The organism is Algibacter sp. TI.3.09 (assembly GCF_038154905.1).
Taxonomy (GTDB): domain Bacteria; phylum Bacteroidota; class Bacteroidia; order Flavobacteriales; family Flavobacteriaceae; genus Algibacter.
On the sequence record NZ_JBAKAN010000004.1, the window covers coordinates 115,344 to 173,014 of the forward strand.

Here is a 57,671-nt window from a genome sequence, read left to right on the forward strand (position 1 = left end):
TTATTTATTGATGTAAGTAGCTAAATGAGATGTAGCGTTACATTAATTTATTTTTTTAACCAATGTTTAACACATCGTTCATTGTGAAAACACCTGTTTTTCCAACAATCCATTCCGATGCAATTACGGCTCCTAAAGCAAAACCTTGTCTGTTATGTGCCACGTGATCTATAGTAATGGTATCTACTTCACTTTGGTAAGTTACTGTGTGCGTACCAGGAACATCTTCGATACGTTTAGCAACTATAGGTAATTTTTTATCAGCTTTATCATCAAGCATCCAACCATCATAATGTGGATTGTTATTTATAATACCTTCTGCTAAAGTAATGGCAGTGCCACTTGGTGCATCTAACTTTTTTGTGTGATGAATTTCTTCCATAGAGACGTTGTATTGCTCTAAGGTACTCATCATTTTAGCTAGTGTTTTATTTAATTCGAAAAAAATATTAACGCCTAAGCTAAAATTCGAAGCATAAATAAAAGCGCCTTTTTTCTCTTCGCACAATGCTACAGCATTATCATAATTATCTAACCAACCTGTTGTTCCCGAAATAACAGGAACGTTGTTGTTTAAACAGTTTGAAATATTGTTGAAAGCTACGTCTGGAATACTGAAATCTATGGCAACATCGGCTTTAGTAATATCGTAATCTGTATCATCTTTATCAACCTTTAAAACAATATTGTGGCCGCGTTTAATGGCTATTTGTTCTATGGTTTGACCCATTCTCCCGTATCCGAGTAAAGCAATGTTCATATTAAAATTTAAAATTTAAAGTTAGTCCAAGGTTGCTAGTTGCGTCAACCTCATTAAATTGGTAATGTGGTGCCAAAGATAAATTCTCATCTACGTTATACTGCAGTAAATGAGCATCTACATTGGCTTCTATTATGTTTAAAGCATATAGACCAATAGTTACAAGAAGTGAAATTTCTTTATTTTTTCGATAAAATTCTTGCGCTGTTTCTAATCTATCTGTACTTACGCGTGGTTCGTCTAGTTTTGTTCCAGAGGAATCGAAATAAAACTCATCAGTTTCAAATCCGGCTAAACGACTTTTATAGGCATCGCGATACCTTGTGTATTCATTGCTATTGTTTATGTAAAAATAAACTCCTGTTCCTAATGCAGCGTATACAATAGGGATTTTCCAATATTTTTTGTTGTAAGCTTGCCCTAAACCTGGTAAAATAGCTGAGTAAAAAGCAGCTTTTGCAGGTCTTAACGGGTCGTAAGCTTCAGTTATTTGTAGTGTAGAATCTATTATAAATTCTTTGGGCAGTTCTTTTGTTTTTTCCTTCGGAAGAGATTCTTCCTGTGGAGCTTTATCTTGAGAAAATAAAGAAAAGCAACATAGAAAAGCGCAAAGACTTGTTATTATAAATTTATTTTGAATCACCTTCGACTAATTTTTTAATACGGTTAAAATCTTCTTCGGAATGAAATGGAATTGTAATTTTTCCTTTTCCGTTTTTAGAGACTTTAACGTCAATTTTATGTCCAAAGTATTCCGAAAACGAGCTTATGCCAGTTTTAACAAAATTTGGCATAGCTGTATTTGCTTCCTTTTTTGCAGGAGCAGCAACAGTTTCGTCGTTGTTATAATTACGAACTAATACTTCGGTGTCTCTAACCGATAATTTGTTTGATAAGATTTTTTCGTAAATATCTAATTGAATCGATTGGTCTTCGATAGTAATTAAAGCACGGCCATGTCCCATGGAAATAAAGCCATCGCGCATACCTGTTTGGATAATTGGGTCTAACTTTAATAAACGCAAATAATTGGCAATAGTAGAACGTTTTTTTCCAACGCGCTCGCTCATTTGCTCTTGCGTTAAATTTATTTCGTCTATTAAACGTTGGTATGAAAGTGCAATTTCAATAGGGTCTAAATCTTGACGTTGAATGTTTTCAACCAAGGCCATTTCTAGCGATTCTTGGTCGTTTGCAATTCTAACGTAAGCCGTAATAGTTTCTAAACCTAATAATTTAGAAGCTCTATAACGACGCTCTCCCGAAACAAGTTGATATTTATTTAGACCTAATTTTCTAACGGTTATAGGTTGGATAATACCCAACTCTTTTATAGAAGATGCTAATTCTCGTAAACTTTCTTCACTAAAATTAGTTCGCGGTTGAAATGGATTAACTTCAATAAAATCGATATCTAAATCAACAATATTTCCAATAACTTTATCTGCATTTTTATCTTCGGCCGATTGAATATCGTTACTTGGATCGTTTAAAAGTGCCGATAAGCCTCTACCTAAAGCTTGTTTTTTTGTTGCCTTCGCCATAATTAAGCGTTTTTAGTGATAACTTCTCTTGCTAAACTCAGGTAATTGGTTGCGCCTTTACTGCTAGCATCATAATTAATAATACTTTCGCCGTAACTTGGTGCTTCGCTTAAGCGAACATTACGCTGTATAATGGTTTTAAAAACCATATCGTTAAAGTGTTTTTGTACCTCTTCCACCACTTGGTTGGATAGGCGTAAGCGCGAATCGTACATGGTTAGCAATAAGCCTTCAATGTCTAATTCTGGATTGTGTATTTTTTGAACACTTTTTATAGTGTTTAATAGCTTCCCTAAACCTTCTAATGCAAAGTATTCACATTGAATTGGGATGATTACGGAATCGGCAGCTGTTAAAGCATTTAAGGTTAGCAACCCTAGCGATGGCGCGCAATCTATTAATATATAGTCGTAGTCGTCTTTTATTTCGTTTAATGATTTTTTAAGCATGTATTCACGTGCTTCTTTATCAACAAGTTCAATTTCTATAGCAACTAAGTCGATATGAGCTGGTATGATATCGAGATTTGGCGAATCAGTTTTCATGATAGCTTCTTTGGCCGTGTTAGAATGCTCTAAAAGTTGGTAGGTTCCAATTTCTACAGTTTCAACATCTATACCTATTCCAGAACTTGCATTTGCTTGAGGGTCAGCATCTATAAGTAATACTTTTTTTTCTAATACACCTAAGGATGCGGCAAGATTTACCGACGTTGTTGTTTTTCCAACGCCTCCTTTTTGGTTAGCAATTGCGATGATTTTACCCATTAATGATTTGGTTTTATTAGCTGTAAAAATACGATTATTTATTAGTAATAAAAATGTAGCTTACTATAATTAATTCATAAAAAAAAAGACAGCCCATTTGGCTGTCTTTTCATTGTAAAATGTAAGCTAATATTATTCAGCTTGTTTCTTTTTCTTATTATTTCCTTGACCTTTTCCTTTTGCCATTCCTGCCTTAAATTCCTCTAAGGTTACAGAACCATTGCTATCAGCATCCATTTTAGCAAAACGTTTTTCTAAAACTTCAGCTTCCATTTCTTTCTTGCGTTTTTTTGCTTTAAACTCATCTAAACTTATAAGTTTATCTTCATCAGTATCATAAGAAGCAAACATTTTCTCAGGATCTGGTTTCTTTTTGTCTTGTGCGTTAGTAATAGTAACAGCACATAATGCCATAACAACTAAACCGAATTTTAAATTTTTTGATGTCATTTATATTAGTTTTATAGTTAAACTTCATATTTAGACTTATTTTTTTCAAAATGGTTTAATGGGTAGGAAAAATATTTATTTTATTTTTTGAAACGTGATTTATTTTAACCTTAACTGACTTAAACCTTCGTAAATAGTTATGCTCACGGCATTTGCTAAATTCAAGCTGCGGATGTGTTCGCTGTACAGCGGAATTTTATAAAGTTGATTTGCGTAGGTTTCATTAATACATTTAGGAAGACCAACCGATTCTTTTCCGAAAACTAGAAATAAATCGTCCTCAAAAGGAATATCCCAATGTTTTTTTTCACCATGACTAGACATGAAAGCCATTTTTTTATCATGATTTATTTTGAAGAATTCATCAATATTATCGTAATACGTAATAGAAAGGTGTTTCCAATAATCGAGTCCGGCACGTTTTAATCGCGCATCCGATATTTCAAAACCAAAAGGTTTTACTAAATGTAGGTGTGAGCCAGAACCTAAAGCTAAACGGCCTATGTTTCCTGTATTGTTCGGTATTTCTGGTTCAACTAAAACGATGTTTAAAGGCATTATTCTTTTGTGGTTTTAACTTTGGTGGCAACAGGCTTCATTATAATTCGTAACGTACTGTCGTTGTTGAAATAACTAATCATCCAATTCATGAAAATGAGAAGTTTATTTTTAATACTCAAAATAAGCATTAAGTGAATAAACATCCAGGTAAACCAAGCTAAACGCCCTTGGAAACTAAACTTGGGTAAATCTACCACGGCTTTGCGTTTTCCAATAGTTGCCATAGAACCTTTATCGGTGTAGTCGTAATCTTTTAATGGTTTGTTTTTAACTTTTCTACTTAAATTTTCAGCCAAAAGCGAAGCTTGTTGCAAAGCTACACTCGCTACTTGTGCATGGCCTTTGGGGAAATTAGGAGTTTCCATGTATGCAATATCTCCTAAGGCGTAAACATATTTTAAATCAATTACTTGATTCTGGCGATCAACAATAAGTCGGTTGCCACGAGTTATACACGTTTCTGGGAAGCCTTTAATAACATTTCCGGTTACACCTGCTGCCCAAATTACATTTTTAGAGTTTATTGTTTTCCCTGTATTTAGGGTAACAATGGTGCCATCATAATCTTTAACAAAGGTATTTGTAACAACAGAAACGCCAAGTTCTTCTAAATACTTTTGAGACATTTTTTGAGAGCCTTCACTCATTGGGCTCAGTGTGTTCGGGCTGCCTTCTAATAAATATATTTTAAGTTTAGAGAAATCTTTGTCAGGGTAATCTTTAGGTAAAATGTGTTGTTTCATTTCTGCTAAAGCACCCGCTAATTCTACACCGGTTGGGCCACCACCAACAATAACAAAATTTAATAAAGTTTGCAGTTTTTCGGGTTCGCTGGTGTTTAGAGCGTTCTCAAAAGTTTGCAGAATTCTATTTCTAAGTTGTATAGCCTCAGGAATAGTTTTCATTGGGTAAGCGAAATTCTTTAGGTTTTCGTTCCCAAAATAATTGGTTGTACAACCAATAGAAATCACCAGATGGTCGTAATCAAAATCGCCAATAGGTGTATTAACAAACTGGTTTTCGAAATTAATTTCTGCGACTTCTGTAATTCTAATTCTTACGTTTTTTGCTTTTTGAAAAACCTTTCGTAACGGAAAGGAAATACTCGCAGGTTCAAGCCTAGCCGTCGCTACTTGATACATAAGTGGTTGAAATTGGTGGTAATTTTGCTTGTCAATTAAATACACCTCGTAATTGGGGTGATTTATTAAATCTTGTGCAAGTCTCAGTCCTGCGAAACCAGCACCAATAATTACAATTTTTTCTGTTTTACTCATGTTATCTTATTTTTAGGCAAGAATAAATTTTATTAATTCACTAACGATATTTGTTCTTTATTTTTTACTTATTTGAAATATTTTTAGGAGCACAATTCGTATTAATAGCACAAAAGGAAACCCGTGTAAAATAACATCAAACCAATCTTTAAGTTTCATGCCTGTTGCTCCACCTAGTATCCATTTAAGTTTACCTAGAATATGAGGTTCAGGGAAAAAAGGCGCTAAACCTAAAGTTAAGCAAATTAGTAAAACAAGTTTCCAATCGTTCAGTACTTTCATTTTAACCGAGTATCGATTTCACAAATACATCCGTTTTGTTAACACCGTTTTCCGTTATGTGTTTTATAAAAGCACTACCAATAATGGCACCTTTGGCATGTTCTGTAGCCTGCGTAAAAGTTTCATTATCCGAAATTCCAAAACCAATAACCTGTGGGTTTTTTAGTTCCATTTTTGCAATACGCTCAAAATAGCTCATTTGTTCGTCTCCAAACCCAGAACTACTTCCTGTAACACTAGCGCTACTTACCATATATATAAAGCCATTCGAGATCGAATCGATAAAATTAATACGCTCCACAGAGGTTTGTGGCGTAATTAAAAATACGTTTATCAGGCCGTATTTCTCAAAAGTCGCTTTATATTCGTCGTTATAAACATCTACAGGTAAATCGGGAATTATTAAGCCATCGATACCAATTTCTTGACATTTTTTACAAAACGCCTCCACACCATATTGCAACATTGGGTTGAAATACCCCATAATTATTAATGGAATAGATACCGTTTTTCTAATATCTTTTAACTGATCGAAAAGCACCTCGGTAGTCATACCATTTTTCAGTGCTTGCGTCGAACTTGCCTGTATCGTTGGGCCATCGGCCAAAGGGTCACTAAACGGAAGTCCGATTTCTATCATGTCTACACCGTTTTTTTCCAAATTTTCAATGATGGAAACAGTATCGGTTAAACTCGGGTAGCCTGCTGTAAAATATATAGATAGCAGTTTTTTATCTTCTTGTAATTTTTTATTTATTCTATTCATTTTCAAGACTGTTTTTCATTCCCTCGAAGGAGGGAATCTTTTAAATGTATTCGGAAAGGTCTTTCCAATCAGGGTTTAAACTATTTATTAAATTGATTTTCCAGGCTCTATTCCATTTCTTAATTTGTCGCTCTCTTTTTATTGAGTTGTTTACGTATTTCGTTGTTTCAAAGTAAACTAATTTATCAACATTATATTTTCCTGTAAAGGGTTTTGAACTATTGTTTTTATGTTGATTTAGCCTAACCTTTAATTGTTTAGTACGCCCAACATACAGAACTGTATGGTTCTTATTTGTTAATATGTAAACGTAATGTACGTCCATGGTTTTACTTTGAGATTTCCGCCTTCGCGGAAATGAAAAAACGAAACTTATATCTTAAAATATTCAATATAATTCTGTAAATCCTTATCACCACGTCCTGAAAGACTCACAACAACCACGTCGTCTGGTTTAAAGGTTTTTTCTTCAAAAATAGCCAGCGCATGCGAACTCTCAATAGCCGGAATAATACCTTCTAGTTTACATAAATCCAAACCAGCCGTCATAGCTTGATCATCGGTAATCGACATAAATTCAGCACGTCCCGTTTTGCATAAATGTGCGTGGATTGGGCCAACACCAGGATAATCTAAACCAGCCGAAATAGAGTAGGGTTCTGTAATCTGTCCGTCTTTAGTTTGCATTAACAAGGTTTTACAACCATGAATAACACCTTCGTGTCCTAAAACAGAAGTCGCAGCACTTTCTCCAGAATTAACACCTAAACCAGCCGCTTCAACAGCAATAATTTTTACATCAAGTTCGTGTAAATAATGGTAGTATGTTCCGGCAGCATTACTTCCGCCACCAATACAAGCCACAACATAATCAGGGTTTTCTCTACCGATTTGTTCTTTTAATTGCCATTTTATTTCTTCGGAAATTATTGATTGAAATCTAGTAACCATATCTGGGTATGGGTGAGGGCCAATAGCCGATCCAATAATATAGTGCGTATTCACAGGGTTGTTAATCCAATCGCGAATGGCTTCGTTTGTAGCATCTTTTAAAGTTCTACTTCCAGAAAGTGCAGGTACAACGGTAGCGCCTAACATTTTCATTCTGGCTACGTTTGGTGCTTGACGCGCAATATCAATTTCACCCATGTAAACAATACATTCTAGTCCCATTAAAGCGCAAACAGTAGCAGTGGCAACACCGTGTTGTCCGGCTCCAGTTTCAGCAATAATTCTAGTTTTACCTAAACGTTTGGCCATTAAAATTTGTCCAACCGTATTGTTTATTTTGTGTGCGCCAGTATGGTTTAAATCTTCACGCTTTAAATAAATTTTGGTGTTGTATTTTTCAGAAAGACGTTTAGCAAAATATAAAGGAGATGGGCGACCAACATAATCTTTTAAAAGTTGATCGAATTCCTTTTTGAAATCTGGTTCTGCCATCACTTTTAAATAGTTCTGGCGTAATTCTTCCACATTCGGGTAAAGCATTTCTGGAATAAATGCACCACCAAATTCGCCGTAATAGCCTTTTTCGTTTACGTTATAATTTTCCATATGTTTATTTAAATTTGAGTCTGTTCCATGGTTTCCATGGAAAAACAAATTTGTTTTAAAGTCTTTTAATAATTCTATATTTTTTAATCCCGGTTCTATTTCAAACTTACTGTTTACATCTAGTGCATAACAGTATTTTGAAGCCATACTTTGTTGAAACTTTTTAACGGCTTCAATTTCATCAAAACCAATACCTCCACTTAAAAAGAAGGGTTTGGTTGAAGGATATGCGTTTAACACATTCCAATCGAAAGTATAGCCATTTCCGCCTGGGTGTTTTCCTTTGGTATCAAATAAAAAGTAATCGCAAACGGCTTCATAAGGTTTTAAAACCTCAAAATTGAATTCGTTTTTAATAGAGAATACTTTAATTATTTCAAGAGATGTTGAAACAAGTTCAGCATGACGATTTTTTAAATCGTAACAGTATTCTGGCGATTCTTCGCCGTGTAATTGAACAGCTTGTAAGTTGAATGTTTTTATTTTTTCAATAACAACTTGCAAATCTTCATTAACAAAAACACCTGTTTTTTTTATAGAGCTTGATATTTCTGGAATCGATGTGTCAAAATTTCTAGACGATTTATCGTAGAATATAAAACCTAAATAGTCGGGCTGTAAAGCAGCGACTTCAGTTATATTTTCTTGATATTTCATTCCGCAAATTTTCAGTTTCATGATGTTCAATTTGTGTTGTTCTAAAATAAATTCAGTGAAATTCTAGCTATTCAATTGGTTTATAAAATCAGTAGCACTTGCGCCAGGATTGTCTGTTTTCATAAAGTTTTCACCTATTAAAAATCCTTGATATCCAAAAGGCTGAAGTTCTTTAATGGCTTCAACGCTGCTTATACCACTTTCTGATACTTTTACAAAATCGTTTGGTATCTGTGTGCTTAATAATTTGCTAGTTTCTAAACTAACTTCGAAGGTCTTTAAATTTCTATTGTTTACACCAAGCATATCTAAACTTGGCATAATAGATTTATGTAACTCCTCTTCGTTATGCACTTCTAAAAGCACATCTAGATTTAAGCTTTTAGCAAACTCAGAGAATTGTTTTATTTCGTCTCGAGATAGAATAGCTGCAATTAAAAGAATAACATCTGCACCATAAGCCTTGGCTTCTAGCATTTGATATTCATCAATTATAAATTCTTTTCTGAGTAAAGGCAAGTTGCAACTTGCTCTTGCTGTTAACAAATCGTCTAGAGAGCCTCCAAAGTATTTTCCATCGGTTAGAACAGACATACCGCAAACGCCAGCATCTTGATAGCCTTTTGCTACATCTTGAACGTTTAATCCGTTATTAATTACAGATTTTGATGGCGATCGGCGTTTATGTTCGGCTATAATTCCAGATTTACTATTGCGTAGATTGTTTGCAAGTGAAATGGTTTGTTTTCCAAATAAAACAGATTGTTCTAATTGAGAAACTGGAATTAAACTTTTACGAAGTTCAACTTCCTTACGCTTATCTAATGTTATTTTGTCTAAAATGTTCATTTTTTAGTGTTGAGTTGGCAGAGTTTAATTTGAAGACGACTTCGACTTTAATAATTATCTGCTTAATTCTAAACTTAATTTTTATGTGTGTGAGTAAGTCTGAAAACTGTGACTGCCACCGTTAATTTTTTTTACTTGCTCAGTTCAATTAATTTATCTAAACTCGTTTTTGCTTTTCCAGAAAACAACGATTCTTTTGCTAGTTCAAAACCTTCTTGATGCGAAATTTGTTTTGAAGTAGCAATAGCTAAACCAGCATTAGCACAAACTACATTGTTTTGGGCTTCAGTTCCTTTTCTAGAAATGATATCAACAAATATAGTTGCGGCATCTTTTATAGAGTCTCCACCAAAAATATCTTCTTGTTTAATTATTGAAATGCCTAAATCTTCAGGTGAAAAAAGTTTTTCTGTATGATTAGAAATAATTTTAGCTTTCCCTGTTAATGAAATTTCATCGTAACCATCTAAAGCATAGACAATGTTATAATTATGCCCTGTGTTTTGAAATAAGAAACTATAAAGTCTTAAAACTTCTAAATTAAAAACACCTAAAACATGATTTTTTGGAAACGATGGATTAACCAAAGGGCCTAACATATTGAAGAAAGTTTTAACACCAAGTTCCTTACGAATAGGTGCTACGTTTTTCATTGCTGGATGAAATAGTGGTGCATGTAAAATACATATACCTGCTTGGTCTAAAGCGCGTTTTAAAAAATCTTCATTATTAGAAAATTTAACACCTAAATGCTCCATAACATTTGAAGAACCCGATGTAGATGAAACTCCGTAATTTCCATGTTTAGAAACATGAACACCTGCGCCAGCCGTAATAAAAGCCGATAGGGTAGAGATGTTGAATGTGTTTTTACCATCGCCGCCAGTACCTACAATATCAATAGCATTAAAATCGCTAAGATTTACCGGTAAACAAAGCTCTAGAAGTGCATCTCTAAAACCTTTTAGTTCTTCGAGAGTAATGCTTCTCATCATGAAAACTGATAAAAAACATGCTATTTGGCTCGGGTTATACACATCGTTGGATATGTTTACCAATATTTGTTTAGCCTCTTCGGTAGATAGAGTGTCGTGGTTTATTAATCTGTTTAGTAAGTTTTTCATTTCTGTAAAAGAGATAATTGTTACTGGTTAATGGTTATTGGTTAATTATGTTTTTTCATCCGAGTAAGTACTGCTTCACTGCGACTGTAAACTGCGACTATTTTTTAATTCTCCACCCAGTTTTTTAATATCGCTTTTCCGTTAGGTGTTAAAACCGATTCAGGATGATATTGTACACCACGAACATCGTAAACTTTATGGCGTAAAGACATAATTTGTCCGTTAGCATCTACCGATGTGGCTTCTAAACTTTCTGGTAAGTTTGGGTTTACTACCCAGGAGTGGTAACGTCCAACTTCTATGTTTTTATCTAAACCTTTAAACAAGATTTCGTCGTCTACGGTTATAGTAACATTTGTTGCTACACCGTGGTAAACTTCTTCTAAGTTTATAAGCGAACCTCCGAAAACTTCACCTATGGCTTGTTGGCCAAGGCAAACACCTAAAATACTTTTTGTTGGTGCGTAAGTTTCTATAATGGCTTTTAGTAAACCAGCTTCGTTTGGAATTCCTGGACCTGGAGATAGTACGATTTTATGGAACGGTTTAACATCGTCTAGAGTGAGTTTGTCGTTACGTACCACGGTAACATCGCAGTTTAAATCTTCTAGGTAATGAACTAGATTGTATGTGAAACTGTCGTAATTATCTATGACTAGTACTTTCATGATTTTATTTTTTTTCAGATGAATCTGAATTTATTTTATTAGTCGAGTAAGTGTTGGTTTACTTTGACTTTTTATTTTCTTCTTCTACTTGCTTTTTACTTGAGTAAACACTGACAACTGCCAACTGCCAACTGCTACTGAATACTGAGACTCTCTTCAATGTCCGTCCCCTTTTCGAGTAACGTCCAAATTATTTAAATGTCTTCGGCAACTTTTATGGCTTTTGTTAATGCGCCGAGTTTGTTAAATACTTCTTGTAGCTCGCTTTCGGCATTGGATTTTGATACCATTCCGGCGCCTGCTTGCCAGTTTAATTTATAGTCTTTACTTAAAAAAGTACGGATCATGATGGCGTGATTGAAATTGCCGTCGAAATCCATAAAGCCTATGGCGCCACCGTAATAGCCACGACTTGTTTTTTCGTACTGCTCGATAAGTTGCATGGCGCGGTGTTTTGGAGCGCCACTTAAGGTTCCTGCCGGAAAAGTGTCGGCTACGACTTGCATGGTTGAGGTGCTTTTGTGTTTTTTGCCAACGACTTTACTAACGAGGTGAATAACGTGCGAGAAAAACTGAACCTCGCGGTAGGTTACTACTTTTACTTCGCTGCCGTGACGACTCAAATCGTTTCGGGCAAGATCCACAAGCATAACGTGTTCGGCGTTTTCTTTGTCGTCTTTTTTAAGTTTTTCCGCTAATATTTCGTCTTGTTCTTCATCGCCTGTACGTTTAAAAGTTCCGGCAATAGGATGGATTTCGGCCATACCTTCGGAAACAATAAGTTGAGCTTCGGGCGAACTACCAAATATTTTAAAATCGCCATAATCGAAATAAAACAAATATGGTGATGGGTTTATGCTACGAAGGGCGCGATAGATATTGAAATCGTCACCAGTAAATTCTTGTGAAAAACGACGTGATAATACGAGTTGAAAAACATCGCCTCGCGCACAGTGTTTACGTGCTAATTCAACTTGGTTTTTAAATTCGTCGTCGGTTAAATTAGATTGTATATCGCCTTTAGATTTGAAATTATAAGATGCAAAGTTTTGCACGTTTATAAGTTTATCAATGGCATCGATATTATTTTCGGCATCATCATAACAATGCGCGAAAATATAAGCTTCGTTTTTGTAATGGTTTATGGCAATGATGTTTTTGTAAACCGCATAATAGATGTCTGGTATAACTACCGAGTTGTCTTTTTTGCTAATTTGTACATCTTCAAAATACCGCACGGCATCGTAAGCAGTGTAACCAAATATACCGTTGTTTATAAACTTAAAATCTTCGTCGGATTGTGGTTTAAAACGTTTGGTGAAATCGTGAATTTCATCGGCTACATTTATATCGCTTGTAATATTAAGTGAGGTTGAACTGCCATCTGGAAAAGTTTGCGATATCACTTCATTCTCTACCTTTATAGATGCGATTGGGTTGAAACAGATGTACGAGAAGTTTTTATGACTTCTATGGTAGTCGCCACTTTCTAATAGAATACTGTTTGGGTATTTATCGCGTATTTTATAGTAAACAGATACAGGTGTAATAGTATCTGTTAATATTTTTTTGTGATGTGTGTATAGACTAAATTTTTCCATTTATTGTTTTTTGTATTTCGGCAAATGGCCAAAAAGTGAACGGTTTTAAAATAAAAAAAAGGCTTGTCGTGAATGACAAGCCTTTTGGATATTTTTAAGTTTTAAATATACTCGGGTTTCTTCACGAATTTTAGTTTCGAAAGCTCCACCACCAAGATTTATTTAAAAAAATGTTCATTGTTATTTATTATGTTGGTTCAAATATAAAGATTGAAAAAGTATTAAACAAAACTTTATTCATTTTTTACGAAAAAAGGAAAAATAGCTTTAGTTTGTTAGGGATTCCCTTTTAAAAAAGACTGCTATAATAAGTACAGCAGTCTTGGTTGGTTACTAAGGGTATAGGGAAACCCTACTTTGCTATTAACCTTAATTTTCTCAAAAGCGCAGTTAATTCCGCTTTTTCGTTAGTGGTTAGGCCCGCCACTAATTCGTTTTCTGTTGTTGTTAATATTTCGTCTGTTCTTTTTAATAAATCTAAACCTACGTTGGTTATTGTTAAATCTATTTTACGTTTATTTTCTATGTTAATTACACGTCTTACACAGTTTTTAGCCTCTAGTTTATCTATTAATCGTGTGGTATTGCTCATTTTGGTAATCATATGTTCTTGAACTTCTGCCAAAGAAATAGGATTGCCCTTTTGCCCGCGTAAAATTCTAAGCACATTAAATTGTGGTTCAGAAATTCCGTAAGGCTTAAGTGCTGAATTCATTTTAGAACTCACCTCGTTTATTGTTTGTAATAAGCTAATAACCAATTTTTTATTTATAGGTAATTTAGAGTTGATATGTAGTGAATCGTCCATGTTATGTACCAGTTAAATAACTGTTGTACATACAAATGTATGTAAAATTTTGAGGAATTTTCCGTTTTTGTATAAAAGTTTGTTAAACAGGTAGAAAAGTAAAATAAGATGAATTAATTTTATAGTTATGAAACGATATCTCTTTGTAATAACCGTACTATTAATTGTTAGTTGCGGAAATAAAAATAAACAAAATAATGATTCAACTCAAGACGTAGAAGTGATCGGAATTCAGCCTGAAACAGAACGCGATTTTGATCTTGAAGTTTATGATTTTCAGGGTTTAAAGCCATTTTTGAATAAGGAAGATGATAAAATTCATGTTATTAATTTTTGGGCGACTTGGTGTGCGCCATGTGTTAAAGAATTGCCATATTTTGAAAAGCTGAAGTCTGAATACGGTAATAAGAACGTAGATTTCACATTGGTGAGTTTAGATTTTCCACATATGTATGACTCTAAATTGAAACCCTTTATTTTGAAACAACAATTGAAATCGAAAGTAATCGCTTTAGATGATGTTGATAGTAACTCTTGGATTCCGCAGGTCGATGAGGGTTGGTCGGGGTCGTTACCAGCAACAATAATCTATAAAAATGGAGAACGTAAGTTTTTTGAAAAATCTTTTACCTACGAAGAATTAGAATATGAATTAAAGCAATTTTTAAATTAAACGTTATGAAAAAAACAATTAAAATAATGTCGGTAATTCTGGTAGTGCTTTGTGCAAGTGCATTTACCTTAAAAACATCTAACGGTGCTGGGGGGTATGGTATTGGTGATATTGCTGAAGATTTTTCTTTGAAGAATATTGATGGAAAAATGGTTTCGCTTTCCGATTATAAAAATGTTAAAGGTTTTATAGTAACCTTTACTTGTAACACCTGCCCATATGCCGTAATGTACGAAGATCGTATTGTGGAGCTCGATAAAAAATATGCAAAGTTAGGTTACCCTGTAATTGCTATAATGCCTAATAACACAGATGTTATGCCTGGTGATAGTTTAGAAGCTATGAAAAAGCGTGCAGAAGAAAAAGGATTTACTTTCCCTTATTTAATAGATGAAAAGCAAGAAATCTATCCGAAATTTGGAGCAACAAAAACACCTCATGTTTTTATTTTACAGAAAACAAACCAAGGTAATGAGGTGAAATATATTGGGGCAATAGACGATAATTATAAAGATGCAAACGCCGTAACAACTAAATATGTTGAAAATGCTGTAGATGCTTTACTTAATGGAAAAGACGTTAAGGAAACAGAAACAAGAGCGATAGGTTGCGGTATAAAAGTATAACGAAGTAATATGATTATAAAGACTGATAAAAATCTGAGGTGTAATACTTCAGGTTTTTTTTCGTCTATCATGTTATAAATATTAAATTTGTTTTTAATAAAATATTAAACAAAAAACCAACATCATAACAATGGAAGATTTAACACAAGAGGAGTGGACAGAGCAATTAGCTAAAGATGAGAATGCGGTAATTTTAGACGTAAGAACAGATGCTGAGGTAGCCGATGGTATTATTGCTGGTGCTAAGCATATCGATATATATAAAGGACAAGAATTTATAAGTGAAATAGAAGCGCTAGATAAAAGCAAAAACTATTACGTGTATTGCCGTTCTGGTAATCGCAGTGGGCAGGCTTGTGCTATTATGGATCAATTAGGTTTTGCAAATGCATACAATTTAGAAGGAGGCATGCTAGATTGGACTGGTGATGTTGTAGATTTATAATAGTTTATGAAGAAAATTTCAATACTGATAACCATCTTTTTTTGTGCTATTATGTTTAACTGTAAAGCACAAAATGATGATATAGTTACTAAAGTGACCCCAGAGGAATTAGTGGTGCTTTTGAAAGAGCAAAAAGAGATAAAATTAATTGATGTTAGAACACCAGAAGAGTATGGTGCGGGGCATATTTCTAGAGCAGAAAACATTAATTTTTTCTCTGAAAATTTTTCTGAATCTTTAGCGGAATTAAACAAGGAAGAACCGTTGGTAATTTATTGTAAGTCAGGTCGAAGAAGCGGTAAAAGTGTCGCTGCTTTTAAGGAATTAGGCTTTACAAAAATATACGAATTAGAAGGCGGTGTTTTAAATTGGAAATCGAAAAATTTTGAGGTTAAAACAAAATAACTTGTATTTTTTACGTTTATCTGTTTTTTCTTACTGATAGTCTTTTTTATTCTTCTATCATATTTGTTTTCGCTAACTTTATTTTGATTTAAAAATATAGTTTAACCTACTGGTTTTTAAGTTTTAATTCTAATTAATCCCTCATAGAATTTATGGAAAATGGTTATGTCATTATTGGTATAATAGCCCTGCTCTTTGTTAGTATGTATGGCTATTCGTATTGGTCCGTTTTTAAAGAAAAGGCCAGGCAAAAAGAAGAAGGCTTACTACAAAGAGAGGCGCAAGAAAAGAGGCGTCAAGACCGAGTAGAAAAGCAAGAAGCTTTGTTAGAACGCGTTCGTATTTTTAATGAGCGTAAAGAAGAAAAACGAGCAGAAACTCGACTACTTCGCAAAGTAAAAACGGAGCAAAAAGTAAGTTAAGCTTCGTCTAAAATATTTTTTTATAAACCATGTATATTTTTAAAATGTACATGGTTTTTTTATGCTCTAAAAAAACTTTTTTGAAAAATTATAATAATGAATAAAATTTAATTTCTATATTTGCATACCAGACCAGAACAGTATGGTTTTTAAAATATGAATTTTGAAATTAATATAAATAGCGAAACACCTAAGTACCAGCAGTTGGTTAATGCTATAAATAACGAGCTTGCAAATAATAGATTAACCAGTGGCGATGCCTTGCCATCGGTAAATGCGGTATGTAAATCTCTTCAGCTTTCTCGCGATACTGTTTTTAAAGCCTATTCTATTTTAAAGGAGCATGGTGTAATCGAGTCTGTGCCAAACAAAGGCTATTATGTAGCTAATGAAACACGTAAAGTGTTATTGCTTTTAGATACCTTTAAAGCCTATAAAGAAGTATTGTATCATTCTTTTGTAAATAATTTACCCGAAAATGTTATTACCGATATTCAGTTTCATCATTATAATATAGATAATTTTAAAACCATTATTAATAACAGTAAAGGCAAGTATTATAAATACGTGGTAATGACTTTCGATAATAAAGAAGTTGCTGAGGTTCTGTCCGATATTGACGATAGTAAACTGTTGTTAATAGATTGGAATGTGCATGCTAAAAAGAACAATAACTTTGTTTTTCAAGATTTCGGAAAATCATTTTACACTACATTAAAGGAGGCGACGCCAGCTTTTCAGAAATACAAAAAAATAATACTTGTTTATCCAACATTTACGCATCACCCTATAGAAACGGTAAAATATTTTAAAACCTACTGTAAAGAAGCAGGTTTTAATTTCGATATTATTACCAATCCAAAAGAATTTATCATTAAAAAGAACGAAGCTTATATTAGTGTTAGCGATCGTGTTTTAGGCTTTTTTCTAGAGCAATGCCGTAGCAATAATTATGAGCCAGGTACAGATGTTGGGTTTTTATCATATAATGAAACACCTATGAAACAATTTATCTACAAAGGTATTTCGGTTATTTCAACAGATTTTAAAGTGCTAGGCGCCAAAGCGGCGAGTTTTGTTAGCGAAGACACAGTTATTCAAGAATACATACCAACCAAACTAATTTTAAGAGACTCATTATAATGAATTACAACTTAGGAATCGACATTGGCAGTTCGTCAATAAAAGTCGCGTTAGTAGAAACAGAAACAGGTAAAAGTTTAGGCGTAGTACAAGAGCCTAAAGAAGAAATGGGCATGTTTGCGCAAAAAAATGGCTGGGCCGAGCAAAAACCAAACGATTGGTGGATGCATATTTGCAATGCCATTACACGTTTAAAAAAGCAATATAATGTTAGCCGTACAGAAATAAAGGGGATTGGTATTTCTTACCAAATGCACGGTTTGGTTGTGGTCGATAAAAATGGAGAGCCATTGCGTAAAAGTATCATTTGGTGCGATAGTCGTGCGGTAGAAATTGGTCATAAAGCTTTCGCTGAAGTTGGCGAGGCTAAATGTGCCGAGCATTTACTTAATTCTCCCGCAAACTTTACTGCTTCAAAATTAAAATGGGTAAAAGATAACGAACCCGATATTTACAGTAAAATTTACAAATTTATGTTGCCTGGCGATTATGTGGCGTATAAATTTTCAAATAAAATAAATACAACAATTTCAGGGCTTTCCGAAGGTATCTTTTGGGATTTTAAAAACGATAGCGTAGCCAATTTTCTATTAGAACATTATGGTATTAGTGCAGATTTAATTCCGGACATTGTAGATACTTTTGGTAACCAATCTCAAGTTGATGAGCATGGCGAGCAAGAAAGTGGTATTGCAGCCGGAACACCAATTTATTACCGTGCCGGAGATCAACCAAATAATGCACTGTCTCTAAATGTTTTTAACCCTGGCGAAGTAGCTGCAACCGGTGGAACATCTGGTGTAGTGTATGCTGTAACCGATAGTCTTTCGGGGAAAGAAAGCACGCGAGTAAATAATTTTGCACACGTAAACTATACCAAAGAAAACAAAAATATAGGTAAATTATTAAACATCAATGGGGCTGGAATACAATACCGCTGGTTATTAAATAACCTCGACGTAAGCTCTTACGAAGAGATGAATAATATTGCATCCGAGATCCCAATCGGGTCAGATGGAGTGTGCATTTTACCATTCGGAAACGGCGCCGAGCGTATGCTAAACAACAAAAGTATTGGCACACGTATGGTAAACGTAAACCTTAACAATCATAACAAAGCACATCTATGTCGGGCTGCTTTGGAAGGTATTGCCTTTTCATTTTTATACGGCATGGAAATTCTAAAATCCGATGGTATAAAAGCAAGTGTTATTCGTGCCGGAAACGATAACTTATTCCGTTCCGAGATCTTTGCAAACACCGTAGCAACCTTAATTGGGCAAGAAATAGAAATCTATAATACCACCGGAGCTATTGGTGCGGCACGTGCGGCAAACCTGCATAAAGGCGATTTTGAGGCCTTCGGAAAAACTATAATGGACAACGATCATGTTATGACGTTTATGCCGTTTAAAGACAAAACACCATACACCGAAGCATACAATAACTGGAAAAAAGAACTAGAACTCGTATTAAATAAATAAAATAAGGGCGTTACCACAAGGGTCGGGCTTTACGTTACAAGTCCTCGCACTTCCTGCGTCAGGCTGTGGGCTTTTCACTGCAATCCCTAACGCAAACAAACATTAGAAAAATAAAAAATAATATCAACAAATAATTTAACATTATGGCTACTAAAGAATATTTTAAAGGCATTAGCAACATTAAATTTGAAGGTAAGGAATCTGATAATCCATTAGCATTCAAATATTACAATCCGGACCAGGTTGTAGCAGGAAAAACCATGAAAGAATGGTTTAAATTTTCAATTGCTTACTGGCATACATTCTGTGGGCAAGGTGGAGATCCATTTGGTCCAGGAACACAAAGTTTTGAGTGGGATAAATCATCAGATCCAATTCAAGCGGCAAAAGATAAAGCCGATGCAGCTTTCGAATTTATCGGAAAAATGGGCTTCGATTATTTCTGTTTCCACGATTTCGATTTAATTCAAGAAGGTGCAACATTTGCAGAGTCAGAAAGTAGATTAGAGACTATTACAGATTACATAAAAGGTAAACAAGCCGAAAGTGGTGTAAAATTACTTTGGGGAACAGCAAACTGTTTTTCTAACCCACGTTACATGAACGGTGCTTCTACAAATCCAGATTTCGATGTGGTAGCTAGAGCAGGCGGACAAGTAAAATTGGCTTTAGATGCTACTATTAAATTAGGTGGTGAAAACTACGTGTTCTGGGGAGGTCGTGAAGGTTACATGTCTTTATTAAATACCGATATGGGGCGTGAACTAGACCACATGGGACAATTTTTAACCATGGCTAGAGATTACGCAAGAGCACAAGGTTTTAAAGGTAATTTCTTTATTGAGCCTAAGCCAATGGAGCCATCTAAACACCAATACGATTTCGATTCGGCTACAGCTATCGGTTTCTTAAGAGAATATGGTTTAGATAAAGATTTCAAAATAAATATAGAAGTAAACCATGCAACATTAGCACAACATACGTTCCAACACGAAATTGAAACGGCTGCAAAAGCTGGTATGTTAGGTAGTTTAGATGCTAACCGTGGCGATTACCAAAATGGTTGGGATACAGATCAATTTCCAAACAATATTCAAGAAACAACAGAAGCTATGTTAGTTTTTATGAAAGCTGGTGGTTTACAAGGTGGTGGTGTTAATTTCGATGCTAAAATTAGAAGAAACTCAACCGATTTAGACGATGTGTTCCATGCACATATTGGTGGAGCAGATACTTTTGCTAGAGCATTATTAACAGCCGATAAAATTATTACAGATTCAGCTTACGATAAATTACGTACAGAGCGCTACAGTTCTTTCGATGCAGGAAAAGGTAAAGATTTTGAAGCGGGTAAATTAAACTTACAAGATTTATATAAAATTGCTCAAGATAATGGTGAACTGAAATTAAAAAGCGGTAAGCAAGAATTGTTTGAGAATATTATCAATCAGTATATCTAGATTCTAGAATAAGAGAATAGAATTCATTTTTAAAAGAGCTCAAAAATCATTAGGTTTTCGGGCTTTTTTAATTCAATAACTCTCTTTTTTCTGTTATTTTAAAACAGCGTTCTTCTCCTAAAAATAATGGGTCTCCATATTTTTCAGACCAAAAACCTTCAAGTAAATCAGGTGTTAGGCATTTGTAAACCACAACGCCTTTGTATATTTTGTGGTCTTCACCTTCATAATTAAAATTAATAACGAGTATGTTGTTTTTAAAAAAACCGGTTCCGGTTTGTGTCTGTGAGTTTCCAATAATCCATTGCGCTTCAATTCTTTGGTTTGCATCAATAGATAGATTTAGAAGGCCTTGGTAAGGTGTTTTTTCTTCATCTTGATTAAAACCTTCAATAGTATATTTTCCGATGATGTCGTTTACAGTCATATTGGGCAAAGTTATTGATTTTAAGTAACGAATTCCTTAGAAAGTTTGGATAACTATTCTAGAAATGTTTAAATTGGAGTATTATTGCATAACTGATTTCTTACGGGAATTAAATTAATTTAAAAATTAAATTTTGATTAAATACGTTTGCTTTTTATTGTTTTCTATGAGTTTGTTTGCTCAAGACATTAGTATACCTACTAAGTTTTTAGAAGATGGTAATCTATATAAAAATTTAGATAAGAGTTCAAATCAATTATCAGGACCTGTAGTGGCGTTCAGCATAAATGATAAGTGTGTTGTTATTGGTTTTTTAGGAAGAGATAATTATAAAGTTCGGTTCAAAGAATGGGAAGGTATTGTTAAGGATATCGACTTGTTGGTTACCGAAAAAATGTCCGATTTATATTTCGATTTTCAGGAAAAAGAAAGTTTAAAAGCTATTGAGTTAGAGAAAAAACGAAAGCAAGAAATGCAAGAGCTTATTGAATATGGCGAAGTGCTTTCGGATGAAAAAAGACAAAAAATAATAAATGATTCCATAGCAGAAAGAAAAGCTGAGAATCTAGAGAAATTAAGAATAGCAGATTCTATTGCTCAGATAAAAGCTGCGGAGCAAAAAGAACTAGCGCGTATGCGTGCGGAATCTGCAAAGCAAGCAGAAGCGTTGGAAGCAAAACGAGTTAGTGATTCTATAGCTAAAGTAAAAGAAGTTGAGCGTTTACGTTTAGAAAACATAAAAACTCAAGAATTAAAATTTGCTGCGGAGCGAGAAGCGCAACGTGTAAAAGATTCTGTAGCTAAAGCCAATGCCGAAGAGAAAGCGCGTTTGGAAAAAGAGCAAGCTTTAAAGTTGAAACAAGAAGCCGAACAGGAAGTACAACGTGTAAAAGATTCCATCGCTCAAGCAAAAGTTGCGGAGAAAGAACGCTTAGAATTAGAAAAACAACAGGCCAAAGCTTTAAAAAAAGCAGAACAATTAGAGGCTCAGCGTATTGAGGATTCTATAGCTAAAGCAGAAGAAGCAGAAAAGGAAAGATTAGAGTTTGAAAAAGAACAAGCTACTATTAGAAAAAAAGAGGCGGAACTTGAAACAAAACGCGTTAACGACTCTATCGCTCAGGCAAAAGTAGCCGAGAAAGAACGCTTAGATTTAGAAAAAGAACGTGCTGAGGCTTTGAAAAAGGCAGAGGAACTAGAAGCTCAGCGTATTGCAGATTCTAGAGCAAAAGCAGAAGCAGAAGAAAAACAACGTTTAGAAAATGAGAAAGCAGAAGCTCTAAAACAAGCCGAAGCCTTAGAAGCTAAACGTATTGCAGATTCTATTGCAAAAGCAGCTAAAGAAAAAGAAATACTGCTTAAATATGAAAGAGCTGAAGCTTTAAAACGCGCCGAAGCAATGGCCTTAAAAAAAGCAGAAGATCTAAGAATAAAACAAGTAAAAGATTCTATTACTCAAGCTAACGAGGCGGCAAAGCAACGTTTAGAGTTAGAGCGTTTGGAGTCTTCAAAACGAGAAGCTGAATTAGCAGAAATTCGTAAAAAAGATTCTGTTATAGCGGCAAAAGCAGCTGAGAATAAACGTTTGGAGCAAGAGAGATTAGAAGCTTTAGCTTTAAAGCAAGCTGCTGAGTTAGAAGTTAAGCGTGTTAGCGATTCTATTATAAAAGCAGAAGAAGACGAGAAAAAACGTTTAGTTTTTGAAAGAGAAAAAGCAAAAGCGCAAGAACGCTCGGCGAAGCTAGAGGCTATGCGCATAAAAGATTCTCTAGATTTAGCGCAAGTAGCCGAGAATAAACGATTAGAAATAGAAAGAGAAAATGCAAAGGCTCAAAAAATAGCGGCAGAGTTGGAAGCTAGTCAGTTAAAAAAAGCTCTAGAAAAAGCAGAAGAAGAGGCTTTGAAAAAAGAGCGTTTAGCAATTGCGCGTAATGAAGCTTTAAAGCGTCAGGCAGAGCAGGAAGCTACGCGAATTAGTGATTCTATAAGTAAAGCTAACGCAGAGCATATTAAGCGTTTAGAAAATGAGCATGCTTTGGCTTTAAAAGAAGCAGAAAAGGAAAAGACTTTAAATAATCAAGCAGATGCTATAAAGCATGCCGTTGAGCTAGAAGCTAATAGAATTAGAGATTCCATAGCTCAGGTTAATGCGGTAAAAGAGCGTGATAGCAACCGTATTGCCGAAAATCAAAATTCCGAACGCATGCAATTTCGTAATAATTGTCATTATTTATTAGATGAATATGACGATTTTACTAAAAAAACAACCATAAAAACAGAGGCTTATACTATTAGCGAAAAGGTAAATGTTGAGCTATTTAAATACGGTAAAAAGATTTCAGTCTTCATTAATGCTTCTATAGATTTAGGCTGCGTAAGTTATTTATCTAACAGCCGTTCTAATGTTGTGGTGCAGTTAGAAAACAATCAATCTGTAACCTTGTATCACTCATGGAATATGGAATGTGGTGAGTTTTTGTTTAAGGCCGATTTAACGAACTCGCAAATTTTAAACTTAGAAAAATCGCCTATAAAATCGCTTAAATTAAGAGGTACAAAAGGTATTAGAGAAATTGATAATATAAGCTACAAAGAATTTTTTATGGATAAGCTTAGGTGTGTTGAGTAGAAATATGCGTTAGTTTTTTGTTTTTCCTTTTAAAAACGGGGAATCTTCGAGTATTTATTTGAAAAAGGGTGTTTTTCCTCTTATGCGCTAATTTTATAGTAGTTAACTTTGAGGTTACATAAAATCAATGTAATATGAAATCTTTTAATCCATTTTTAATTATTCCCTTACTGTTGTTTGCTTTCATTTTTTCTAGCGGTGCGCTAAAAGGAGAAGAGCCTATAGAAGATATTAAACCCCAAGACGATATACTTAAAAAGCATTTAATCTCCTCCGCGCAAGGCAAAGAAATGTTTGCTGAATTTGATAAAAATAGAGTTCAAGTTCTCGATTCCAAACTTCAAGATTTATACAGAGATCGCAATTTTGAGGATACTAAGTTTATTTGGTATTCTTTAGATGAAATTAAGGCGTATTTAAAGTATATTGAATCTATTCAAAAAGCAAATCCAAAACAAGATGTTTCTGGTCTTAGAATATATTTTGCAGCTTATCCTAATTCTGAGAAATTTGAAAGCGGAAGAACTATTAATCACCCTAAACAGCAAACCGTTTTTATGATTCCTACTGTTGCTGTAGAAGGAGGAGATAAAGAGTATAATAACTTAAACCATTTGCCATTTATTATACAATCTAGCACTTCAAATAAATTAGAAGGTCAGTTTGAAATAGTAGAAGAGTTTATGGATGGTCATAACAAAAAAGAACGACTTGAATTGTTTAGAAAACAAGCCAAGAAAATTGAAAAAGCTAGCGTAGGTTTTAATGTTAGTTTATTTTCTAGCGATACTGAAGAAACCAGTACCATTTATAACGAAGGTGAAATGACACCTCCACCCTACAAATATTAATATAACCTATAAGAAAACATATGATTTTAGATCTTTCGTTTATTACAATAAGAAGTTCAATAAAGTATATAGAGCTTCTTGCTGCTATTGTGGGATCTTTTTATTTCTATAAGTATAAACGGGAGTTCTTAAAATATTTTTTAGTGATATTGTGGTACACTGCAGTCAATGAGTTTTTAGGGTTTACCTTAACAAGAATGGGAGTTGCCGTGAATGTTGTAATTTATAATGTTTTTCATTTTATCAACTTTTCATTTCTATTTTTATTATTCAATAAATGTTTAAAAATAGAGCGACACAAGAAATTCACTAAAATATTTTTAGCTATTTATGTGCTAAGTTTTTTTATAAACATGTGTTTCGAAAACTACTTAAATCAAATACAGACTATTCCATATTTAATAGCATCTGTGCTTTTAATAACGAGTATTGTTTTTTATTTTTCAGAAGTATTAAATACCGATGAAGTTCTTTTTATCAAAACAAATATCATGTTTTGGGTTAGCGTTGGTTATTTGCTTTATTTAGCCGGAAACATACCTATCCGTGTAGTTCGAAATTACCTTTATGAGTTAGTAGATTTAAAGTATATTCTAGAAATAAGTAGTGTTTTAAGTATAGTGATGAATATTTGTTTTATTTTCGGGTTTATATGGGGAGAGAAGGACAAGCAATATTAGTTGCCGTTTTTACATTAGTTTTTTTATGTTTAATACTTGTAGCGCTATTTGTTGTTTTTAACAGAAGAAAAAATCTTTTATTATTAAAGCAAAAAGAAATAGAAAAGCAATTTGAGCAGGAAATCGCTAAAACTCAAATAGAAATTCGAGAAGAAACTTTTAGAAATATAAGCTGGGAATTGCATGATAATATTGGGCAGTTATTAACGCTAGCCAAAATACAGATTCAGGATCCTAAAAATATTGAAGATGTAAAGCTAACGCTAAACAAGGGATTAAAAGAGTTGAGGTCGTTATCTAAACTTATCAATCCAGAGGCTTTAAAGTTAATGCGTTTTACGGAAGCTGTTACTCAGGAAATTGAACGTTTTAATAGGCTTAATTTTATTAAAGCATCTATTGAGGTTTTAGGTGAAGAAAGAATAATAAATGAGAAAACGGAAATAGTATTATTTAGAATTTTGCAAGAATTTTTCTCTAATACCATGAAGCATGCTAAAGCAAGACATTTAGATGTAACGGTACATTATAAAACGGACGAGCTATTAATAATAGCCAAAGATGACGGGAAAGGTTTCGATATGGAAAAACCTAATAATTTCTCGGGCATAGGATTGTCGAATATAAAAAGTAGAGGGCAACTGGTAAACGCAGGTGTTAATATTTTTTCTAAACCCAACCAAGGCACGCAATTAACAATAACTTATAATTATAAATCATGAACCCATACAAGGTAGTCATTGTTGAAGATCATATTTTGTTGTCTCAGGCTATTTCTGGGCTCGTTAATGCGTTTAGTAAGTTTGAAGTACCATACCAATGTAACAATGGACAGGAATTATTAGATAAATTGAAACTCCCGGGTAATATTCCGGATGTTGTTTTAATGGATGTTAATATGCCTATTTTAAATGGTATAGAAACTACCGAAATTATAAAAAAAGAGTATCCGCAGATAAAAGTAATAGCCCTTTCGGTGGAAGGTGCAGAGGGGACTATTATAAAAATGCTTAAAGCTGGAGCAAAGGGGTATTTACTTAAAGATGTTGAAAAAGAAATTTTAGAAACGGCTTTAAAAGAGGTTATTTCTACAGGATACTATCACACCAAAGAGGTGTCTAGTATTTTAGTTAATTCTTTAAATGATGAGCATAGTGCGGTTTATCAATTAAAAGATCGCGAACTAGAATTTATAAAACTGGTTTGCTCCGAATTAACCTATAAAGAAATCGCCGAAAAAATGTTTTTAAGTCCCAAAACAATCGATGGTTATCGTGATGCCTTATTCCAAAAACTTCATGTAAAAAATAAAATAGGTTTAGTGCTTTATGCCATTAAAAATAAAATTGTGCATTTGTAAATTGGCATAAAATCATTCTCTCTAAAATTATTTCTGATACTTTTTTAGCTTATTTAAGTCTTTTATTTACTCAAAATTAAAGGCTTTACTCGTTTTATTTTTATAAAACACGCTTCTTTTCTTTTAAAAACGGTATCTTTTCTTCAATTAGCTATTGTTTTGTCGGGTTTGTGCTACATTCCTAGATTATTTAGCTCTATTTTTGTTACAATAGGTTATTTTTATAATAGTCCCTGTATTATTGATTAATTGGCAGCGCCCCAAAATTTGCAAAATGCTGTTTTACAAAATTTACTTGCATGAAAAGAATTTTACTCTTTATATCTGTATTCCTTTTTTTTATAACCAATAGTTTTGCTCAGTTAGATAGTGAGCATTATTTACCACCATTAAAACAAGGAACCAATAATCAATCAATTAATCAGCAGGCTATTTATTTGTCAACACCTGCAACGGAAGGAACATTTAATGTTGAGGTTTATATAGGAACCAATACTGCATCATCTTTAACCATTTCCTTGTCTAATGGGGCGCCTTACACTATAGATTCTTCTACAACAGGGTTAAGTTTAGGTAATGGCGATAATGGTATTACTTTAATAGATAATGTGAGTACAGGTATAGCTTTATCAACAGCAGGATTGCGGTTTGTAGCCCCTGGAGGTCAAAAGTTTTACGTTAATTATAGAGGGCGTTCTGGTGCGCAAGCCGGTTCGTTAACATCAAAAGGAAAAGCTGCGTTAGGAACAGATTTTAGATGGGGAGGTATTGCGAACAATGCTTCCAATGGTACGCTATCTACAAGTTTAGGTATTATGGCTACAGATCCCGGGACTACAACGGTTACTGTTTTTGGTTATGATCCTGGTTGTATTTTTAGAGAACCATCCGGTATTCCTGCTAGTTCTCCAGATTTTTTAACCATAACACTTCAACAATACCAAACTTATGTCATAGAAGCTCCGAAAAACGCAACCACTGCAAATATTGATGGTTGGTTAGGAGCCACGCTTACTTCTGATAAAAAAATAGCAATAAGTGTAGGAGGTTTAAATGTTGGAGTAAGAACGGGATCTGGGTCTCGTGATGTTGGTCTAGATCAGCCTGTACCTACAAATGTTTTAGGACGTGACTATGTTTTTGTAAGAGGAAATGGAGCGTCAGGTAATGAAACAGAGTTTGCTATTATAGTGGCAACTCAAAATGCAACCGATGTGTTTGCTGGAGGTGTTTATCAGGGGACTATTAATAACGGAGAGTATTTAGAAGTAGCGAATTGGTCTGTGAATTCGGCAGGCGGAAATATGTATATCCAAACATCGAAAGAAGCTTATGCATATCAATGTTTATCTGGTTTGTCTGGAAGACAAACTTTAGGTATGAATTTTATAGCGCCCGTAAATTGTCTATTGCCAAATATTTTAGATGAAGTTTCAAGTATACATCGTATTGCTGGTGTTAATTCAAATGAATCTGCTTTAACAATTTTAGCATCGACTTCAACTCCTGATGGAAATATAAGCGTAACCGATGGAAATGGGCCTATTGTTGGACCTTTGGTTTCTACACCTGTTGCTGGAACAGCAGATTGGAAAACTTTTTTTATAAATGGATTAACAGGTGAAGTTGATGTAACATCGACGGGACCAATAGCGGTTGGTACATTTATGTCTTTTGGCAGTAACGCAGGTCTTGCTGGTTATTTTTCTGGTTTCGATACCGTGCCAACTGTTGAGCTAGATATTACAGGTGGGGGTTGTTTGCCAGGTGCAGATGTTGTGGAAGTTACAGGTGGTTTCGATGCTTATCAATGGTTTGAAAATGGTGTGGAAATTTTAGGTGAAACAACTAATATATATACGCCTTCTGAACCCGGAGATTTTTTTGTGAGAGTAACGAGAGGTACTTGTACTTACGATTCAGCGGTTATATCCGTATATAATTGCGATCCGGAATTAGTGCTAACTAAAGTCGTAGATGCATCACCCGTTTTAGAAGGTGATAACGTTATATTTACAATTAGCGTCGAGCATTTAGGGATAAACCAAGTAACCAATTTAGTTATTAATGATTTACTTCCTCCTGAATTAACTTTTGTTAGTGGAACACCTTCATATGGAACTTGGTCGGCACCTAATTGGACTATTGGAAATATGTTTAGTGGAGAAATACATACTATAGAAATTGTAGCTTCGGTAAATGAAGTAACAGCAACAACTACCGTAACCAATGTTATTGCTAATACACAAACAGAAATAGAAGGCGATGTTTTACTTGATGATGAAACTGAAGATGTAAATATTATAAATAGCGAAATAGAAGTTACTAAGATTGATAGAGCTGCTGTAGATGGTAGTTATGATACCTTAGGGGAAGTGATTACTTACGATTTTGTTGTTACAAATACTGGGGATACAGCTTTAACGAATATTACAATTACCGATCCTAAAATAGATTCAGGAAGTTTAACACCTAGTTCAGTTGCAAATTTAGCCATAGGAGCATCGGCTAATTTTATAGCAACGCATACTATTACTCAGGCAGATATTGAAGCGGGGCAAGTGGTTAATTCCGCTACAGCGAATGCTACATTAGCTAATGGTTATGTTATTTCTGATGTATCTGATGATCCAGATGATGTAAATAATGCAGTAGACGATCCAACTATAACACCAATTGAACAATTGGGAGGTTTAGAAGTGGAAAAAATAGCACAACCAGCTTCAGATGGTTTATACGATGCTTTAGGAGAAGTAATCGCTTATGAAATAACCGTAATTAACACGGGTAATGTAAGTTTAGATAATGTAACGGTAACAGATGGAAATGCAGATTCTGGAAGTATCTCTCCTGCTACTTTACCTAATCTACCAGCAGGAGCGTCATTTGTTTTTACAGCTCAACATACTATTGTACAAGCCGATTTTGATAATGGAAACGTGACTAACACAGCTACAGCTAGTGGAACAGAGCCTGTTGAAGGTACTACGGTTTCAGATGATTCTGATGATCCAACAACTGCAGCTCCTAATGATGCTACTGTAGTATCAATTCCTCAATTTGGACAATTGCAAGTTACAAAAGTAGATTTGACAGCTGCAGATGGAGCCTATGATACTGTTGGAGAGGCTATTATTTATTCTATCGTGGCAACAAGTGTTGGTAATGTAACTCTAACTGAAATTAATATTGTAGATCCAAATGCTGATGTTATTGTTTTGTCTAGCACTACAGGTACAGATGCGGATAATTCTGATGGTATAGTTGATACGATGCAACCTACAGAAACGGCAACATTTACAGTAACTCACTTTATTACACAGGCAGATTTAGATAAAGGGGAAGTAGTAAATAGAGCAACAGTAGGAAGTATTGATCCAAACAATGGTAGTGTTACAGATTTATCTGATGATCCAGATGATAATACAACAACTGATAATTTTAGTAGCGGAATTACGGCAGCAGATCCTACGGTTACGCCATTAATTTCCACACCTTCTTTATCTGTTACAAAAATTGTAGATGATTATTTTAATGTTACAGAAGGGCAAACCATAACGTATACCTATGTGGTCACTAATGATAATAATGTCACTATTGATAATGTAAGTATTGCTGATGTTCATATAGCCGATGGAACAATAACGACTCCTGCTTTGCAAAGTACAACAGGAACAGATGCTGATAATTCAGATAATGAAATAGATACTTTAGCACCGGGAGAAACAGGAACATGGACAGCTACTTATCAAGTAACGGCTGCAGATATTTCAAATCAAGCAGATATAACAAATACCGTAACAGCAGCAGGTAATGCAAAAACGGGTAATTTTGTAGATCCAACGGCAGATGTTACTGTTACCATACATCCAATAGATACAATTTGTAGTGATGAAACATTAAATCATGACTTAACAAATGATAATAATTTTGTAGGAGAAACATATAGTTGGTCTGCTACAGATAATCCAAGTGTAACTGGGGAAACTTTGTCTACATCTTCGGCGACTTTAATTGCGGATACTTTAGTTAATGTATCTGGAGTCGATCAAATTGTTGAATATGCAATTTCAGTAAATGTAGGTGGAGATATTAATGATGTTTACGTCTATCAAGTAACAGTGCATTCTCAATTAGTGGTTCCGGAAGATGAATCTGATTTTGTAGATTGTCCATCCGATGCAGTGCAACCGGATACTCCAGTGGTAAACGACTCAAATGGATCACCTATTACACCTGTAATAACAGCTAATGCGGATCCAGTTTGTGAAGGAGATAAGGTTTATACTTTTACTTATACGGATCCAGTTTGTGCTGGAAATGTTGCCATTTATACTTTTACGTACACGATTGACATGCCCGATGGTATGACTATTCCAGCAAACGAAAGTAGTACCGTAGATTGTCCAGCAGACGCGACTAATCCAGGCGCACCAGCAACCATTCAAGATAATTGTGGCAATGATGTCGTACCAACTTTATTGACCACTCCAACCGTAGTAGTCTGCGAAGGTGATATGGTTTGGGAATACGAGTATAGAGATTGCGCTGATAACGTACAAGTTTGGCAATATACGTACACTATCGACATGCCTGATGGTATGACCATTCCGGTTAGCGAAAGTAGCACGGTAGATTGTTCAGCAGACGCGACTAATCCAGGTGCGCCAGCAACGATTCAAGATAACTGTGGCAACGATGTTGTACCAACGTTATTGACAACTCCAAGCGCCGTAGCCTGTGAAGGTGATATGGTTTGGGAATACGAGTATAGAGACTGTGCCGATAATGTTCAAGTTTGGCAATACACATACACCATCGATATGCCTGATGGTATGACGATTCCGGCAAACGGAAGTAGCACCGTAGATTGTCCAGCAGACGCGACTAATCCAGGCGCACCAGCTACGATACAAGATAACTGTGGAAACGATGTTGTACCAACCTTACTAACCACTCCAAGTGCAGTAGCCTGTGAAGGAGATATGGTTTGGGAATACGAGTATAGAGATTGCGCTGATAACGTTCAAGTTTGGCAATATACGTACACTATCGACATGCCTGATGGTATGACCATTCCGGTTAGCGAAAGTAGCACGGTAGATTGTTCAGCAGACGCGACTAATCCAGGTGCGCCAGCAACGATTCAAGATAACTGTGGCAACGATGTTGTACCAACGTTATTGACAACTCCAAGCGCCGTAGCCTGTGAAGGTGATATGGTTTGGGAATACGAGTATAGAGACTGTGCCGATAATGTTCAAGTTTGGCAATATACATACACTATTGACATGCCCGATGGTATGACGATTCCGGCTAGCGAAAGTAGCACAGTAGATTGTCCTGCAGATGCCACCAATCCAGGCGCACCAGCAACCATTCAAGATAACTGTGGCAATGGTGTTATACCAACCTTACTAACCACTCCAACAGCAGTAGCCTGTGAAGGTGACATGATTTGGGAATACGAGTATAGAGACTGTGCAGATAACGTTCAAGTTTGGCAATATACATACACGATTGACATGCCTGACGGTATGACGATTCCGGCAAACGGAAGTAGCACCGTAGATTGTCCAGCAGATGCGACTAATCCAGGCGCACCAGCCACGATACAAGATAATTGTGGAAATGATGTTATACCAACTTTATTGACCACTCCAACCGCCGTAGCCTGTGAAGGTGATATGGTTTGGGAATACGAGTATAGAGATTGCGCTGATAACGTTCAAGTTTGGCAATATACATACACGATTGACATGCCCGATGGTATGACGATTCCGGCAAACGAAAGTAGCACGGTGGATTGTCCTGCAGATGCGACTAATCCAGGCGCACCAGCCACGATTCAAGATAATTGTGGAAATGATGTTATACCAACTTTATTGACAACTCCAAGTGCAGTAGCCTGTGAAGGAGATATGGTTTGGGAATACGAGTATAGAGATTGCGCTGATAACGTTCAAGTTTGGCAATACACATACACCATCGATATGCCTGATGGTATGACGATTCCGGCAAACGGAAGTAGCACCGTAGATTGTCCAGCAGACGCGACTAATCCAGGCGCACCAGCTACGATACAAGATAACTGTGGAAACGATGTTGTACCAACCTTACTAACCACTCCAAGTGCAGTAGCCTGTGAAGGAGATATGGTTTGGGAATACGAGTATAGAGATTGCGCTGATAACGTTCAAGTTTGGCAATATACATACACTATCGACATGCCTGATGGTATGACCATTCCGGTTAGCGAAAGTAGCACGGTAGATTGTTCAGCAGACGCGACTAATCCAGGTGCGCCAGCAACGATTCAAGATAACTGTGGCAACGATGTTGTACCAACGTTATTGACAACTCCAAGCGCCGTAGCCTGTGAAGGTGATATGGTTTGGGAATACGAGTATAGAGACTGTGCCGATAATGTTCAAGTTTGGCAATATACATACACTATTGACATGCCCGATGGTATGACGATTCCGGCTAGCGAAAGTAGTACAGTAGATTGTCCATCAGACGCCACTAATCCAGGCGCACCAGCAACCATTCAAGATAACTGTGGCAATGATGTTATACCAACTTTATTGACAACTCCAAGTGCAGTAGCCTGTGAAGGTGATATGGTTTGGGAATACGAGTATAGAGATTGCGCTGATAACGTTCAAGTTTGGCAATACACATACACCATCGATATGCCTGATGGTATGACGATTCCGGCTAACGAAAGTAGCACGGTAGATTGTCCAGCAGATGCCACCAATCCAGGTGCACCAGCCACGATTCAAGATAATTGTGGAAATGATGTGATACCAACTTTATTGACTACTCCAACCGCAGTAGCCTGTGAAGGTGATATGGTTTGGGAATACGAGTACAGAGATTGTGCAGACAACGTTCAAGTTTGGCAATACACATATACCATCGATATGCCCGATGGTATGACGATTCCGGCTAACGGAAGTAGCACAGTAGATTGTCCAGCAGATGCCACCAATCCAGGCGCACCAGCCACGATTCAAGATAATTGTGGAAATGATGTGATACCAACCATACTAACCACTCCAACAGCAATAGCCTGTGAAGGCGATATGGTTTGGGAATACGAGTATAGAGATTGCGCCGATAACGTTCAAGTTTGGCAATACACATACACCATCGATATGCCCGATGGTATGACGATTCCGGCTAACGGAAGTAGCACAGTAGATTGTCCTGCAGATGCCACCAATCCAGGTGCACCTGCAACCATTCAAGATAATTGTGGCAATGGTGTTATACCAACCTTACTAACCACTCCAACAGCAGTAGCTTGTGAAGGAGATATGGTTTGGGAATACGAGTATAGAGATTGTGCTGATAACGTTCAAGTTTGGCAATACACATACACCATCGATATGCCTGATGGTATGACGATTCCGGCAAACGGAAGTAGCACGGTAGATTGTCCAGCAGACGCGACTAATCCAGGCGCACCAGCAACGATTCAAGATAACTGTGGCAACGATGTTGTACCAACTTTATTGACAACTCCAACAGCAGTAGCTTGTGAAGGAGATATGGTTTGGGAATACGAGTATAGAGATTGTGCAGACAACGTTCAAGTTTGGCAATACACATACACCATCGATATGCCCGATGGTATGACCATTCCAGCTAACGGAAGTAGTACAGTAGATTGTCCTGCAGATGCCACCAATCCAGGTGCACCAGCAACCATTCAAGATAATTGTGGCAATGATGTCGTACCAACTTTATTGACCACTCCAACCGTAGTAGCCTGTGAAGGTGATATGGTTTGGGAATACGAGTATAGAGACTGTGCCGATAATGTTCAAGTTTGGCAATATACATACACTATTGACATGCCCGATGGTATGACGATTCCGGCTAGCGAAAGTAGCACAGTAGATTGTCCTGCAGATGCCACCAATCCAGGCGCACCAGCAACCATTCAAGATAACTGTGGCAATGGTGTTATACCAACCTTACTAACAACTCCAACAGCAGTAGCCTGTGAAGGTGACATGATTTGGGAATACGAGTATAGAGATTGCGCTGATAACGTACAAGTTTGGCAATACACATACACGATTGACATGCCTGATGGTATGACGATTCCGGCTAGCGAAAGTAGCACAGTAGATTGTCCTGCAGATGCCACCAATCCAGGCGCACCAGCAACCATTCAAGATAACTGTGGCAATGGTGTTATACCAACCTTACTAACCACTCCAACAGCAGTAGCCTGTGAAGGTGACATGATTTGGGAATACGAGTATAGAGATTGCGCTGATAACGTACAAGTTTGGCAATACACATACACGATTGACATGCCTGATGGTATGACGATTCCGGCTAGCGAAAGTAGCACGGTAGATTGTCCTGCAGACGCGACTAATCCAGGTGCACCAGCAACGATACAAGATAACTGTGGCAATGATGTGATACCAACCTTACTAACCACTCCAACAGCAGTAGCTTGTGAAGGTGATATGGTTTGGGAATACGAGTACAGAGATTGCGCAGATAACGTTCAAGTTTGGCGATACACATACACGATTGACATGCCTGATGGTATGACCATTCCGGCTAACGAAAGTAGTACCGTAGATTGTCCAGCAGATGCCACCAATCCAGGCGCACCAGCCACGATACAAGATAACTGTGGCAACGATGTTGTACCAACCTTATTAACCACTCCAAGTGCAGTAGCCTGTGAAGGTGACATGGTTTGGGAATACGAGTATAGAGATTGCGCTGATAACGTTCAAGTTTGGCAATACACGTACACGATTGATATTTTAACCTTACCAGTCGTTCCAACGGATGATTCTAGCACCGTAGAATGTATAGTAGATGCGGTTCAACCAGCAACTCCAACAGTAACTGATGTTTGCGGAAATAATATTATTCCTGTAATAACAGAAAATACCGACCCAACTTGTGAGGGTGATAAAATTTACACATTTACTTATACGGATTGCGCTAATAACGTTTCAGTTTATACGTACACATATACGATTGATGTGTCAACGTTACCAGTGGTTCCTGCTAATGAAACTAGTACTGTAGAATGTATAGCAGATGCGGTTCAACCAACAGCTCCAACAGTAACAGATGTTTGCGGCAATAACATTGTTCCTGTAATAACAGAAAACACAGATCCGGCATGTGAAGGTGATAAAATTTACACATTCACTTATACGGATTGTGCTAATAATGTTTCAGTTTATACGTACACATATACGATTGATGTGTCAACGTTACCAGTGGTTCCTGCTAATGAAACCAGTACTGTAGAATGTATAGCAGATGCAGTTCAGCCAACTGCTCCAGCAGTAACTGATGTTTGCGGAAATAATATTATTCCTGTAATAACAGAAAACACAGATCCAGCTTGCGAAGGTGATAAAGTTTACACTTTTACTTATATCGATTGTGCTAATAATACTTCAGTTTATACCTACACATATACGATTGAAACTACGACTTTACCGGTGGTTCCAACGAATGATTCGAGTACAGTTATGGATGTTGCAGATGCTACAGAACCAACTGCTCCTGTGGTAATCGATGTATGCGGAAATAACATTATTCCTGTTGTTACAGAAAATGAAGATCCGTTATGTGATGGTGAAAAAATATACACATTTACTTATACAGATTGTGCTGGTAATACTTCGGTTTACACTTATACATATACTATAGATGTAACAGCAACTTTAGAGGTTACGGATACCGATGTTACGGTATGTAGTGATGTTTCTATGGATTACGATTTAGCTAATTTATCATCATTATCAGGAGTTACCTTTACTTGGGAAATTGTTCCAAATACAAGCGTTAGTGGTGCTGCAAATGGTAACGGAACAATTATATCAGATGCTATTACGAATACGAGTGGAGTAATTCAAAATATACTTTACACTATAACACCTTTTAATTCTGATGGTTGTGAAGGTAACACATTCGAGTTGTTAGTGTCTGTTAATCCAGAACCTTTTGTGTCTGTTTTACCTGTAGGTACAACGTGTAGTAATATTGCTTTAAATCATGATTTAACAACGGATGTTGATTTAAGTGGAACATCATTTTCATGGGTGGCCAACGAGAACAGTAATGTGAATGGCGAAACAACAACAGTTTCAACAGCAAATTCAATTATAGATAATTTAATAAATACTTCAGGAGCTGTTCAAACTATAATTTATACCATAACGCCAACATCAGCAGATGGATGTCTTGGAGATCCGTATCAATATATTGTAACCGTAAGCCCGGAAGCTGAACTTGTAGTTCGTAAATCGACATTAGCTGCTTCAGATGGAAGTTATAATACGGTTGGAGAGGTTATTCAATATGAAATTACGGTAGAAAATATTAATGAAGTTGAAGTAAGTAATGTAACATTAGCCGATGTAAATGCTGATTTAGGAAGTATTTCACCTTTAACTTTTAATACGATTCCAGCTTTTGGAACAGTTACTTTTAACGCATCGCATACTATTACTCAAGCTGATTTAGATGCAGGCGAAGTTGTAAATAGTGCTATAGCATCTGGTTTTGATCCTTGTGGAACTGAGGTTTCAGATGTATCTGATGATCCGAGTACAACAGATCCTAATGATGCTACAGTTACAGTGTTAGAACAAACACCATCAATGTCTTTAGAAAAAGTAGTAACCTTTAATGATGAAAATGCCGATGGTATTCCTCAAGAAGGAGAAACTTTAACCTATAACTTCACAGTTTCTAATACAGGAAACGTGTCGTTAACTAATATTTCTATTAGCGATCCATTGATTACTGTTAATGGCGGACCAATAGATTTAGCTCCTACAGGTTCTGACGCTACAACGTTCTTCGGAAATTATACCATTACTCAATCTAATATTGATTCAGGAAGTATTACAAATTCGGCAACCGTATCGGGTAATGATCCTAAAGGAAATCAAGTTCTCGATGTTTCAGATGATCCAAATAATACTACAAACACTGATGCTAATGGCGATGGTGAGCCAGATGATGCGACTATATTTAATTTTGATGAAGTCGCGATGTTAGCTGTTTCTAAAACAGGTGTTTTTATTGATGCTAATGGCGATGGCGTAGCGCAAGTAGGAGAAACTATAGCTTATACTTTTGATGTGGTTAACATAGGGAATGTAACGCTTTACGGCGTGTCTATTTCAGATCCTTTAGTAACTGTTTCGGGAGCACCAATTACTTTAGCGCCAACCGAAATAGATAATACTACGTTTACTGCTGTTTACACCTTAACGCAAGATGATATAAATTCAGGAGATGTTTCTAACACCGCAACGGTATCTGGAACTTCGCAAAGAGGAACTTTTGTAAGTGCAGTTTCCGATGATCCAACAACATCAGCAAATAATGACCCTACGGTAACAACATTATTACAAGATCCTAAATTATCCTTATTAAAAACATCTCAGTTTAATGATGAAAATGGAAATGGTTTCCCTGAAGTAGGTGAAACTGTTAGTTATTCTTTTGATGTTCGAAATACAGGAAATGTTACCATAACAAATATTGCAATAACAGATAATTTGGTTTCAGTAAACGGAGGCCCTATCGATCTTCTTCCAAACGAAAGAGACGATTCAACATTTACAGCAACCTATACCTTAACATTGGCAGATATTAATTCGGGTAGTGTTAGTAATTCGGCTTTAGTTTCAGGACAAGATCCAAATGGTAATGCTGTGACAGATACATCAGACGATCCAAATAACCCAACAAATAACGATGTGGATAGCGATGGAGATCCTGATGATGATACGGTAACGCTTTTAGCGGCTAACCCGAAAATGAGTGTGACTAAAACAGGTGTTTTTGTAGATGAAAATAACGATGGTATTTCTCAAGTAGGAGAAACTATTAGTTACACCTTCAATGTTGCCAATACAGGTAATGTTACCATTAATAGTATTACTATAACAGATGCTTTGGTTACGGTTTCGGGAGGAGCAATAACTTTAAACCCAACTGAAAATGATAACACTACATTTACGGCTGTATATACCATTACTCAAACGGATATCGACTCAGGAAGCATAAGTAATACAGCTGTAGTTAATGGTGAATCGCCAAACGGAAGTGGAGTAACAGATACTTCTGATGATCCAACCAATGCTACAGATTTTGATGCTAACGGAGATGGCGAGCCAGATGATGCTACCGTTACAACGTTACCAGTACAAGGCGGTATTAGTTTAACTAAAGAAACTTTACCAGCAACAGATGGAAGTTATGATACCGTTGGAGAACAAATAGTTTACGCATTAATAGTAACCAATACAGGTAATGTAACCTTAACTAATGTTAGTGTAACAGATGCCAATGCCGATAGCGGAAGTATTGTGCCTGCAGTTATTTTGAGTATCGCGCCAGGGGCTAGTGTTTCTTTAACGGCAACACATACCATTACTCAAGATGAAATAAATTCAGGATTAGTTACCAATACAGCATCGGTTTCTGGTACAGATACATTCGGGAATGTGGTTACCGATGATTCGGATGATCCAAATGATGCAACAGATAATGATACTAATGCAGATGGCGAACCAGACGATATAACCAATACAATCATTGCTCAAAACGCATCAATGCAATTAGAAAAACTATCGGTGTTTAATGATGAAAACGGCGATGGTATACCGCAAAAAGATGAAACTTTAACATATAGTTTTTCAGTAACGAATACAGGGAATGTAACGCTGACTAATATCTTGGTTACAGATCCTTTAGTTACGGTTAATGGCGGACCAATAACTTTAATGCCAGCCGAAGTAAATAATGCTACATTCTATGCGGTTTATACTATTACACAAGCCGATATCGATCTTGGTAGTATTATAAATTCTGCAACCGTAAATGGTGAAGATACTAATGGTACTAATGTGATAGATACTTCTGATGACCCGACGAATGCTACCGATTTCGATGCTAATGGAGATGGAGAGCCAGATGATGCTACAGTTACAACTTTAGCAAGTAATCCGGAATTAAGCGTCGCCAAAACCGGTGTGTTTATAGATGCTAATAACGATGGCTTAGCTCAGGCAGGAGAAACCATTCAATATACGTTTGATGTTTCTAATACAGGGAATGTGACGATCTCTGGGATAACTATTTCAGATCCTTTAGTTTCAGTTTCAGGTAGTGCTATTACTTTAATTCCAGGTGAAACGGATAGTACTACATTTACAGCAATATATGTTTTAAATCAAACTGATGTTAATACAGGTAGTGTTGAAAATATGGCTACGGCTTCGGGTGCAGATCCATCAGGAAACACAATAACCGATGATTCTGATGATCCAACAACAAGTAATAATAACGATGCAACTGTTACTAGTTTATCAAGAGATCCTAAATTATCATTATATAAAATAGGAACATTTAACGATGAAAATGCCGATGGAATTCCACAGACAGGTGAAACAATATCTTATGTTTTTGATATTAGAAACACAGGAAATGTAACCATCTTCGGAATTACAATTACAGATCCAATTGTAAGTGTTGTGGGTGCTCCAATAGATTTAAATCCTGGGCAAGTAAATAATACTAATTTCTCTGCAGTTTATACTATTCAGCAAAGTGATATCGATTCTGGTAATTTAACAAATACTGCTTTGGCCATAGGTCAAGATATTGATGGAAGTACGGTAACCGATGTTAGTGATTTCTCTGATGATCCCGATAATCCAACCAATGTAGATATTAATGGTGATGGAGATCCAGATGATCCAACAGTAACAAGTTTAACTAGAAACCCAGAATTAACTTTAACTAAAACAGGAACTTTTAATGATGCCAACGGAAACGGTCTTGCCAATGTAGGTGAAACTATTAATTATGCATTTGAAGTGATTAACTCAGGAAATGTAACCGTTACCGATATTAGTATTTCAGATCCGTTAGTTGCGGTAAATGGAGCTGCTATAGATTTAATTCCTGGTCAAATAGATAATGCAACATTTACAGCTGTTTATACTATTACTCAATTTGATATCGATTCGGGCAGTATAACAAATGCTGCTGTGGTTACAGGTGGGGATCCTGATGGAAATGATGTTTCAGATAATTCTGATGATCCAAACAACCCAGCCAATGTAGATGATAATAATGATGGAAACCCAGACGATGATACCATTACAAGTTTACCAATAGAAGGTAAAATAAGTATTCTTAAAGAAGCCTTAGTGGCTGCCGATGGAAGTTACGATAGTGTTGGAGAGCAAATCGCTTACAATATTACTGTAACCAATACGGGTAACATTACATTAACTAATGTTTTAATAACAGATGCTAATGCCGATGCTGGTAGTATTTCTCCAGCAAATATTACCTTATTAGTTCCTGGTGAAAGTGTTTCTGTTACAGCAACACATATATTAACGCAAACAGATTTAGATGCCGGAACGGTTTCAAACTCAGCTAATGTAAATGCAATCGATGCTTTGGGTAATACGGTAAGCGATATTTCTGATGATCCGAATAATATAGCAGATGTTGATGCTAATGCCGATGGAGATCCGGATGATGTAACAGTAACGAATATTACTCAATCACCAGCAATCTCGCTTACCAAAGCAGCCGATTTAGCGCCAGATGGTTTATGGGATAGTGTAGGAGAAGTTATTACTTATGTTTTAGAAGTTGTAAATACAGGTAATGTTACTTTAACGGATATTGTAATTTCTGATATCAATGCTGATGCAGGAAGTATTTCTCCTGCTAATATCGCAACATTGGCACCAGGAGAAAGCATGATGCTAGGAGCAAACCATACTATTACACAAAGTGATTTAGATACAGGTTCGGTAACAAATACTGCAGTTGTAAATGCTGAAGATCCTAAAGGCGGTTTAGTTACAGACGACTCTGATGATCCAAATAATACTACAGATAATGATACCAATGGCGATGGAGAACCAGATGATGCAACAGTAACCGTTACGCCACAATTGGCTATTTTAGATGTAACTAAAGCTGTCGATTTTGGTTCGTATACCAATATTGGAGATGTTTTAACGTATAGTATTTCAGTTACCAATGCTGGTAATGTTACTTTATTAAATATCATTTTATCAGATACTAATGCAATATTTACAAGTGCATCAACTGTGGCCTCTTTAGCGCCAGGAGAAACCTTTACAGCTAACGCGGAGCATGTGGTAACGGTTGAAGATATTGATGCAGGTAGCGTAGTTAATACAGCTTTTGTAGATGCAACAATTGTTAATTCAACAACTTCAATCCGTGAAGATTCCGATGATCCAGATAATGCAACAAATGCCGATGTAGATAATGATGGTGATCCAGATGATGCGACAGTAAGTGTTTTTGGAGGTGCTTCAGACTTAAGTATTGATAAAGTTGTAGATCAGGCAGAACCAGTTGTTAATAACGAAGTTGTTTTTACTATTACTTTAACCAATGAAGGTTCTGTAACGGCAAATAATATTGTAGTCGAAGATTTTATTCCTAGTGGATATGAATTTATCTCTTACATAGCTACGGCCGGAACTTATTCTGAGTCGGATGGCGAATGGACGGTGCCTGTATTAAATGAAGGCGATATACAACTTTTAGAAATTACAGTTGAAGTTCTAGGTACTGGAGATTATTTAAATACAGCGACTATTTTTAGTTTAGATGGTGGAATGGATATGAATACATCAAACAACGCATCTACCGCTTTTGTTACACCGCAATGTTTGGAAGTTTATAATGAGTTCTCCCCGAATAGTGATGGCGATAACGACTTTTTCTTAATTAGTTGTATTGAAAACTATCCGAATAATAAATTGGAAGTTTATAACCGTTGGGGAAATATTGTTTACCAAGCCAAAGGATATTCTAATACTTGGGATGGAACTTCTAACGGAAGGGTAACCATAAACGAGGCAAAAGAGCTACCTGTTGGGACCTACTATTATGTTCTAGATTTAGGTAATGGTTCTAAACCAAAAACAGGTTGGATATATATTAATAGATAGAACGAGTTATTAAGAAAACAGAATGTTATTACTAAGTTTAAGTGGTTGAAAGCCCATTTAAAATGAAGTAATAAAAAATTAATAATGAAGTAAATATAATAGGTTGATGTTGATGGTGCGCCAGAAATATCAGCCTATTATTTTTGTTAATATATGCTTCTACATTTTTTCTGAAGAATAAAAGTGCCTTAGGGTCTTTTAAAAATCTTTTTTTATTAAGAAATGAAATACACTTAAAACATGAAGAATTGTAACATTGTCATCCCTTTTCAACTGGTATTAAATATTTAAAATGAATTTATAATGAGAAGTGTTTTGAGTTCTAAAAATAGATTAATATGCTTCACAACCGAATAAAGTTTGTTGCAAAATGATTAAAATATAAAAGCCTCTCATTAAGTCTAAAACTTGATGAGAGGCTTTTATATTTATTAGAAGTAAAAACTAGATACCTGTTTGGTTTACACCATCTACAACTCGATTTCTAAAATCAAAAACATCTTTAGCAACGTAACTTACGCCATTAAAATCAAAAGAATAATTAAGAATTAGTTCTCTAGTTTCAGGATTGTATGATGAGCCACCATCATCGGTAATAACTACTCCTCCGCTAGCAGTGTCAATAGTGATTGAATTATCATCTGCAATTATAATATTCATCTTTTTATCTGCACCTCTTAAGTCTGCAATACCATCACAAACCAAAGTATTTGGAGCTACCATTGTTAACTCTAAATCGTCTGTAATACCTCCTGGGTAAACAACCGTTTCTGTGGTTCCATTTGTTTTTTCAAATTGACCTGTTTGGATGTAGTTACCATAAAGTTGATTGATGTATGAAAATGAAATTACAGAAGATTTTAAATCTTCTAAAATAGAATCTGCTTTTACAACATTATCCAATCTAAACCCTAAAGCGTAATTGTTTCCTAAAGATACTGGGTCTGCAAGAAAGTTAATAGAATCTGCTTTTACATAAACAAACCCTTGTGTTTTACCTGCTGGAATAATTATTTTATTATTTGCTGGATTTCCTTCACTATCTACAAGAGAATAATAATTTGATGGTAACACCGTGTTTCCTGCATCGGTTACAAGTACATCATCTAAAGAAAAGGTTACTTCTACATTTTCTGTATTAGATAAACGACCGCCTAAAACAACACCTACACCAATTTGCATGCCTTCGCCCATTATAAATGTACGGTCTATTTCTGCTTTTGGTAAATAAACAGAAGTGAATTCAAATTCGTTTTCAACAAAATCGTCGTAAGAACATGATGCAGCACCCAATACAATCACTAATAAAAGAGCGAATGATTGCGTAATCGATTTTAATTTATTTTTCTTCATAATCTTTATTTTATTATTTTTTACCAACCTTGGTTTTGTTTCAAATTAGTGTTTATCAACAACTCGCTATATGGCAAAGGTAAATAGTAATTTTTAGCTTCGTAATTTCTTCTTTCTACATCTATATTTTGATAAGAAAAAGTGTCGTCTGTATTTTTAGTAATTTTAACACCTTTTACATCTTCAATATTAACGATATTTTTCCATCTTCTTAAATCATGAAAACGTTCGCCTGTAAAGCATAGTTCGATACGCCTTTCATTTTCTAAAAGTGTTTTAAAGTCTGCGCTATTTGCTGAAACTTCGTCTAAATAAGGATCGCTGTTAAGTCCTGCACGCTTTCTAACCATAGCTAATGCTTCTTTTGCTGAGAAATTAAATCCTGCTGGAGCTGTATCTGGTTGTCCGTAAGCTTCATTTACAGCTTCTGCATAACTTAAATACATATCTGTAAAGCCTAATTGAACATAAACTTTTTCTAGGGTAGTGGTAGGGTTAAGAGCCGCTGGATCGAAATCTAAGTTATTCAAAAACTTTTTTAAATAATACCCTGTTCTTGTGCCTTCACTTTTAATGAATCCACCAAAATTATCTTGACCGCCTTCAAAAGTTTCTAAAGCTGTAAAATCGTTACAAGATTCTGAAGTGAAACATTGATCGTTATTGTAGAAAATAAATTTATAAAATCTATCATCTCTTGAAGTATATGGTGTAGAACCATCATATAAACTTTCTGCCATATCTATAGGGTACCCATTAGCAGAAGGAAAAGCATCTACTAAATTTTGAGAAGGATTTACTTCGCCTTGCCCGTATAATGTAGGAGGATATAAACGGTTCTCTAAAGCATTGTTATTTAATGAAGAACGCATTCTCCAGATGTGATCAGGGTTATCGTCATTACTAAAATTAAAAGCACTAAGTGATTTTAAGCCTCCGTTTAGTTCAATAACATCATGAAACTTTTCTGCTGCGTCTACCCATTTAGAAACATCGTTAGAAGGATTAAATGCAGGACTTGCTGCGAATAATGCTACTTTGGCTTTTAAAGCATAAGCCGCTAAACCGCTCGCTCTACCTATTTCTTCTACACTATAACCTGGATTATCGCCTCCTGTGCCTGTGTATGTAAGAGGTAGGTTGGCTATAGCAATATCTAAATCTGCATTAATTTGGGCAACACACTCAGCATATGTATTTCTGCTTAATGAGGCATAGTCTTCGTTTTCTAAAATACCGTTAACAATTGGAAATCCTAACATTTCTCCATCTGCAGACGGTCCACCAAATACTTTAAGTAATTCCCATTCTGCCCAAGCTTTTAAAAAGAAAGCTTCACCGTAATATCTAGCTAAAACGCGTTCGTTTTCTTCAGCATCACTGGGGTTAAGTAAAAATGGTAATCCTGTATCGTGAACAAGTTCTATATATTGATATACTTGTCTAATATTATTGTAAGACTGTTGCCAAACATAACTATAAGGATTGCTTGTTGGTCCCCAATATCCGGTAGCTAAATCTGTTTCTTCAGAATTTAGAACACCATTATCAGTAAGGTATTCAACTCCAAAATCTGTGAAATATCTAAATTGATAGTCGGTATAAATATCGTCTATTAAACCTCTAGAGCGTTGTCTTGATTCTACAACAATTTCTTCTTGTGTATACTGAATTTCATCTTCTAAAAACTCACTACATCCAGAAACCCCTAGTGTCAGGATAATAATTGGTAATAATTTATTGATTAATTTCATTGTTTTATTTTTTTACCATTCATTAATTAAAAATTCAAAGAAGTCCCTAGGATAAAGGTTCTCATTGAAGGATATTCAAAAAATCCAGCTCTCATATCTTCAGGGTCTAAATCATCTAGTTTGCTAAATAAAGCTAAGTTATTACCTCTTAAAAATATTTTCACGTTAGTAAACGGTCCCTTTTTTGGTAAAGAATATCCTAACTCTACGTTAGAAATTCTGAAGTAACTTCCGTTAACTAACCAATAGTCTGAAGTTTTAAAATTGTTTATGCTGCCAATAGTGCTTAATCGTGGGTTTGCATTTCCATTAGGAAGATCACTGTTTACACTTCCGTAATAATTTCTTAAACCTCTATGTTGGTAGTATGATGAAGACCCAAGGTTAATATCGTATCCACCAACTCCAGCTCCTACAACATCTAAATTAAAGCCTTTGTATTCTGCTCCAATATTAATACCGTAATTTAATCTAGGTGTTTGGTTACCAATAGCTCTTTGGTCTCTACTGTCTATTACATTATCTCCATTTTGGTCAACATATTTAATGTCTCCAACTTGTACATCACCAAATTGAGGTAAGGCGCTACCAATATTTTCTGCGGTAAATAGGCCATCACTTACGTAACCCATAATGTTATCTTCTGCTTGGCCTTCTTGTAATCTGTATTGATCAGGATATGGTACTTCAGATATTTTTTCTCCTACAATTTTATTATATCCAGCATTTATCCCGGCATAATATTTAAAAGAACCTTTGTTTTCACGAAACGTGATGTTAGCATTGAAACCTTTATTTCTTCTATCTGTAAAATTTAATGATGGTAAATAAGCATCTCCACCTAAAGCATCTGCATATAGTTCGCTAGCTTTTGTAATTTGATTTTCAATTTGAATATTAAAATAATTAAAACTGAAATTGAATTTTTTAAACATGTTTAATTCAAAACCAGCAAACATTTGGTTGTATACAATCCAATCGACAGCCTCGTTAGCGGTTGTAGATAAAGAGTATCCAAATTTATTTTGAGCAATATTGGCTGTCCCTAAAAATGTTGTGCCATTATTTCTACCTCCTGCCCAAGTATCTAAATATAAAAATGTACTAGCCGTATATTCTGTACCTATTTGACCAAATGACGTTCTAAATTTAAGGAAATCAATGCTTTTGTTGTCTTTTAGGAAGTCTTCATTTGATGCTACCCAAGCAAACCCCATAGTTGGGAAGAAATTGGTTCTATTAGTTCCAATAAACTTAGAACTGCTGCTAGAGTTAAGGTTTGCAAAAAGAATGTATTTATTTTGCAAAGCAAACGATCCATTTAAATTGAAAGTTAAATTACGATTATCTGGTTGCGTGGCTGTTCTATTAGGCGCGTAATATAAAAGATGATTAAGGTTTAAGGTTAAAGTAGACTGAGTCATTTGTTTAATATAACTAATGTTACCAGCATAGGTAAAGTCTCTTTGGTTATTTTGATTCGTTCTACCTATATCTAAATCTAAAACTTCATTTTTATAGATCTTTAAAGCTAAAGAGTCTTGCCCCGCAATATCTTGAAGGTTTTCTAAAGTATATAAACCCGGTTGATTATCTGTTATAAGAGAGTGCGTATTAAACGTCCTCATCATTAAATATGTATCGTACTTTAAACCTGGTACAATATCTTTAAAATCGAAATCTAAACCGATATCAAAAACCATGTTTGCGGTATAATCTGTTCTTGAACCACCATTTTCTAATTCTGCTAATAAATTGGTGTCAAAGTCATTGCTTACAATATATGCAGAATCGCCAACTTTTAAAGGAAAGGCGTTGGCAGGTGTTGCAGTAATATTTAAAAACATAGCATCAGCACCTATTATTGGCCTATTGTTTTCTCCAAATTTACCATACACACTAGCATGAGCTCTTAAAGAGTTGTTTATTTTTGCATTAATTTTTGTTCTAAAGCTAAGATTTCTACCGTTTATTTTAGATCCTACTTTTTCTAAACCTTCCCAATCAGAATACCCTATAAAAGCACCGTAAGATGCGTTCTCTCCGCCACCATAAGTATTAAGCGATGCGAAATTAGATGATGAAAAATCTTCTAAATACGTGTCTTGGTTATTTATATTAGGAAAATTGATAGGATCAGAACCGTTGTTATAAGCAGCAATAGCTTCTGGGCTATAAACATCACCTAAGCCATCGTTATTTGACACTCTATTAATGACTTCAGCATATTCTGAAGCTGATAGTAATTTAGGTAATCTAGAGGCTGTATTTAAAGCTCTTTGGTAATTAACTTCTACCACTGGCTTTCTAGATTTCCCTCCTTTTGTAATAACATAAATAAGTCCGTTATCACCGAAATTACCAAGTGAAGAATTAAAAGTTCCATCATTAAGAACTAAAACTTCTTCTACTTCTCTTAAATCGACTAATAAGCCTCTTGGTTTTCCATCTACCAAAACGTAAGGTGTACCTCCGTTTAGTACATAGCTATAATCTCCTGTTGTACCAGGTGTATTGGTTTGTCTAATAATTCTTAAACCAGGTACACGTCCTATTAATGCTTCTGATAAATTATCTCCTCCTGTTTTTCTCAGTTGGTCTCCTGAAATTCTAAATACCGCTCCTGTTGTTTGACTTAAATTAAAAACTCCAAATGGCGTCTTTAATATATCATCATTACTTTTTAGTTGAAGCGAATCTTGATCTGCCGGACTATTTAATGGTGTGTTTTGGGCGACACCAATGTTAATAGTTATAGCATTGAGTAGGAAGAAAATAAAAACATTCAATCTTGTTATGTTTAGTTTCATCTGTTTCTGTTATAATTTAAATTAGTTCTGTTAGTTGTAAAAGCGTTGAATAATTATTTATTACCACCCCTCTGTTTGTAGAAATGTAGGTACAGCTTCAATTTCTGAATTAGGAATTGGCCACCAATAATGCTTTTCATCAAACGTTTTTGTTAATTGACTTTGTTCTACGTTTTCAAAACTAAAACCAGTAGGGTATAGTGAAGATTCACCGCCTTGCCAACGCATTTCTAAAAATTCAACTTTTTTATTTTCGTCTAAATGAGCAATTTTCCATCGTCTCATGTCATCATATCTAATACCTTCAAAACATAATTCAATAGCGCGTTCATTTCTAATACGTTCTCTTAAAAGCGCTTTAGAACTTGTGTAAGCTGCATTTACATTTGGCATTCCAACTCTATTTCTAATCATGTTGATAGCTTGAAGAGCAGTTAAGCTAGATCCTGGCACAGCTCCAGTTGGACCATAGGCCTCATTTGCAGCTTCTGCATAGTTGAGGTATACTTCAGACATTCTGAAAATATTATTATTTACATGATGGTTTCTACCACCGGCTCCAGACCATCTAGCTCCGTTTGGTAACCATTTTTTAATTCTAAGACCTGTAAGATTTCTAACTCTCCAAAATAAGTTTGGATTACCTCCCGGATCGTGTAAATTTAATCCCAAGTTTCCTTCTTCATTTACTTGTGCTAAATCAACAACACCTGTTAAATTCCAAGCATTTGGATCTACTATTAAATCTGTTACCCCATCAAATAGTATAGCATTATAAAATCTAGGATCTCTATTGATAAAAGGTTCTTGTGGATTATAATTAGGATCATCGGCTATGGCTAAACCATTTTTTGTTTCAAATTTATCTACAAAATTAGCTAGTGCACCGATTGACATAGGGCTTCCATTTCCTCTTAAATGGTCCCATCCAGCAGTTAATGTATGTCTAGGTGTAGGACTTACTATCGCCCCGAAAACAAAAAACTTTTGATTTACTTCGGAAAAAATAACTTCTGATGGAATTGTTTTTTGAATCCCAGGTCCAATAAAAATACTTCTGTAAGGTTCTAGTTCTTCCGTTTCCGTTAGAAAAAGATCGTCACCATTATGGTCTACATCTATAGTGTTTGCTGCACTTGCATCAATAAGTGTATATAAACCATTATCGTTTGCATAATTGATAAGATCTGAAGCGGCTGTTGCTGCATCTATCCATGCTTGTTGATCGTTAGACTCATTTACTAATGGACTCGCTGCAAATAATGTAAGTCTAGATTTTAGTGCCATAGCAGCACCTTTTGTTGGGCGTCCAACATCTTCCGATTCCCAAGCTACAGGAAGAAAGCTAGTTGCTAGATCTAAATCTTCTAACATATTTGTTAGGTTACTTTGGTACGATTCTCTCTCGTGATCTAGAGCGCTATCTAATTGGAAGTTTTCTTTTAAATAAATAAGCCCACCGTGACGTTTTGTTAATAAGTGGTAAAAGAAGGCTCTTAAAAAATAAGCTTGCCCAATTAATCCATTTATTTCTTCTTCAGTTCCGTTATTTATATTATCAACATTTGCAAGAAAAGTATTTATAGCTCTAATGCCTTTCCAAGAATCAAAATACCTGAAAGTGAAATTTGGTGTCGATCCTACAGGGGTTCCGTTAGCGTTATAAGGCGTCTTGTTTATTAAACTAACATAGTCTCCTTGTGCATATATAGGGTAAGTTTGTGGGAACGTTTGCCATAATCTACCCGGATAACCTTCTCCGGCCATCGTCATGTTTGGTAACCAATCTCCTCCTTGGCCTGGAGCACTTACATCCGTTATTAAATAACTATAAGCAGCATCTAAAGCATTTTTTGCTAAACGAATATCTTCAAAAACGTCAGATTCATCTAGGCCCTCGAAATCTTGTTGTTTGTCTAAGTAATCTTCACAACTCGTAAAAAAAGAAATGCAGATTAAAGCAAATGTATATATTCTTGTTTTCATAATTTTTTTATTTTAAAAAGTCATGTTTATACCTAAATTGATTCTTCTAAGTATTGGGTAAGACCCAGGATTGTTTGCTTCAGGATCGCCGTAATCTAAATCAGAAATTACAAGAAGATTATTACCATTGAGATAAACTCTTAAATCACTTAATGTTTTACTGTTGCTCATATCAAAATTATAACCAAGGTTTACACTTCGTAATTTGATGTAATCTAAATCTACAATTCTAGCTGTAGAATCATTTATTAAGTTAGGGTTTGTTACCGCATGTAAGGCAGGGTATGCCGCATTGGTATTGGTAGGCGTCCAGTAATCTAAATGCTCATCTAATCCTGTTGCAAGTCCATCAGGAAGTGCAAATGCTAAATCGCTATTTACAAGTCCTCTGTGTCCTTCAACACCGTTAATTAAGGCGCTAAGCGACCATCCTTTATAAGAGCCGCTTAATTTTAAACTATAACTGTTTTTAGGAGCATTTGGTAAATCGAATCTAACTTGATCATCTAAAGCAGTTCCTGTTATGGCGCCATTTGCGTTGTAATCTATATATCTGTAATCTCCTAAACCAGGTGTGCCACTAACGGTAGGGTAATTTACAACTTCATCTATATTTTGAAAATAACCGTCTGTTTGTAATAAAGCTGAAGCTCCCGCAGGTTTTCCTGAAATTGATGTGTATGGAGTAGTTCCAGGGCCATCTAAAGCACTTTTAAGAATACGATTTTCATTAAAACCGTAAAACGCAGTTGCAGAATACTTAAATCCTCCTGAAGTCCTGTTTTTATAAGTTAGAGATATTTCATATCCATGACTTTCTGAAGCTCCTAAATTAACAAATGGTAAATCTGCCGAGAAACCATAAAAAGCAGGATATATTGCGCCAGGGATACTGATTAAATCAGTTCTAGAGTCTTTAAAGAAATCAACTTCTCCTGATATTTTATTATCAAAGAAGCCAAATTCAACACCAATGTTTTGTTTTGCTACAGTAGCCCATGTTAATACAGGGTTGCCTATTTGAGATTCTGTAACTATTAAAAGAGGATCATCTATATCTAATCCAAAATAATATCTCGAATTTGGTCTTTTCTCGGTGTTAGCAGCACCAGGCTCCCCATAAAAATCGTAGAAACTTAAGTATTGCCAACGATTACTACCTAGGCCAGATTTAGACCCTGTTTCACCATAAGAATATCTTATTTTGAAGTTGTTAATTTCAGGGATATTGTTTTTGATAAAATTTTCTTTGGCTAAATTGATACCAACTGCATAAGAAGGAAAAAGTTTAAATCTGTAACCTTCTGCAAATGTTTCATCTCCATTGTAAGATCCACTTAGTTCAAAGAAGTAACGCGAATCATAATTATAAGTAGCACGACCTACATAATCTTCATTATAAAAAGGGAATGTTGTATTACTTACACGTTTGTTACGACTAGCAAGCGCTAAACCGGTTACACTGTGCTTACCAAAAGAGCGTTGATAATTTAATTGTGCACGTTGATAAGAAATTTCTTGACTATCATTAATTGTTTCACTTCCTAAAATAAATTCTAAAGGACGCTCATATTCTACGCCTTCTGCAGAAATCCATGATCCGTCGCGGTCTAAAGTGTAAGTGTCTAATCTAGGATCTAATGTGGCATCATAAGCTATTCTACTTCGTGTGGTATAAGAACTTATGTAGTTATATTTTCCTGTAAATTTTAGGCCTTCAGTAATAAAATCTAAATCTTGTTCTAGTTCTAAATCTATAGAAAAAACCGTTTTATTATCTTGAGATGTTCCACTAGCATTAATACCTGTGTAAATATTTCTTCCAGTTCCATATCTAGGTTCTGACAAGCCAGGGAAAAATGGATCTGGATATTGTTCCAAAACACTTGCTGGATATACGGGTACTACGCCACCTGGAGCCGAGTTATATAGCCCTAAAAAGCTAATGTCACTTCCGTTACCGGGTTGGTTTTTATCTTCTAAACGGCTACTAACACTTGTGTTTAAACGCGTAGTTTTAGTTAAAGTAAAATCTAAATTACCTCTAAAAGTGTATCGTTTAAACTTAAATTTAGGATCGTAATTAAAAAGTTTTTCTGTTTTAGTGATATCCCCTTCTGTTAAATACCCTGCAGATGCATAGTATTTTACAAAATCAGACCCACCTCTAACAGATATAGTTTGATTTAAACTAGTTGCATAATCATCTCTTATGGCAACATCAAACCAATCTGTGTTTGGATAGATGTATGGTAAATCACCATCTCTCCAATGTGCTAAATCTACCGCTGAAGCATATCCACTAGTATAAGCTTGATCATTTAAAATTCCCGTATTAAAAGCACTTTGTGCAGAAAAAGCATCTAGTACATTATCTGGTTCGTTAAGAACAGATTTTACAGAAAACTCACTGTTGTAACTCACTTTTGGTCTACCGGTCTTTCCTCGTTTTGTTGTAATAATGATAACACCATTTGCGCCTCTAATACCATAAACAGCTGTTGCGGCACCATCTTTCAGAGTACTTATGTTTTCTACATCTCTCGGGTTTATGTTGGCAAATCCACCAACAATTTCCACACCATCTACTAATATTAAAGGGTTTGCATTACCTCTAATAAAAATATCACCGTCATCGGCACCTGGCTGTCCAGAACCTTGTACAACAACAAGTCCTGGAGAAACACCACTTAAAGCATTAGTAACGTTACTAGAACCAGAATCTAATAATTCTTCTCCTTTTATCTGACTTATCGAACCTAAAACGCTTTCTTTCTTTTGAGCACCATAACCAACAACAACAATTTCAGAAAGACTTTGAATATCTTCCTTCATGGTCACGTTAATAGTTGTTTTACCGGCAGTTTTAATTTCTTGAGTTTCAAAACCAATACTAGAAAAAACTAAAATGGCATTTGGAGCCACCGTAATTTTATAACCACCATCGAAATCTGTTACAGCTCCATTTGCTTTTCCTTTTTCGAGAATATTAATACCAGGAATTGGCATTCCAGAATCATCTGCTACTACACCCTTAATTACCTCCTGAGAAAAAGAACACCATGAGATGGATAGTAATAATATAAATAGTTTTATTTCCTTCATAAATTAGAGTTTTCCGGGTTAAGAGAATATAGAAATGTTATACTCATAGTTTTAATGTTTTAGCTTAGTTATGTTGACTGTTTTTTTAATTCCTTTTTAAAGCTAAGCATTTGTTGAAATTTAATTTTAGAAATTTTTAACAAACGCTTATAACTTTATTTAGGATAATCTACTGTCAAAAGTAAAGGGTTTACCTCTTTTTGCTTTCTCAAATTGGGGTTCAAAATGTTGCTTTTAGTAATTTTTATTAAGATAAAACTTACAAATAATGCGATTATGGGCTTTTTTGCTGCAACATACGTCTCTAATTAGAATATTTTATGTTGAGATTAATTTAAAGTACATACTGATTAATTTAGCATATAAGTAGCTATTTGGGTTAATTGTTTTTATTAAAAAAATGATATGTTTTTTGTGTTTTTAAAAGTAATTAATTAGGTGTGATTTCGATTAATGGTACTCCAGAAAATTATGAAATATTAAAATTCATGTTGCTTTTAAATTGGACGTATTTTTTTGTTTTCGGAAGTCTTATTCGTCGTTTTTATTTTTAGAATTACTTATAGTAAGTTTTAAACATTAGATATATGTTTTAGTTGTTTACTGAGTTTTTCCGTCGGTTTTAAACTCTAAAATACGCCATAAGTAACATTATTCCCCCTTAATTGAGAAATCTACCACTAATAAAGTGGGTAAGTTTGTTACCAAGTGTTTCTTCACTTTATAGTGAAGCTATTTTTCATAAAAACTAAATTAAATAGAATGATAAAAAAGATAATTCCTGTTTTAATATTCACCGCTACTTTAATGTTTACAGCTGTTAGTTGTAAAAGCAATACTCAGAAACCGGTAGTTAAGGATGATGTTGAAAATCCAAAACCCAATATTGTCATTATTTATTTAGATGATTTAGGTTATGGCGATTTAAGTTGTTATGGTGCTACAGAATTGCAAACACCTAATATCGATGCTTTGGCAAATGGTGGTGTAAAATTCACTAACGGTTACGCTTCGTCGGCAACTTGTACGCCAAGTCGTTATGCATTATTAACAGGTATGTATCCATGGAAAAATAAGGATGCTAAAATATTACCGGGCGATGCGCCTTTATTAATTAGTACAAAGCAAACTACTTTGCCAAAAACGCTGGCTAAAGCCGGTTATCAAACAGCAATTATAGGGAAGTGGCACTTAGGTTTGGGTTCTGGAAATGTAGATTGGAATACTACTATTAAACCTAGCCCTAATGAGGTAGGTTTCGATGAATCGTATATTTTGGCTGCCACTCAAGATCGCGTGCCAACGGTATATATTGAGAATGGGGATGTGGTAAATCTTGATAAAAACGACCCGATAGAAGTTAATTATAAAAAGAATTTTGAAGGTGAACCTACCGCTAAAACGAACCCGGAACTGACAACCATGAAATGGCATCACGGACACAATAATAGTATTGTAAACGGGATTCCTAGAATTGGATATATGAAAGGTGGAGAAGCTGCCAAATGGAGTGATATTGATATGGCCGATCATTTTTTAGGAAAAGCACAAAACTATGTAAAAACACATAAAGAGAATCCGTTTTTTCTATACTACGCTATGCAACAACCACATGTGCCTAGAACGCCACATCCACGTTTTGTTGGTAAATCGGGCATGGGGCCAAGAGGCGATGTTATTTTAGAAGCCGATTGGTGTATTGGTGAATTTATTAAGACTTTAGCAGAAGAAGGCGTTTTAGAAAATACTTTAATTGTTTTTTCTAGTGATAACGGGCCTGTTTTAAACGATGGGTATTATGATGATGCTGTTGAAAAACTAGGGAGTCACGACCCAAAAGGAGGTTTGCGCGGTGGTAAATACAGTTTGTTTGAAGCTGGTACTCGCGTGCCTTTTATTACCTATTGGAAAAATCATATTAAACCTAATGTATCCGATGCTATTGTTTGTCAAATGGATTTAATGGCTTCTTTAGGAAATCTGGTTGGAGTTGATGAAAACACTACGGATAGCAAAAATTTATTAAGGGCATTATTAGGTGAAGCAGAGCATGGACGTGAGCATTTAATTATTGAAGCGAAATCTAATACAGCTTTACGAAGTGGCGATTGGATTTTGATTCCTCCGTACAAAGGTGCTTCAATGAATAAGAAAGTAGGGACAGAAACAGGTGTGTCTTTAGAGTACAAACTTTTTAATGTTTTGAAAGATAAAGGGCAAAAAAATAATTTAGCTGAAGTAAACCTTCAAAAATTGCAAGAGTTAATTCAGGTTTTTGAAAAATTAAAACAATAACAAGTTTATTTCAGAATAAAGACATCTAAAACATTATGCTCAATAAAACACATGCCGTAATTCTTATTCTCAATTTGTTGATTTTCAGTTGTAAAACTTCAGAAACAATAAAACTAGCAGCCAAGCCCAATATTATTTTTATAATGGCCGACGATTTGGGGTATGGCGACATTGGACCTTATGGGCAAACTAAAATTAAAACCCCAAACCTAGATAAGTTAGCAGCTCAAGGCATGGTGTTTACCAATCATTATGCAGGTTCTACAGTTTGCATGCCATCGCGCGCTAGTTTGTTAACGGGTTACGATCAAGGTCATGCAAGTGTTAGAGGGAATCCTGTTTGGACAGAAAGTGGTACTCCTGTAAATCTTAAACGTAATGAAATAACGGTTGCTACCGAACTGAAAAAAGCGGGTTATAAAACTGCAGTTATTGGTAAATGGGGGCTTTCTGAAGGTGTGGATAAAGAAAATATGCCATCGGAACATGGTTTTGATTATTTTTTAGGATACAAAGAGCATCGCCATGCGCACCATTATTACTGGGATACTCTGTATCGTAATAGTGAAGCTTTTATTCTGAAGGATAATAATTTTGCTCTAAAACAAGGTAAATACACACATGATGTTTTTGTGAATGAGGCTTTAAGTTACGTGGAAAACGAAAAGGAAAATCCGTTTTTTCTGTATTTAGCTTTAACCATTCCTCATCTAGAATTAACGGTTCCCGAAGAATCTAAGAAACCTTATCAAAATTTAGGTTGGCCAGAACGTAAAATGAATACAAAAGGGCATTATAAAAATGACGAGGAAGGCAATACAACTTACGCCGGTATGGTATCTCGCATGGATAGAGATTTAGGGAAGTTGTTTGATAAATTAAAAGAATTAGGAATAGACGATAATACCATCATTTTCTTTACAAGTGATAATGGACCTGAATACGAAAAAAAGGACCGATTTTTTAATAGTAATGGTGCGTTAAAAGGGGGTAAGCGAGATTTGTATGAAGGCGGTATTCGTATTCCATTTATAGCTAAATATCCAGGGAGAATTCCTGCAGGTTCAACAAGTAAACATATTTCTGCTTTTTGGGATTTCTTACCAACAGTTTGCGAATTAGTAGGTGTTAGACCAACTAATAAAGATATTAGCGGCATCTCTTTTGCGCCTGAATTATTAGGAAATAGCAAAGCACAACAAAAACACGATTATTTGTATTGGGAGTTTAACGAGAAGCAAGGGCCTATTCAGGCTATTCGTCAAAACGATTGGAAATTGGTTTGGAAACTTGAAGGTAGTCCTGAGTTGTATAATCTTTCAACAGATATAGGTGAAACTAAAAATCTTGCCTTAGAAGAATCGGAGAAATTAAATGAAATGCTTGCGCTTCTAAAAACAGTCAGAACTGAGCATTCAGAATTTCCTTTAACCACTAGAAAAGTAGCACTTCAAAAAAGAAAATAGATAATTAATTTTTAATAACAACCACCACAAAGCTAATCACCAACTAATCAACCAAACTAAAAGACAATGAAAAAACTATTACAATTAATGTTTATAGGCTTTACGTCTATACTGTTCAGTCAAACCAAAGTTGTGTCATTAGAAAACGCGAAAGGTATCGTGGCAGATAATTTAGGAGCTGTTACACTTTGGGAAAATCAAATAGATGGCTACGGAAATGCCACTCAAAGTAATACAGATTTAGGAGCAGAAGAATCGCAAGAAACATATCCAGGAAAAACAACTGTACGTTTTAGTAAAGACGGATCTTTTCTTGAGTTAGAAGGCTCTCATACTTATATTTTAGATAATACGTATAGTGTTTTTTATGTCGGTAAAGCCGAGAATTTAGTGACAGGTAAACCAGCGTCTTTGTTGGGGAACTACGATATGAGCGCGGGATTTTCTAAATGCTACGGAATTCGGTTTGTAAGATTGCAAGATGGTAAAATAGGTTTTGATTATGCGAGACCTAATTACACACGTGTAAATGTAGGAACCAATGAAATACCTGCCGATGATTTTTTCTTCTTTGGGTTTTCAATGAATGCTT

General features: G+C 35.3%; 39 protein-coding genes and 1 pseudogene (1 of these 40 only partly in view). 17 read left to right on the forward strand and 23 right to left on the reverse strand.

The features are described 5' to 3' along the window. Positions 1 to 55: 55 nt before the first annotated feature. From dapB to V6246_RS14020, 17 genes and pseudogenes are all read right to left on the reverse strand, one after another. Positions 56 to 760 carry a 4-hydroxy-tetrahydrodipicolinate reductase gene (gene dapB, locus V6246_RS13940; RefSeq protein ID WP_159018299.1) on the reverse strand — a complete coding sequence of 235 codons (705 nt, stop codon included), beginning with the start codon at positions 758 to 760 and terminating at the stop codon, positions 56 to 58. Position 761: 1 nt separating this feature from the next. Continuing rightward, entirely contained in the window at positions 762 to 1,400 is a 639-nt protein-coding gene (locus V6246_RS13945) for a DUF5683 domain-containing protein (protein WP_159021072.1), read from the reverse strand. Then, positions 1,390 to 2,304, reverse strand: a complete 915-nt coding sequence (locus V6246_RS13950) for a ParB/RepB/Spo0J family partition protein (protein WP_042505754.1) — start codon at positions 2,302 to 2,304, stop codon at positions 1,390 to 1,392. Before V6246_RS13950 ends, V6246_RS13945 begins: the two co-directional genes overlap by 11 nt. A 2-nt stretch (positions 2,305 to 2,306) precedes the next feature. After that, positions 2,307 to 3,071, reverse strand: a complete 765-nt coding sequence (locus V6246_RS13955; protein WP_341561040.1) for a ParA family protein — start codon at positions 3,069 to 3,071, stop codon at positions 2,307 to 2,309. A gap of 132 nt (positions 3,072 to 3,203) precedes the next feature. Continuing rightward, a complete protein-coding gene (locus V6246_RS13960) occupies positions 3,204 to 3,521 on the reverse strand; it encodes an EF-hand domain-containing protein (protein ID WP_341561041.1) in 318 nt (105 codons plus the stop codon). Between the two features lie 99 nt (positions 3,522 to 3,620). After that, on the reverse strand, positions 3,621 to 4,079 hold the full coding sequence (locus V6246_RS13965; protein WP_341561042.1) for a tRNA (cytidine(34)-2'-O)-methyltransferase: 459 nt from the start codon (positions 4,077 to 4,079) through the stop codon (positions 3,621 to 3,623). Then, a complete protein-coding gene (locus V6246_RS13970) occupies positions 4,079 to 5,359 on the reverse strand; it encodes an NAD(P)/FAD-dependent oxidoreductase (protein WP_341561043.1) in 1,281 nt (426 codons plus the stop codon). Before V6246_RS13970 ends, V6246_RS13965 begins: the two co-directional genes overlap by 1 nt. Before the next feature lie 57 nt (positions 5,360 to 5,416). Then, positions 5,417 to 5,641 carry a hypothetical protein gene (locus tag V6246_RS13975; protein ID WP_341561044.1) on the reverse strand — a complete coding sequence of 75 codons (225 nt, stop codon included), beginning with the start codon at positions 5,639 to 5,641 and terminating at the stop codon, positions 5,417 to 5,419. 1 nt (position 5,642) lies between these two features. After that, positions 5,643 to 6,407, reverse strand: coding sequence for a tryptophan synthase subunit alpha (gene trpA, locus V6246_RS13980; RefSeq protein WP_341561045.1), 765 nt, complete (start codon positions 6,405 to 6,407; stop codon positions 5,643 to 5,645). A gap of 40 nt (positions 6,408 to 6,447) precedes the next feature. Then, positions 6,448 to 6,732, reverse strand: coding sequence for a GIY-YIG nuclease family protein (locus tag V6246_RS13985; protein WP_341561046.1), 285 nt, complete (start codon positions 6,730 to 6,732; stop codon positions 6,448 to 6,450). 47 nt (positions 6,733 to 6,779) lie between these two features. Continuing rightward, the gene (gene trpB / locus V6246_RS13990; protein ID WP_341561184.1) at positions 6,780 to 7,964 is read right to left on the reverse strand and encodes a tryptophan synthase subunit beta; all 1,185 of its coding nucleotides are present in this window, start codon (positions 7,962 to 7,964) and stop codon (positions 6,780 to 6,782) included. 69 nt (positions 7,965 to 8,033) lie between these two features. After that, positions 8,034 to 8,642: pseudogene (locus tag V6246_RS13995) on the reverse strand (phosphoribosylanthranilate isomerase); the annotation flags it as partial. Positions 8,643 to 8,684: 42 nt separating this feature from the next. Next, complete coding sequence (trpC, locus tag V6246_RS14000) at positions 8,685 to 9,470, reverse strand: indole-3-glycerol phosphate synthase TrpC (protein ID WP_341561047.1); 786 nt, start codon at positions 9,468 to 9,470, stop codon at positions 8,685 to 8,687. A 131-nt stretch (positions 9,471 to 9,601) separates the two neighbouring features. Further along, positions 9,602 to 10,594: an anthranilate phosphoribosyltransferase gene (gene trpD, locus V6246_RS14005; protein WP_341561048.1), complete on the reverse strand. Its 993-nt coding sequence runs from the start codon at positions 10,592 to 10,594 to the stop codon at positions 9,602 to 9,604. Positions 10,595 to 10,698: 104 nt separating this feature from the next. Continuing rightward, complete coding sequence (locus V6246_RS14010; protein WP_341561185.1) at positions 10,699 to 11,265, reverse strand: anthranilate synthase component II; 567 nt, start codon at positions 11,263 to 11,265, stop codon at positions 10,699 to 10,701. A gap of 191 nt (positions 11,266 to 11,456) precedes the next feature. Then, positions 11,457 to 12,863: an anthranilate synthase component I family protein gene (locus V6246_RS14015; protein WP_341561049.1), complete on the reverse strand. Its 1,407-nt coding sequence runs from the start codon at positions 12,861 to 12,863 to the stop codon at positions 11,457 to 11,459. 352 nt (positions 12,864 to 13,215) lie between these two features. Beyond that, positions 13,216 to 13,671, reverse strand: coding sequence for a MarR family winged helix-turn-helix transcriptional regulator (locus V6246_RS14020; RefSeq protein WP_341561050.1), 456 nt, complete (start codon positions 13,669 to 13,671; stop codon positions 13,216 to 13,218). Positions 13,672 to 13,798: 127 nt separating this feature from the next. On the opposite strand from V6246_RS14020, the gene V6246_RS14025 reads away from it, so the two are divergent. The 8 genes from V6246_RS14025 (at position 13,799) to xylA (ending at position 20,329) form a co-directional block, all read left to right on the forward strand. Next, positions 13,799 to 14,344, forward strand: coding sequence for a TlpA family protein disulfide reductase (locus V6246_RS14025; RefSeq protein WP_341561051.1), 546 nt, complete (start codon positions 13,799 to 13,801; stop codon positions 14,342 to 14,344). A 5-nt stretch (positions 14,345 to 14,349) separates the two neighbouring features. Then, positions 14,350 to 14,970 (forward strand): thioredoxin family protein, encoded by a 621-nt coding sequence (locus V6246_RS14030; RefSeq protein WP_341561052.1) that lies wholly within the window; start codon positions 14,350 to 14,352, stop codon positions 14,968 to 14,970. Between the two features lie 130 nt (positions 14,971 to 15,100). Beyond that, the gene (locus tag V6246_RS14035) at positions 15,101 to 15,415 is read left to right on the forward strand and encodes a rhodanese-like domain-containing protein (protein WP_159018283.1); all 315 of its coding nucleotides are present in this window, start codon (positions 15,101 to 15,103) and stop codon (positions 15,413 to 15,415) included. Positions 15,416 to 15,421: 6 nt separating this feature from the next. After that, entirely contained in the window at positions 15,422 to 15,820 is a 399-nt protein-coding gene (locus tag V6246_RS14040) for a rhodanese-like domain-containing protein (protein ID WP_341561053.1), read from the forward strand. Between the two features lie 152 nt (positions 15,821 to 15,972). Next, a complete protein-coding gene (locus V6246_RS14045) occupies positions 15,973 to 16,242 on the forward strand; it encodes a hypothetical protein (RefSeq protein ID WP_159018281.1) in 270 nt (89 codons plus the stop codon). Positions 16,243 to 16,398: 156 nt separating this feature from the next. After that, complete coding sequence (locus tag V6246_RS14050; RefSeq protein ID WP_159018280.1) at positions 16,399 to 17,385, forward strand: GntR family transcriptional regulator; 987 nt, start codon at positions 16,399 to 16,401, stop codon at positions 17,383 to 17,385. Continuing rightward, positions 17,385 to 18,869, forward strand: coding sequence for a xylulokinase (locus tag V6246_RS14055; RefSeq protein WP_341561054.1), 1,485 nt, complete (start codon positions 17,385 to 17,387; stop codon positions 18,867 to 18,869). The genes V6246_RS14050 and V6246_RS14055 overlap by 1 nt, the downstream gene beginning before the upstream one ends. Positions 18,870 to 19,012: 143 nt before the next feature. Continuing rightward, the gene (gene xylA / locus V6246_RS14060) at positions 19,013 to 20,329 is read left to right on the forward strand and encodes a xylose isomerase (RefSeq protein WP_341561055.1); all 1,317 of its coding nucleotides are present in this window, start codon (positions 19,013 to 19,015) and stop codon (positions 20,327 to 20,329) included. Between the two features lie 67 nt (positions 20,330 to 20,396). On the opposite strand, the gene V6246_RS14065 is transcribed toward xylA, so the two are convergent. Next, positions 20,397 to 20,756, reverse strand: coding sequence for a hypothetical protein (locus tag V6246_RS14065; RefSeq protein ID WP_341561056.1), 360 nt, complete (start codon positions 20,754 to 20,756; stop codon positions 20,397 to 20,399). Positions 20,757 to 20,889: 133 nt separating this feature from the next. Here V6246_RS14065 and V6246_RS14070 point away from each other — a divergent pair, with 133 nt between their 5' ends. The 6 genes from V6246_RS14070 (at position 20,890) to V6246_RS14095 (ending at position 42,310) form a co-directional block, all read left to right on the forward strand. After that, positions 20,890 to 23,385 carry a hypothetical protein gene (locus tag V6246_RS14070; RefSeq protein WP_341561057.1) on the forward strand — a complete coding sequence of 832 codons (2,496 nt, stop codon included), beginning with the start codon at positions 20,890 to 20,892 and terminating at the stop codon, positions 23,383 to 23,385. Between the two features lie 134 nt (positions 23,386 to 23,519). Further along, positions 23,520 to 24,236, forward strand: a complete 717-nt coding sequence (locus tag V6246_RS14075) for a hypothetical protein (RefSeq protein ID WP_341561058.1) — start codon at positions 23,520 to 23,522, stop codon at positions 24,234 to 24,236. Between the two features lie 143 nt (positions 24,237 to 24,379). Next, positions 24,380 to 24,916, forward strand: a complete 537-nt coding sequence (locus V6246_RS14080; RefSeq protein ID WP_341561059.1) for a hypothetical protein — start codon at positions 24,380 to 24,382, stop codon at positions 24,914 to 24,916. After that, a complete protein-coding gene (locus V6246_RS14085) occupies positions 24,889 to 25,638 on the forward strand; it encodes a sensor histidine kinase (protein ID WP_341561060.1) in 750 nt (249 codons plus the stop codon). Before V6246_RS14080 ends, V6246_RS14085 begins: the two co-directional genes overlap by 28 nt. Then, positions 25,635 to 26,276, forward strand: a complete 642-nt coding sequence (locus V6246_RS14090) for a response regulator transcription factor (RefSeq protein ID WP_341561061.1) — start codon at positions 25,635 to 25,637, stop codon at positions 26,274 to 26,276. The genes V6246_RS14085 and V6246_RS14090 overlap by 4 nt, the downstream gene beginning before the upstream one ends. Before the next feature lie 299 nt (positions 26,277 to 26,575). Continuing rightward, on the forward strand, positions 26,576 to 42,310 hold the full coding sequence (locus V6246_RS14095) for an HYR-like domain-containing protein (protein ID WP_341561062.1): 15,735 nt from the start codon (positions 26,576 to 26,578) through the stop codon (positions 42,308 to 42,310). A gap of 444 nt (positions 42,311 to 42,754) precedes the next feature. Here V6246_RS14095 and V6246_RS14100 read toward each other — a convergent pair whose 3' ends face one another. Genes V6246_RS14100 through V6246_RS14120 form a run of 5 tightly spaced genes read right to left on the reverse strand, consistent with a single transcriptional unit; the run spans position 42,755 to position 53,318 of the window. Next, positions 42,755 to 43,663: a BT_3987 domain-containing protein gene (locus tag V6246_RS14100; RefSeq protein WP_341561063.1), complete on the reverse strand. Its 909-nt coding sequence runs from the start codon at positions 43,661 to 43,663 to the stop codon at positions 42,755 to 42,757. A 20-nt stretch (positions 43,664 to 43,683) separates the two neighbouring features. After that, on the reverse strand, positions 43,684 to 45,417 hold the full coding sequence (locus V6246_RS14105; protein ID WP_341561064.1) for a RagB/SusD family nutrient uptake outer membrane protein: 1,734 nt from the start codon (positions 45,415 to 45,417) through the stop codon (positions 43,684 to 43,686). A gap of 26 nt (positions 45,418 to 45,443) precedes the next feature. Continuing rightward, on the reverse strand, positions 45,444 to 48,227 hold the full coding sequence (locus V6246_RS14110) for a SusC/RagA family TonB-linked outer membrane protein (protein WP_341561065.1): 2,784 nt from the start codon (positions 48,225 to 48,227) through the stop codon (positions 45,444 to 45,446). A 60-nt stretch (positions 48,228 to 48,287) separates the two neighbouring features. After that, positions 48,288 to 50,213 carry a RagB/SusD family nutrient uptake outer membrane protein gene (locus tag V6246_RS14115; protein WP_341561066.1) on the reverse strand — a complete coding sequence of 642 codons (1,926 nt, stop codon included), beginning with the start codon at positions 50,211 to 50,213 and terminating at the stop codon, positions 48,288 to 48,290. Between the two features lie 12 nt (positions 50,214 to 50,225). Beyond that, on the reverse strand, positions 50,226 to 53,318 hold the full coding sequence (locus V6246_RS14120; protein ID WP_341561067.1) for a SusC/RagA family TonB-linked outer membrane protein: 3,093 nt from the start codon (positions 53,316 to 53,318) through the stop codon (positions 50,226 to 50,228). 762 nt (positions 53,319 to 54,080) lie between these two features. Between V6246_RS14120 and V6246_RS14125 the strand changes: the two genes are divergently transcribed. From V6246_RS14125 to V6246_RS14135, 3 genes are all read left to right on the forward strand, one after another. Continuing rightward, positions 54,081 to 55,613, forward strand: coding sequence for a sulfatase family protein (locus V6246_RS14125; protein ID WP_341561068.1), 1,533 nt, complete (start codon positions 54,081 to 54,083; stop codon positions 55,611 to 55,613). Positions 55,614 to 55,648: 35 nt separating this feature from the next. After that, complete coding sequence (locus V6246_RS14130; RefSeq protein WP_341561069.1) at positions 55,649 to 57,079, forward strand: arylsulfatase; 1,431 nt, start codon at positions 55,649 to 55,651, stop codon at positions 57,077 to 57,079. Positions 57,080 to 57,145: 66 nt separating this feature from the next. Beyond that, positions 57,146 to 57,671, forward strand: the 5' end (the start) of a protein-coding gene (locus V6246_RS14135) for an alpha/beta hydrolase fold domain-containing protein (protein WP_341561070.1). 1,628 nt of this gene lie beyond the right edge of the window; the window shows 526 of its 2,154 coding nt (coding positions 1–526); the start codon lies at positions 57,146 to 57,148; its stop codon lies beyond the right edge, outside the window.

Bases quoted from the DNA above. Each gene is read 5' to 3' on its own strand.
- V6246_RS14110 (WP_341561065.1), bottom strand. From the start codon at position 48,227: ATGAAACTAAACATAACAAGATTGAATGTTTTTATTTTCTTCCTACTC.
- V6246_RS13970 (WP_341561043.1), bottom strand. From the start codon at position 5,359: ATGAGTAAAACAGAAAAAATTGTAATTATTGGTGCTGGTTTCGCAGGA.
- V6246_RS14100 (WP_341561063.1), bottom strand. From the start codon at position 43,663: ATGAAGAAAAATAAATTAAAATCGATTACGCAATCATTCGCTCTTTTA.
- V6246_RS14015 (WP_341561049.1), bottom strand. From the start codon at position 12,863: ATGGAAAAATTTAGTCTATACACACATCACAAAAAAATATTAACAGAT.
- V6246_RS14090 (WP_341561061.1), top strand. From the start codon at position 25,635: ATGAACCCATACAAGGTAGTCATTGTTGAAGATCATATTTTGTTGTCT.
- V6246_RS14095 (WP_341561062.1), top strand. From the start codon at position 26,576: ATGAAAAGAATTTTACTCTTTATATCTGTATTCCTTTTTTTTATAACC.
- V6246_RS14125 (WP_341561068.1), top strand. From the start codon at position 54,081: ATGATAAAAAAGATAATTCCTGTTTTAATATTCACCGCTACTTTAATG.
- V6246_RS14130 (WP_341561069.1), top strand. From the start codon at position 55,649: ATGCTCAATAAAACACATGCCGTAATTCTTATTCTCAATTTGTTGATT.
- xylA (WP_341561055.1), top strand. From the start codon at position 19,013: ATGGCTACTAAAGAATATTTTAAAGGCATTAGCAACATTAAATTTGAA.
- trpD (WP_341561048.1), bottom strand. From the start codon at position 10,594: ATGAAAAACTTACTAAACAGATTAATAAACCACGACACTCTATCTACC.
- trpC (WP_341561047.1), bottom strand. From the start codon at position 9,470: ATGAACATTTTAGACAAAATAACATTAGATAAGCGTAAGGAAGTTGAA.
- V6246_RS13955 (WP_341561040.1), bottom strand. From the start codon at position 3,071: ATGGGTAAAATCATCGCAATTGCTAACCAAAAAGGAGGCGTTGGAAAA.
- V6246_RS14120 (WP_341561067.1), bottom strand. From the start codon at position 53,318: ATGAAGGAAATAAAACTATTTATATTATTACTATCCATCTCATGGTGT.
- V6246_RS14075 (WP_341561058.1), top strand. From the start codon at position 23,520: ATGAAATCTTTTAATCCATTTTTAATTATTCCCTTACTGTTGTTTGCT.
- V6246_RS14035 (WP_159018283.1), top strand. From the start codon at position 15,101: ATGGAAGATTTAACACAAGAGGAGTGGACAGAGCAATTAGCTAAAGAT.
- V6246_RS14115 (WP_341561066.1), bottom strand. From the start codon at position 50,213: ATGAAAACAAGAATATATACATTTGCTTTAATCTGCATTTCTTTTTTT.
- V6246_RS13985 (WP_341561046.1), bottom strand. From the start codon at position 6,732: ATGGACGTACATTACGTTTACATATTAACAAATAAGAACCATACAGTT.
- V6246_RS13960 (WP_341561041.1), bottom strand. From the start codon at position 3,521: ATGACATCAAAAAATTTAAAATTCGGTTTAGTTGTTATGGCATTATGT.
- V6246_RS14030 (WP_341561052.1), top strand. From the start codon at position 14,350: ATGAAAAAAACAATTAAAATAATGTCGGTAATTCTGGTAGTGCTTTGT.
- V6246_RS14050 (WP_159018280.1), top strand. From the start codon at position 16,399: ATGAATTTTGAAATTAATATAAATAGCGAAACACCTAAGTACCAGCAG.
- V6246_RS13975 (WP_341561044.1), bottom strand. From the start codon at position 5,641: ATGAAAGTACTGAACGATTGGAAACTTGTTTTACTAATTTGCTTAACT.
- trpB (WP_341561184.1), bottom strand. From the start codon at position 7,964: ATGGAAAATTATAACGTAAACGAAAAAGGCTATTACGGCGAATTTGGT.
- dapB (WP_159018299.1), bottom strand. From the start codon at position 760: ATGAACATTGCTTTACTCGGATACGGGAGAATGGGTCAAACCATAGAA.
- V6246_RS14045 (WP_159018281.1), top strand. From the start codon at position 15,973: ATGGAAAATGGTTATGTCATTATTGGTATAATAGCCCTGCTCTTTGTT.
- V6246_RS14020 (WP_341561050.1), bottom strand. From the start codon at position 13,671: ATGGACGATTCACTACATATCAACTCTAAATTACCTATAAATAAAAAA.
- V6246_RS14065 (WP_341561056.1), bottom strand. From the start codon at position 20,756: ATGACTGTAAACGACATCATCGGAAAATATACTATTGAAGGTTTTAAT.
- V6246_RS14085 (WP_341561060.1), top strand. From the start codon at position 24,889: ATGGGGAGAGAAGGACAAGCAATATTAGTTGCCGTTTTTACATTAGTT.
- V6246_RS14025 (WP_341561051.1), top strand. From the start codon at position 13,799: ATGAAACGATATCTCTTTGTAATAACCGTACTATTAATTGTTAGTTGC.
- V6246_RS14040 (WP_341561053.1), top strand. From the start codon at position 15,422: ATGAAGAAAATTTCAATACTGATAACCATCTTTTTTTGTGCTATTATG.
- trpA (WP_341561045.1), bottom strand. From the start codon at position 6,407: ATGAATAGAATAAATAAAAAATTACAAGAAGATAAAAAACTGCTATCT.
- V6246_RS13965 (WP_341561042.1), bottom strand. From the start codon at position 4,079: ATGCCTTTAAACATCGTTTTAGTTGAACCAGAAATACCGAACAATACA.
- V6246_RS14105 (WP_341561064.1), bottom strand. From the start codon at position 45,417: ATGAAATTAATCAATAAATTATTACCAATTATTATCCTGACACTAGGG.
- V6246_RS14055 (WP_341561054.1), top strand. From the start codon at position 17,385: ATGAATTACAACTTAGGAATCGACATTGGCAGTTCGTCAATAAAAGTC.
- V6246_RS13950 (WP_042505754.1), bottom strand. From the start codon at position 2,304: ATGGCGAAGGCAACAAAAAAACAAGCTTTAGGTAGAGGCTTATCGGCA.